Source organism: Rhodococcus sp. NPDC058639, assembly GCF_042717545.1.
In the GTDB taxonomy this organism is placed as follows: Bacteria; Actinomycetota; Actinomycetes; order Mycobacteriales; family Mycobacteriaceae; genus Rhodococcus.
In genome coordinates this window covers 343,784-401,189 of sequence record NZ_JBHXRF010000002.1, presented here as the reverse complement: position 1 = coordinate 401,189, position 57,406 = coordinate 343,784, and the positions used below count along the sequence as shown (strand labels likewise).

The following is a 57,406-nucleotide window of genomic DNA, read 5'->3' as shown; positions in this document are numbered from 1 at the left end:
GAATGTTCCGGGTGATGTGTCTGACGTTGATCCACTGCCCCGATCTCTCGCACGCGCTCAGCCGCATGGTCGAGGTCAACCGGGTTGTCCGGTCGCTCCCCCAGTTGTCGCTGACTCCGGGTGACACCACCACGCATCTCGATGTCGCTCTGCCGGCGGTGGTCGACGAGAAGACACGCGTCACCGTCGACTTCCTCCTCATGCTGCTGCACCGCTTCGCGGCGTGGCTGGTCGGTGGAAGAGTCCGGCTGGAATCGGTGATGCTCCCGTACGCCGAACCCGATCCGGTTCTTGCTCGTAGTTACGATTCGATGTTCGGTGTCCCCGTGACCTTCGGCGCGGGACGCGCAGCGCTCGAAATCCACAATTCGGCACTGACGTCCCCGCTCGTGCAGTCCGAAGAGGCGCTCGACGAGTATCTCCGCGATTCCCCGAATCTCATTCTGTCGGAGCGGGATTACGAGTCGACCGTATCGTCGCAGGTGCGCCGCATCTTCGAGTCGGGAATCAACGGACGCACTGCCACCGCCGAGGACATTGCGGGCATGCTCACCGTGAGCACCCCTCACCTCCGCCGCTTGCTGCGCCAGGAGGGCACGTCACTCGGACAACTGCGCGAGGAAGTACTCCGCGATCTCGCCATAGCCGGACTGCGGCGCGGTGAGTCGGTCGACGACCTCTCGGCCCGCCTCGGGTTCTCCGAGCCGAGTGCGTTCCGCCGCGCGTTCAAGAGGTGGACGGGCAACACCCCGAGCAGTTACCGCACACCGCGGTAATTGCGGTTCACGATCCCGCTCCTACCAGGACATACGAGAACGCAGGAACGCGGTGACCGGAACCGGCACGGAATCGATCCGGGTTGCATAACGTGGCGGGTAGTGGGTACGTCTGGGAAGACGTAGCTCTGTCGATCTGGGAGAGGGTGAAACACCGTTATGCGCGCTGCGGTACAGGATGAGTATCCGACCCGGAGCCGAGCGAAGTGCGAATCGTTCGCGAGGCCGGATCCGGTCGTGTGGGGAAGTGCGGCCGAGGGGCCGTTGCCCGCCGAGGCGGTCGCCGAATACGACCTCCGAGGATTCCATACTGCAGAAGCACTTCTTCCCGCGAGCGACGTGGGGAACCTCCTGGAAGAAACATCACGGCTCGGCGGTGAACTGGGTGACGACGCGCGTGTGATCCGCGAACAGGGTAGCGGCGATGTCCGTTCCATCTTCGACGTGCATCTGCTCAGCGATCTCGTGGCCTCGATCGTCCGGCGTCCCGAAATAGCCGGGATTGCACGACAATTGCTCGGCTCCGACGTGTACATCCACCAATCGCGACTCAACGTCAAACCAGGCTTCCGCGGCGGGCCGTTCTACTGGCACTCGGATTTCGAGACCTGGCACGCCGAGGACGGAATGCCCAAGCCGCGGGCGCTCAGCATCTCGCTCGCCTTGACCGAGAACTACGGCTACAACGGCGGTTTGATGATCATGCCGGGTTCGCACCGCACCTACGTCTCGTGCGCGGGAGAGACTCCGGACGACTACTACCGCGAGTCGCTCGTCACCCATGTGCCGCCGACCGGGTCCCCCGACGAAGACAGCCTCACCCGGATGGCCGCCGAGTACGGCATCGCCACATTCACGGGATCCGCAGGCTCTGCAACGGTATTCGATTCCAACTGCATGCACGGCTCCAACGGGAACATCACCCCGTTTCCGCGCTCGAATCTCTTCGTGGTGTTCAACAGCGTGGAGAACACCCTGGTAGATCCGTTCGCAGCGAAGAACCCGCGCCCGCCCTATCTTGGGAGCCGGGACTTCACGCCGCTGTCCTGATCGGCAGACCATACAGGAGTGTCGGGGAGATGGGCGCGTTGCCGTCGTCCGTCTCCCGTTTCTCGCCGGTTGCCTGCGCGTCCCTTGCGACGGGCAGGCTCGTCGTGGGAACTGCGTCCACCTCCCCCATCCATTCATCCGATGAGCGCGCCCCGGTGACCTTTCGGTCGAATTACCGAGTCGTCACGGGCGTTCGTGTCAAATATCCGAGTTACGGAAGCTTTTGGGGTTGCAACCATCCCGAGCAGAAACACGAATCCACGCACCCGTCCTATCCCGGAAGCCGCGACACTGCACCGCCGGTGCCCTCCGCGGACCCCGGAAGGCCGTGAACTGGCCGTTCACTTTCCGGCTCAGCACCCGCCCGCCGCTCATCCGGGGCTGTAGACAACCCGGTCTCGACCACGGAACCACCTATTCGGCGTGGCGCGGGCCGGCCGCACCGCAGAACAACCGCGTGAACGTGAACTTGCCACGAGCCGGATCGTAGGGCCGATACCCGTAGACGACGACGTGAGCAAGCCACTGCCCACGCAGCAGTTTCGCGATCTTCGGTGTCATCCGTTCGTGTAGTTCGTACGTGCGAAAACCGGACCGGATGTAGTCGGTGTACTTGAGCGGTGGAGTCAGTGCCCGCCGCGGAGAGATGTCGACGTACAAATCCAACAACTGCGCGATCTCGATACCGTGCCCACGCAGACACAACGCCAGGTCGATCTCCTAGTGGACCTTCGGATCGGTGCTCACCGAATCTCGCACTCGTTCTCAGGACGACCGCCGGATGGCCATGTTGGCACCGTGCAGATTGTCGACCCGACGCTCCCCACCCAACGTTCCTCGGGCGACTCCCCTGTCGAAATACCACTTCTTCAGCCGGTGGTACGGAGAGTCGTACGAATTGTTGAGCCCACTGACCGCGCCGACACCCGAAACGTCTTCTCGGGCGAAGAAATCCTTCACTGCGCACGCCCACCCCGGACGCACGCGTGTATCCGCATCCATCCACCCGATGAGCGTGCCTTCCGCCGCGTCGAAACCCGCGTTGCGGGCGTACGCGACACCGGGACGCTTCTCGGTCACGATCCGCACCTTCGGTTCGACCGCCGCGACAGCCTCGACGATCTGCACCGTGTTGTCGGTGGAATTATTGTCCACCACAACGATTTCGAATATCTCGTCCTTCTGCGCGAGAAGAGCCGAGAGACACAGCCCTATCTAGCGCTCCTCGTTCCGAGCCGGCACAACGATTTACAATTCGTCCCCATCCATGCTTCGCACGCTACCGCACTCCGTCTCCTCTCTCCTGTGCCGCAAGCGATATTGCCCTGTCGACCGAATTGTGTGCACCAGGCGACCAAGCCCGGCGCCAGTCGCTCGTCGGCGCCGACCATGTCCGGCCGATCGATCTTGCAAGAAACCGCTTCGCGAATTTCCCCTGACCACTGCGGTGCGGAGTGATGCGTGATGTGCGATCAGGGACGAGACGATCAGTTACCCGACTGCCATCGGTCCATGCCGTCGGATCCAGGAGCACACACCATGGGAACACCCTTGACCGTGATCCCCACGGCGCCCGGCGTGCTGCAGAAGGATCCAGGGTGCACTGTCCCTCCCGATTGCTGAGGCGGGGCAGGGGGCGGCGGCGTGTACTCCGGAGCGGGTGGCGGGGCAGGGGGCGGCGGCGTGTACTCCGGAGCGGGTGGCGGCGCCGTGTACTCCGGGCTCTGCGCTCTGGTCGGCGGCGTCCACGGTGCCCCACACAATCTGTCGGCCTCGGCACCCATCGATTCCCTCCAATCCGCGTCGCTGCAAGAGAACTCGAGGGACGCAGTACTGGTAGGGGTCGGCGTGAACTCCGACGTACGTTCGGATATACCGGGTGCTTGCGAAGCAGGAACCGTACTGCTCGTTACAGGAGGAGACGTCGTGATTCGAGGTGCGGTCGCGCTCGGCGAAGGAGTTACCGAACCAGTTGTACCCGTTTGGTCCGAGTTCGGATCCCGTGTCTCGTCCTCGCCGACGATTGCCACGAGGGCTATGAGTCCCACGATGACAACCGCAACGATCCACGGCCACTTTCGGCGTTTCTTTCCCCCGCCTCGGGACGGATCACCACCCTGAGTGACGGTCCCGAAGTCTTGCGTGGGGGTTTCAGTACCTCTCGGCCTGATTCGGTCTGTCCACTGATTCCCATCCCAGAAACGTTCGATCGACGGGTCATAGGGATCTGGATGCCAGCCTGCAGGAGGATTCATCGCCAGTCCGTTCGGAAGGTGCTTTCCATCAGAAGTTCGCAGACGCCAACCGATTTGTTACAGGCGGGATGGAAAACGAGGGCACCCTCGAGGCCCTCCAGCGGATACACGCGGTATCCGCTGGAGGACTGTCACCCTTCGGTCACGACGCCGAGAAGCACTCAGGCGCGACGGGCACGCACCGCGTCGGCGAGCCGGTCGAGTTGGACTGCGGTGGTTGCCCAGTCGAGGCACGCGTCGGTGATGGACTTACCGTACTCGAGCTCATCGGACGAGCCGAGCGTCAAGTCCTGGCGGCCGGCTTCGATGAAGCTCTCCAGCATCACACCGACAATGCCCTGTTCTCCGGCTTCGAGACGCTCGGCGATGTCCGTCACGACATCGACCTGCTTCTCGTGGTTCTTGCTGCTGTTGCCGTGGCTCGCGTCGATGACGACCCGCTCCGGCAACCCGCCCTTGCGCAGGCGCGCCATCGTGTCGGCGACGGTCGCGGCATCGTAGTTCGGGCCCGCGCTGCCGCCGCGGAGGATGACGTGGCAGTCCGGATTGCCGACGGTCTGGATGAGTGCGGCCTGGCCGTCGAGGTCGGTGCCGGGGAACACGTGGCTCGCACCTGCGGCGCGGGTTCCGTCGACCGCGACCTGCACGTCGCCTTCGGTGGAGTTCTTGATCCCGACCGGCATCGACAGGGCGCTGCACAGCTGACGGTGCACCTGGCTGGCGGCAGTGCGTGCACCGATCGCGCCGTAGGTGACCAGGTCGGCGTAGTACTGCGGGAGGATCGGATCGAGGAACTCGCAGCCGACGGGCAGGCCCAGGCTCGACACATCGAGTAGCAACTTGCGGCCGATCCGCAGGCCGGTGTTGATGTCGTAGCTGCCGTCGAGGTGCGGGTCGTTGAGCAGACCCTTCCAGCCGAGCGTGGTGCGCGGCTTCTCGAAGTACACGCGCATCACGATGTGCAGGTCGTCGCGCAGTTCGTCAGCCTTCGCGGCGAGCCGGCGAGCGTAATCCATGGCTGCGACGGGATCGTGGACCGAGCACGGACCGACGACCACGACGAGGCGATCGTCGGTGCCGTTCAGGATGTTGACGGTGTCGGCACGGCCGGATCGCACGGTCGCGGCCACGACGGCGTCCGGAGCGTATTCGGCGCGGATCTCCGACGGCGCGGCGAGCGGACTCACCCGCACGGTGCGCTGCTCGTCGAGATTCGTGGTGGAGATTCCAGTGGTGGAGCTCATCGGGTTGCGTTCCTGTTCTCGGTGAAGGAAGCCGACCCGGAAGAACCCTGAGATCCCGTCGAGCCGGTCTGTATCCGGCTCGTGGGTGAAGAAGTCAGCGCGCGGTCACGCCGACCGACCCACCCAGGGCCGGCCCGCTAAACCAAAAATAGGTGCGCTGCATAGCAGGGGACTGTACCAGAACACGCCGAACAGGCTCTATGACCCGGCACACCGTCTCACCCCGACGCTCCGGAGCAGGACCTTCGAGCCCCGGTGCATCTACGCCGAACCTGTTCCCGTGCAAGCAGACAACTCGCGATGTGGCCGGGTGTGACACCGCTCCACTCCCCGGTGCCGAACAGCGGATCGCCCTTTCTGCGGCGCGAGCGAGGCGGTCCCTACCGCCACGGCACTCGCTCCGGGTCGCGCAGCATCCGGCGGGCCGTCGACATGCGATGCACCTCGTCGGGGCCGTCGTAGATGCGCGCGTACCGTGCGCGTCGGTACATGGCCTCGAGGGGCGTATCCGCGGTCAGGCCCAGCGCCCCGTGTACCTGGATCGACCGGTCGACGACGTCGTGCAGCATCCGCGCGCCCCAGAACTTGATGAGACCGATCTGTACCCGGGCGTCCTCACCGGCGTCCATGACCCGGGCCGCGTCGAGCGTCATGAGGCGCGCCGCTTGAATCTGCGCGGCCGATTCGGCGACGTACCGCTGGATCTCACCCTTGTCGGCGAGGAGTGACCCGTGTGCGAACCGGGCATTGGCCCGCGTACACATCAGTTCGAATGCCCGTTGCGCCTGCCCGAGCCAGCGCATGCAGTGGAAGATCCGGCCAGGCCCGAGGCGGTCCTGAGCGACAAGGAAACCGTTGCCGCGTCCCCCGAGCACGTTGTCGGCAGGAACCCTGACGTCGGTGTAGCGCACCTCGTAGTGGTCGCTGGGGTCGTACCCCATGGTGGGGATGGCCCGGACGATCTCGAAGCCCGGCGTATCCGTCGGGACGATGACAGCGCTGATACTGCGGTGGAGCGGCGTCGAGTCGGGTTCGGTGCGCGCGAACACCGTGCAGTAGCCGGCCTGCCGGGCGCCGGTGGTGAACCACTTGTGGCCGTTGACGACCCACTCTGCTCCGTCCAGACGGGCGGTCGTCTGCACGAGCACCGGGTCGGAGCCGGCCACTTCGGGCTCTGTCATGCCGACCGACGGCAGGATCTCACCGGACACGAGACCGGGAACCCAGCGCCGCCGCTGCTCCTCGGTGCCGTGCCGATGCAGCATCAGCGCGTCCTGCATCGACACCGATCCCACGGCGAGCTGACCGAATTCGGACCGGCCGATGATTTCGTTGAGATAGACGAAGTCCAGGAACGGAACTCCCCCGCCGCCGATCTCCGCGGGGTGCCCGAGCGCCCACAATCCGAGTTCCTTCGCACGGCTCTTCAGCCCGTCCAGCGCAGAGGCCCCGTCGTCGTCCAGCCGCGACAATATCGGCTCGAGCGGGATAACCTCCTCGTCGATGAAGGAACGCATCCGGGTGCACAGCTCGGCCACCCGCCCCTCCGGCCGATTCGCAGTCATGGGCGTCAATGTATCCGCGCACGCATGCCCTCACATCGCTTTCTGCCGGCCCGGGTGTGGACCGGCCGACGCCGGGGAACCCTGAGGATCCGCCCTGAACGATGACGAGCCCGGAGGTTTCATGCCAGCAGAAAGCCCAGCCGATCCGACCGCCCGAGCTGTGGAACCCGAGCACACCCCCGACGGGCACATCGTCGAGACACGGTCCGAGGATTTCGCGCATGCACGCAACCTTCCGGTCGATCCCGACTGGTTCAAGACCGCAGTGTTCTACGAGGTTCTCGTCCGCGCGTTCAACGACTCGAACCACGACGGGACCGGTGACCTGCGGGGCCTGACCGAGAAACTCGACTACATCGCGTGGCTCGGGGCCGATTGCATCTGGCTGCCCCCGTTCTACGATTCCCCGCTGCGGGACGGTGGTTACGACATCCGCGACTTCCGCGCGGTCTTACCGGAATTCGGGACGGTCGACGACTTCGTGACGTTCCTCGACGAAGCACACAAGCGCGGTATCCGCGTGGTGACCGACCTGGTCATGAACCACACCTCCGATACCCACGCGTGGTTCCAGGAGTCGCGTGCCGAACCCGACGGTCCCTACGGGGATTTCTACGTGTGGTCCGACACCGACGAGGCCTACAAGGATGCCCGCATCATCTTTGTGGACACGGAGACCTCGAACTGGACGTGGGATCCGGTGCGCAAGCAGTACTACTGGCACCGCTTCTTCTCGCACCAGCCCGACCTGAACTACGACAACCCCGAAGTCCAGGACGCCATGCTCGACGTCCTCCGCTTCTGGCTGGACCTCGGCATCGACGGATTCCGGCTCGACGCGGTGCCCTACCTGTTCGAGCGCGAGGGCACCAGTTGCGAAAACCTGCCCGAGACCCACGCGTTCCTCAAGAAGTGCCGGACAGTGATGGACGCCGAATACCCGGGCCGGGTCATGCTCGCGGAGGCGAACCAGTGGCCGACGGACGTGGTCGAGTACTTCGGTGAGCCGGAGATCGGCGACGAGTGCCACATGGCGTTCCACTTCCCGCTCATGCCCCGGATCTTCATGGCGGTACGCCGCCAGAACCGATTCCCGATCTCGGAGATCCTCGCGCAGACCCCGTCGATTCCCCGCACCGCACAGTGGGGCATCTTCCTGCGCAACCACGACGAACTCACTCTCGAGATGGTGACGGACGAAGAGCGTGACTACATGTACTCCGAGTACGTCACCGACCCGCGGATGCGGGCGAACATCGGGATCCGCAGGCGTCTGGCCCCTCTGCTCGAGAACGACCGCAACCAGTTGGAGTTGTTCACGGCGTTGCTGCTGAGCCTGCCCGGGTCCCCGGTGCTGTACTACGGCGACGAAATCGGCATGGGTGACAACATCTGGCTCGGTGACCGCGACGCGGTGCGTACCCCGATGCAATGGACGCCCGACCGCAATGCGGGTTTTTCCCGCGCCGATCCGGCGCGGCTGTATCTTCCGACCATCATGGATCCCACGTACGGGTACAACGCGGTCAATGTCGAGTCCCAGCTGAACTCGACGAACTCGCTGTTGCACTGGACTCGCAGGATGATTCAGGTCCGCAAACAGCACCCCGCGTTCGGCAAGGCGGCATTCACCGAACTCGGCAGCGCCAACCCCGCGGTCCTGTCGTATCTCCGGGAGATGGAAACGGCCCCGGATCGCAACTACAGCGACGTCATCCTGTGCGTGAACAACCTTTCCCGCTATCCGCAAGCCGTGGTACTGGATCTGTCGAGGTTCGCCGGGTGGATCCCGGTGGAGCTCACCGGGTCGGTGCCGTTCCCATCGATCACCGAGGAGGGCTACATGCTCACGCTCCCCGGTCACGGGTTCTTCTGGTTCGCTCTGCAACCGGATCCCACGACAGAAGGCGCAGGATCGCATCCCGTCAGCAGCGAAGCGGAAGCGGCGGTGCAACCATGACCGAGCAGAACCACGGCCGTTATCCGGACGCCGATCTCGAAGCGGGGTTGGCACACTGGCTGCCACGCCAGCGCTGGTTCGCCGCGAAGGGCCACACCATCACCGGTGTGCGGATCGTGTTGCGGCAGACGCTCGCCGCCGAACCCGGGTTCGGCGCCGACCATGTCCTGGTGGCCGTCGACTTCGAGGACACACCCGAGCAGATCTATCAGGTGCCGTTGGGGTACCGATCGCACCTGCCGGACGATCTGGCTCCGTGGACGTTGGCGACACCGGACGACGCGGGGCACAGCGTGTTCGTCTACGACGGTCTGCGTGACCAGGACATCATCGGCCTGTACGCGCAGAGCCTGAGCAGTGGCCGCCCGAAGGGGCCCGTCGATCTCCATACCCTCGCGGGTGCGGAGTTCGAGGCGGGGATGCGCGGGCGCGCTCTCGGCGCGGAACAGTCGAACACGTCCGTGGTACTCGGCGAGCGCCTGCTGCTCAAGATGTTCCGTCGTCTCACGTTGGGTATCAACCCGGACGTGGAGTTGCACCTCGCGTTGACCGAAGTGGGCTGCCGCTCCGTGGCACCGATCCGTGCGTGGATCGATGCCGATGTCGAAGGTGTCCGCACGACGCTCGCGATGGCCCAGGATTTCGCCGCCAATTCCGCGGACGGGTGGGCGATGGCGCTCGGAAGTATCCGCGATCTTCTCATCGAAGGGGATCTGCGGGCCGACGAGGTCGGTACGGATTTCGCCGGTGAGTCCTACCGGATGGGGACGGCCGTCGCCGAGGTCCATTCGGATCTCGCCGCCGCGCTCGGTGAATCACAGCGTCCCGCGTCCGGACTTGCGGCCGCGATGAGCCGCAGACTCGAGGCTGCTGCCGCCGAAGTCGAGGAACTGGCGGAATTCGTACCCGCGATACAGGCGAGGTTCGACGAAGCCGCCGCACTCGGTCCCGTCACGGTGCAGCGCATCCACGGCGACCTCCATCTCGGGCAGGTGTTGCGCACACCGGAACGGTGGCTGCTCATCGACTTCGAGGGTGAACCCGCCAAGTCGCTCGTCGAACGCCGGCACCCCGACACCCCGCTCCGCGACGTTGCGGGAATGCTGCGTTCCTTCGATTACGCCGCACACCACTCGGTGCGGGAGCGGGACCCCGACGGCGCCACGGCGCAGCGTGAGTTCCGGGCGCGGGAATGGGCCGAACGCAACTCCGCCGCGTTCTGCGACGGGTACGCCGCAGCATCCGGATCCGATCCGCGCGAAATCGGGCCGTTGCTCCGTGCGTACGAAATCGACAAGGCGGTCTACGAAGTCGTGTACGAAGCGCGGCACCGCCCGTCGTGGCTCCGTCTGCCCCTCAACGCGATCCGGAGGTTGTGCAAAGCCTGACGACGACCGGCATACGAAAGGGCGGGTGTGTGCACTGCACACACCCGCCCTTTTTCGGAATCTCAGACCACCTGCAACTCCAGTTCGTCGCCGGCGACATCGACCTCGACGCGTCCGCCCTCGACCAGTGTGTCGTCGAGCAGCAGATCGGCGATGCGGTCGTCGACAACCCGTGCGATGGACCTCCGCAACGGGCGGGCACCGAACTCGGGCTGGTGCCCGTGACGGGCGATCCACTCCACGGCCTCGGGGCTGAAGTCGATCTCGATGCCCTTCGCCTGGAGCCGCTTCCGGCTCTCGTCGAGCAGGAGATCGGCGATCCGGTGCAACTGCTCGTCGTCGAGCTTCCGGAAGACGACGATCTCGTCGATGCGGTTGAGGAACTCCGGTCGCATCGATTCGCGCAGCCGTCCCATCACCCGGTCACGCAAGGGCTTTTCTGCCGCCTCCGCGTCGCCGGTGGTGAACCCGATAGCTCCACCACGGCTGGAGATGATGTCCGAACCCACGTTGCTGGTCATGATGACGACGGTGTTCGTGAAGTCCACCGTGCGGCCTTCGCCGTCGGTGAGGCGACCGTCGTCGAGCACCTGCAACAGGGTGTTGAACACATCCGGGTGTGCCTTCTCGATCTCGTCGAGCAGCACGACCGAATACGGGTTGCGACGGACCTGCTCGGTCAGCTGACCGGCCTCGCCGTAGCCCACATACCCGGGCGGTGCGCCCACGAGCCGGCTCACGGTGTGTCGTTCACCGAACTCGCTCATGTCCACGCGCAGCATCTTGCGCTCGTCGCCGAACAGGACCTCGGCCAGCGCCTTCGCCAGCTCGGTCTTGCCCACGCCGGTCGGGCCGAGGAACAGGAAGCTGCCCACCGGGCGATGCGGATCGCCCATGCCCGAGCGGCTCCGGCGGACGGAACGCGTGACCGCGCGCACCGCCTCGTCCTGACCGATGACGCGCTTGTGCAGCTCGTCCTCCAGAGTGCGGAGACGGTCCTTCTCCACCTTGGTCATCTGTGTGACGGGGATTCCCGTCGCGCGCGAGACGACCTCGGCGATCAGTTCGGTGCCGACCACCGGGACGTCCGCATCAGCCGACGCGCCGGAGTCGATGCGCTGCTGGATCCGGACGATCTCGTCGCGGACGCGCGAGGCTTCCTCGTAGTCCTCGGCCTGCACCGCACGGTCCTTCTCGGCTTCGAGTTCGACCAGCCGGTCCCGCAGCTGTGCGTCGTCGACGCGCGGGGTGTGCAGCCGCAGCCGAGCACCGGCCTGGTCCACGAGGTCGATCGCCTTGTCCGGCAGGTGCCGGTCGGGCAGGTAACGCACCGACAGTTCGACGGCGGCGTCGAGAGCCTCGTCCGTGTAGCGGACACCGTGGAATTCGGCGTACCGGTCACGCAATCCGTGGAGGATGGCGACCGTGTCCTCGCGGCTCGGCTCACCGACCATCACCGGACCGAAGCGCCGTTCGAGCGCCGGGTCCTTCTCGATGTGCTTGCGGTATTCGTCGAGTGTCGTGGCACCGACGATGTGCAGTTCGCCGCGGGCGAGCTTGGGCTTGAGGATGTTCCCCGCGTCCATCGCCCCGTCGTTGCCGCCACCGGCGCCCACAACGGTGTGGAGTTCGTCGATGAAGACGATCAGTGCGCCCGACTGTGCGGTGATCTCGTCGAGCACCTTGGTGAGGCGTTCCTCGAAGTCGCCGCGGTAGCGGGTGCCCGCCACCATGCCGGTCAGGTCGAGTTGGACGATTCGCTTGTCGCGCAAGTTTTCCGGTACGTCACCGTCCACGATGCGCTGGGCGAGCCCTTCGACGATCGCGGTCTTGCCGACACCTGCCTCGCCCAGGAGAACCGGGTTGTTCTTGGTACGGCGGGACAGGATCTCGAGCGTCTGCTCGATCTCGTCGGCGCGGCCGACGACGGGGTCGATGCCACCGCCCCGAGCGCGCTCGGTGAGGTCGACACCGAATTTGTCCAGCGTCGGGGTCGCGGAGTCGCCACCCGCTTCGGCCGGCGGCACCGGTTGGAGCGCCGTCTGCAGAGACTGCGGGGTGACACCGAGGGAGGCGAGCAACCGTCCCGGGGCGCGGGTCTGGTCCGCGGCCAGCGCGAAGAACACGTGCTCGGGGTCGATGTAGGTCGAGCCGAGCGCGCGCGAGAGCTGATGTGCCTCCAGCAGCGCGGTCTTGACCGCCCCACTGAGTGCGGGAGCCGAAACGCCGGAGTCCGGGTTGCTCTGCGGCAACCGCTGGTCGACAGCCGCGACGACCGCGGCCGGATCGGCTCCGGAGCGGGTCATGACGGTGCGGGCCGGATCGGTTTCCGCCATGGCGCGGAGGAGGTGCAGCGCATCGAGGTCGGCGTCGCCGCGTTCTGCGGCGAAGCGAGCCGCGACCGCCATCAGTTCCTGCGTACCGCGGCTCATGAAGCGGGAGAGGTCGATTCGGCCGGGTCCGCCAGGCCCGAAGAATGCCGTCATTCCGAAGCCTTTCTCTTGACTTGAGCCTTACTCACTCAACTAACGTGCCGAACACTTCATCAATTCCGAAGCCCGAGGGCAAACGAAGGTGAGCTACGTCACGGAGAGCTAGGAGGGCACTTATATTGTGCACAACAGAACGGTGCGCTACTTTATTTCACGTGTCGGATCCTTTCGCTCTCGATCAGCAGGTGTGCTTCGCGCTCTACCGCGCGTCGCGCGCCACCACAGCGGTCTACCGGCCGCTCCTGGACCGACTCGGCGTCACCTACCCGCAGTACCTGGTACTGCTCGCACTGTGGGAACGCGACGCGCGCGGAGTGCAAGACCTGTGCGCCGCCCTCGACCTCGACACCGGCACACTGTCACCTCTTCTGAAGCGACTCGAGTCGGCCGGGCTCGTCGAACGGACACGGCAACGCGACGACGAGCGACGCGTCGTCGTACACCTCACCGACGCCGGCAACGCGCTTCGGAAGGAAGCCGAGGACATCCCCGGCTGCGTGGCCCGCGCGGGCCACCTGGAACTCGAGGAACTCGTCGAACTCCGCGACACGCTCCACCGCCTGACCGCCGCGCTGCAGCACGCAGCCGACGACACCCCTGAGGAAAGGTAGGACCGCCATGAAGATCCTCTACACCGCTGAAGCCCTCGCCACCGGAGCCGGACGCAACGGCCACGCTCGCACCAGCGACGGCAAGCTCGACGTCGACCTCGCCATGCCCACCGAGATGGGCGGCAACGGCGAAGGCACCAACCCCGAACAGCTGTTCGCCGCGGGCTATGCGGCGTGCTTCCACTCCGCACTGCAGATGATCGCGCGTCAGGAAAAGGCCGACATCAGCGACTCCGCCGTGGGCGCCCGCGTCGGCATCGGCCCGACCGACGGAGGCGGGTTCGGCCTCGCCGTCACCCTCGAGGTCACCTTGCCGAAGCTGTCCACCGAACAGGCCCGCGAGCTCACCGAGAAGGCTCATCAGGTGTGCCCGTACTCCAACGCGACTCGCGGCAACATCGAGGTCACCCTCGAGGTCTCCGAAGACTGATCGATCACCTGGGCCACCCGGCCTCACCACGTGTCCACGCCGCGTCCGCGTAGCGTGGACACGTGGGTATGCAGGACGGGTCGCGGCTCGCGAAGTTCGCGGCCGAGGTGGGATTCACGCTCGACGACTTCCAGATCGAAGCCTGCCGTGCGCTCGAAGAGAACCGAGACGTGCTGGTCTGCGCCCCGACCGGAGCCGGAAAAACGGTGGTCGGCGAGTTCGCGGCCTACCTCGCGCTCGAGTCTCGTCACCGCTCACCCGCGTCCCGGCACTCGCCTCCCCGCGGCACCTGTTTCTACACCACGCCCATCAAGGCGTTGAGCAACCAGAAGTACAACGACCTCGTCGAGCGATTCGGTGAGGGCGAGGTGGGCCTGCTTACCGGGGACATCACCCTTCACCCGCACGCCCCCGTCGTCGTCATGACGACGGAAGTCCTGCGCAGCATGCTGCATTCCCGCTCCCCCCTCCTCGACGGCCTCACCCACGTCGTGATGGACGAGGTGCATTATCTGGCCGACCGGGAACGAGGCGCGGTCTGGGAAGAGACGATCCTCTGTCTTCCCCGCTCGGTGCGGCTGGCCAGCCTGTCGGCCACGGTGAGCAATGCCGAAGAATTCGGGGCATGGATCCGCCGGGTGCGCGGCGAGACCACCGTGATCGTCGACGAGGTCCGCCCGGTCCCGCTCACCCAGCACATGCTCGCCGGCGGCCGGTTGTTCGCCCTCTTCTCCCCCGGCACCGGGACCATCGACGACACACTCGACCGCTACATCGCGCATCGGCAACTCGCCGACGCCGCTCCTTCTCCCGGAGCGAGGAAACGCCGTAAGCGCCGGACCTCGACACCCCTTCCCGCGGGCGGTGATCGCCCGGAGATCGTGGCGCGGCTCGAGTCCGAACAACTCCTGCCCGCCATCTGGTTCCGTTTCAGCCGGTCGGGATGCGACGCAGCCGTCACCGAATGCCTCGACTCCTCCCTGCGTCTCACCGAGGCCGCGGAGGTCCCGCAGATCCGTGCGATAGCCGACCGGCACACGGCCTCCCTGCCTCCGGCCGACCTCGACGCGGTCGGTTACTCCGACTGGATCGAGGGGCTCGAGCGCGGATTCGCCGCACACCACGCCGGCCTCGTTCCGGCATTCCGGCATGCGGTCGAGGACCTGTTCACGCGCGGACTGGTCCGCGTCGTTTTCGCGACCGAGACCCTTGCGGTGGGGGTCAACATGCCGGCTCGCACCGTCGTACTCGAACGTCTCGTCAAACCGACGGCAGCCGGACCGGTGCGCCTGACGCCCGGTGAGTACACGCAGCTCACGGGCCGCGCCGGTCGGCGCGGGATCGACGAGGAGGGGCACGCCGTGGTGCTCTGGCACCCCGACACCCTCCCCGCCACCGTTGCCGGACTCGCCTCGACGCGCGCTTATCCCCTGCACAGCTCGCTGCGCGTGGGCTACAACACCTCCGTCAATCTGGTCGAGCGCGTCGGCCTCGACGGCGCACGCACACTTCTGGACCGTTCGTTCGCCCAATTCCAGGCGGAGCGATCGGTGCGCGCGTTGTCCGATGCGGTACGGGCGAACACCGTGCTGATCGCCGATCTCGAAGCGGAACTCGCCGATGCCGCAGGTTTCGCCGAGTACCGGAGCCTGTACGAGCGTCTCGCCGTCGCGCGCACCACGGCCTCCGCGGACACCGTCACCGCGCTCGCCCGCGCGGTGCGTTCACACCCGGGCCACCGGCGGCCCGACCGGGCACACCTGCTGGCCGTCGCGGGCCGGCTCGGCACCCTGCTCGTCGACACGGAACGAATGCGCGGTCGGATCGAGGCCGTCACCGGACGTCTGCGCACTACGTTCGATCGCACCCTCGCTGTGCTCGAGGAACGCGGCTACGTGATCCTCGACCCGGCCGGTGAATCGGCGTACGTCACCGACGACGGACGGCGGCTCGGCAGGATCTATTGCACGAGTGACCTTCTCGTGGCCGAATGTGTGCGGACCGGCGCATGGGACGGGCTCGAACCCTGCGAGCTCGCCGCAGTGGTGTCGACCGTGCTCGGCGAGACCCGGCACCGCACCGTCGCGACGTCCGGACGGACCACCCCGGCGGTGGACGAAGCCCTGCGCGTGACCATGCGCCTCTGGGGTGAACTGGCCGCAGCGGAACAGCGCCACGGTCTGACGGTGAGCCCCGACCCCGACCCCGTGGCCGTCGGAGCCGTCCACAGCTGGGCCCGCGGCGACGGACTGGCCGCGGCCCTGCGCGTCGCGTCGGAATCGGGGCTCTCCGCGGGTGATCTCGTGCGTCGCTACCTGCGCACCCTGGACCTCGTCGACCAGACCGGTCTGTGCCGCCGCGACGCCCTGCCGCCCGTGTCGTTCACGTTGACGTGAGCGGCGACCGCACGTCGCACAACTGCTCGGACAGCGACCACAGACTCGCGGCGACGCCCTGGTCGTGCGACCGCGCGTTGGACTGCACCTTCTTTGGATGCCCTCGCATCTCGAACAGTCCACCGGGCCCGTAGAAGCCGCCGGGTTCCGCATCCGCAGCGGTCGCGGCGTAGAGGGACGGAAGTGCTCCCATCGCGGCCGACTGGCCGATGACCGGCGTCACCCACTCGACGAGCTTGCCGTACCGCGACTCGCTCCGGTACTGCAGGTTCGTCGACGAGTAGCCCGGGTGTACCGCAAGGGATTTCACCGGCGATCCGTGTGCGGTGAGCCGTCGCTGCAACTCGTAGGTGAACAGGAGATTCGCCAGCTTCGACTGGCCGTACGCGGGCCACCGCTCGTACCGGCGCCGCTCCCAGTTCAGGTCGTCCAGATCGATCTTGCCGATCCGGTGCATGGTGCTGCTCACGGTGACGACGCGATCGGTGATGCGCCCGAGAAGGAGCATGGTGAGCGCGAAATGGCCGAGGTGGTTGGTACCGATCTGCATCTCGAAGCCGTCGGCGGTCCGCCGGAACGGCACCGCCATGACGCCCGCATTGTTGACGAGCACATCGATCGTCGGGTGGGTCGCGGCGAGGTCCGCGGCGAACTCACGCACCGACGACAGATCGGCGAGGTCCAGTTTGCGCACCTGCGCGTTCGGCCCGATGTCCGCGGCCACCTCCTCTCCCTTCGCGACGTCGCGGCACGCCAGCACCACCTGGGCGCCGGCACGCGCGAGCGCCCGAGCCGTCTCGGCGCCGAGGCCGCTGTTCGCACCGGTCACCACGACCGTGCGGTTGCTCTGATCGGGGATGTCGTTCGCTGTCCATGCCGCCATACCCCGCACACTACGTACGCATCGGGATCGGCAACAGGGCTCGCCGGACTCGAGGCATTCCCTGTCTGCCCCGCGCCTCGTAGAGTGCACCCGGGCGCGAGTCCCGCAGGGGCACACGGGGGCGCGGACGAAGGGGAGGGTTTGCATCGATGGCGTACCGGAACGGGTCAGCCGACCGCGAGGTCGGCGAGGCACTGAGGCAGGGAGATCCCGCGGCGACAGCGCGGCTGTACGACTTGTACGCGCCCGGATTGTTCGCGTACGCCTGCGGGTTCGTCGACGCATCGACTGCCTCCGATGTCGTGCACGACTCGATCTGGATCGCGGTGCGCCGAATCGACGCTCTCAGCGACACCGGCTTGTTGCGTGCGTGGCTCTATGCGATCGTCCGTTCCGAGTGTGCGCAGCCCGGGCGTGCTGCCGGCTCGGTCGGCTTCGTTCCCGCGACCGATCCCGCAGCGCCACCGCTCCGTCCCCAGTTGTACGCGGTCCGCGAGGCGGTGGGCAGCCTCGGCGCAATCGAACGCGAGGTCCTCGAACTGGCGGTGCGACATCACTTCACCAACACCGAGATCGATGCGATTCTCGGATCCGCCGCCGGTGACGGCCGCCCGTTCGCTCGCGCTCAGCAAGCGGTCGACCTGGCGGTACCGGCCGTTCCGAATGCGACCGGATTGTTCGCGGCCGTGCCGCCCGTCCCGCTCCCCCGGCGCTTGCGCGACCGGGTGCTCACGGCGACGCCCCTCGACACGGAACTCACCGACATGGGACGCCGTATCGAACCGCTGAACCGGAACGGATTCCCCGTCGCCCGCCGTGGGCGCCGGAAAACGGCAGCGATCGCCGCGGTCGCGGCGGTGCTGGTCCTCGCGGTGGTCGCCGTGGTCGTCCTCCCCGGTTCGGAGCCCGAAGAATTGTCGGCGCCGCCCTCTCCGACCTCGAGTTCGGTGGATCTTCCCCCGTCCCCGACACCCGTCGTCACGGCCTCTCCCGTGAGCGGATCGGAGACGCCGACCACGGAGACCGAAATCCCGACCACCACAGCCGAACCCATCGTCGACAACACCGTCGACCTCGGCGTCGGCACGGTGATGTCGGTCGAGGAGAGCACGGTCACCACCTCGGCCCGCACCTCCGCACCCACGTCGCAGCAGGTGTCGGCTACGTCCACAGCCCGCGACATCACGCGGTACCCGCGGCGGACGAAGCCCGAGGACGACAGTCGCTCGGAGGACAAGGAGCGGGACGAGCGCCCGGCCACCACGCCCCAACCCACGACGCGCGTCACGCTCCCCACGACCACGCGGGCACCGGCCCCATAGCGCACCCGCCGATGCCGGGTGGTGCGCGCGGCATCGGCTGACGGGCCGGCGACTCGTCGCTGTCACACGAGTGAGACGCACCGGACACATCACGGGCTTACCGTCGCGTCGTCGTCACTCGTGTTCGCCGGACAGGAAGGAGCCACCACCGTGGCGCCACGTCGCAGATCGGTGCTTGTCGACCGGCTCCGAGTGGACGTACCCGGACGGCCGCAGGACGCGATCCTCGAAGAGTTGCGGCGCGTGTTTCTCTCCGGGGCAGCACCACCGGGCACACCCATACCGGTGGGTGAGGTCGCGGAGATGTTCGGAGTCAGCCGCATCCCCGTCCGCGAGGCACTCAAGACCCTCATCGGCGAAGGGCTCGTCACCCATCGGCAGAATCACGGGTACACCGTCGCCCAGTTGACGGCCGAGGAACTGCGCGAGCTGTATCTCGTCCGGGAAACACTCGAATCGGCCTCGCTCGCCGCCGCTGTGCACAACGCCACCCCGGAGGACTACCGGCTCGCCGAGCAATCGCACAAAATCCTCGAACGTGCAGTGCGTGAGCATGATTCGCACACCTACCACCGCGAGAGCCGCGTGTTCCACATGACGCTCGCTCGCCCGTCCCGGATGCACCGGCTCCTGCACATGCTCGAATATGCCTGGAACATCACCGAACCGGTCCAGCCGATGGTGCACGTGAGCGACGCGGAACGTGCCGACCTGCACCACGAACACCAGGCCATGCTCGACGCGTTCCTCGCGCGCGACACCGAGCAACTGCTCGCAGCGTACGAGCATCACAATCGACGCCTCGACGCAGCCATCGCGACGCTCGCGGCGGGTGCCGGGCTGCTGCCCACGGAAGATATACAGTTCGGGTAATCCTGCGGCAATGTCACGCAATTAGCGTCGGCGCATCGAGTTTCCCCACCGCCCAGGAGCACCCATGACCGAAGTGCTGGTACCGCGCGACGAAGCCCCCGTTCCGGGTCCGCCCGCCGCCGATTACGATCCGCGGCTCACCAACGACGACCTGGCCCCGCTGAAGAACCAGCGCTGGGGCTCGTACAACATCTTCGCGTTCTGGATGTCCGACGTACACAGCGTCGGTGGCTACGTCACAGCCGGGAGCCTGTTCGCACTGGGCCTGGCAAGCTGGCAGGTCCTCGTCGCCCTCCTGGTGGGCATCACCATCGTCTACTTCTTCTGCAACCTCGTGGCCAAACCGAGCCAGATCACGGGTGTTCCCTATCCGGTGATCTGCCGTAGCGTCTTCGGCGTACTGGGTGCGAACATTCCCGCCATCATCCGCGGACTGATCGCGGTGGCGTGGTACGGGATTCAGACATTTCTCGCCTCGGCCGCGCTCGACATAGTGCTCATCAAGCTGTTTCCCTCGCTCGGTCGGTACGCCGTAGTCGCCGACTACGGGTTCGCCGGGCTGTCCGCTCTCGGCTGGGTCAGCTTCCTCACTCTGTGGGTGCTGCAGGCATGTGTGTTCTGGCGCGGCATGGAGTCCATCCGGCGCTTCATCGACTTCTGCGGGCCCGCCGTGTACGTCGTGATGTTCCTGCTGTGCGGGTACCTGATCTCGAAGGCCGGGTGGAGTGCGATCGACCTGACGCTGGGCGATGTCACGCACACCGGCTGGTCGTCGGTGCCGGTCATGCTCGGCGCTGTCGCCCTGGTGGTCTCGTACTTCTCCGGACCGATGCTGAACTTCGGAGACTTCTCCCGGTACGGCAAGTCGTTCAGCGCCGTCAAGAAGGGCAACTTCCTCGGTCTCCCGCTCAACTTCCTGGTCTTCTCGCTGCTCGTGGTCGTCACCGCGTCGTTGACCCTCCCGGTCTACGGCGAACTGATCACCGACCCGGTCGAAACCGTCGCCCGGATCGACTCCACCTTCGCGATCGTCCTCGGAGCGCTCACCTTCGCGATCGCCACGATCGGCATCAACATCGTCGCGAACTTCATCTCGCCGGCGTTCGACTTCTCGAACGTCAGCCCGCAGAAGATCAGCTGGCGAGCGGGCGGCATGATCGCTGCGGTCGGTTCGATCCTCATCACGCCGTGGAACCTGTACAACAACCCGGAAGTCATCCACTACACGCTGGAAACCCTCGGTGCGTTCATCGGTCCGCTGTTCGGCATCCTCATCGCCGACTACTACCTGATCCGCAAGCAGAAGGTGATCGTCGACGATCTGTTCACGATGTCCGAGAAGGGCGCCTACTGGTACAGCAAGGGGTACAACCCCGCTGCCGTCGTCGCGACCGTCGTCGGTGCGGCCGTCGCGATGACCCCGGTGCTGTTCAACACCGCGCCCGGCATGAGTACCACCGCGCAGTACAGCTGGTTCATCGGGTGCGGGCTCGGCTTCGTCGTCTACCACCTGCTCGCAACCCGTACCCGGTGGGCAGTCCGCATCCCCGAGTCCGCCCCCGCGCAGGAAGCCGTCTGATCGAATGTTTCTCAAGGTCGTCAACCCGAACACCACGCGGGCGATGACCGCCAAGATCGAGGCGTGTGCCCGGGCCGTCGCAGGTCCGGGCACACGCCTCGAGGCGGTCAGCCCGGAGATGGGACCACCGTCCATCGAGAGCCACTACGACGAAGCACTCGCGGTACCCGGTCTGCTGGCGGAGATCGAGAAGGGAGAGCGCGACGGGGTCGACGGCTACGTGATCGCCTGCTTCGGCGACCCCGGTCTCGATGCGGCGCGTGAGATCGCGACCGGACCGGTCGTGGGAATCGCCGAGGCCGCCATGCACACCGCGACACTTCTGGGCCGGAGTTTCTCGGTCGTCACGACACTGGGCCGCACGACCGGGCGGGCCCGGGATCTCGCCGACCGGTACGGGATGCACGACTCGTGCCGGGGGGTGCACGCGTGCGAGGTCCCCGTGCTGGCGCTCGACACCGACCCGGACGCACGCAAGATCGTCACGGAAGCGTGTCTCGACGCGTTGTGCGCAGACGGATCCGACGTCGTGGTGCTCGGTTGCGCCGGGATGGCCGACCTGTGCGCCCGGATCTCCGCCGACCTCGGCGTCCCCGTCGTCGACGGTGTCACCGCGGCAACGCTGACGGTGCAGTCGCTCGTCACGATGGGACTCGTCACCGGGGGAAAGCGCGGTGAGTTCGCGCCTCCGCCTCCGAAACGCTATTCCGGAATGCTGGAGAGCTTCACAACAATCCGGTGAGACGCCGCGAACCGTCGTGAAGGAATGTCAGCTGGTCGTACTCCGCAGGGGACACGCGCAGCGGCGAACCCTGCAAGCAGAGGCCCCCGACCACCTCGGCATCGTGGTTGCGGATCGGCACGGCCAGCGCCGATCGTCCCACGCGGCATTCCTGATTCTCGAACGCGTGACCGACGAGCCGCGTCCTGGACAGCTCCGATTCGAGGACTTCCGGGTCGCAGACGGTGTATTCCGTCAGTCTGCGTAGTTCGAGACCCACGCTCATCCCGGGATTGTGGGCGAGCATCACCTTTCCGAGCGCGTTCGAGTGAAGGTTCTTGGCCAGCAGCGCGATACCGACGATCTCATGGTCGGGGTCCTGATCGACGAACCGCAGCCTGCCACCCGCGAACGAGGCCACGTGCAACCCGAAACGGGTGTGCGAGCGCAACTCCTCGACCGTCTCGTGCAGCGTGGGTGAGGTGTCTGTCTCCGCTGCGGCTCGGGACAGTTCGGCGGTGCGCCGCCCGAGAGCGAAGCCCGACAGGTCGGGTACGCGCACCAGGAAACCCTCCGCAACAAGCAGATTGAGCATCCGATAGGCAGTTGTGGGCGCAACATCGGCAAAGTGGGCGATTTCCTTCGCTGTGGCACCCGGTCCGAGATGCGCCACGGCCTCGAGCATTCCCAGCGCTTTCTGTACAGCCTTGGGCTGCTGCCCACCGAAGCCCACCGCGGCATCGGACTGGGTGGTCATCGCCGGTCCCCCGGCAGCGATTGAGCCGAGACGAGTTGCGGTCGCCCGTCGTCGTCGAGTACCAATTCGCCTGCGCCGGGCAGCAGGTCGGTCGTTTCCGGGCTGTCGAAGGCGCCCATCGTCGCCAGCGACTCCGGCCGGAGCCGCTTCAGCACGGCCACCCACACCACGCCGGAGGCGCCCACCACGAGCACGGCACACGGAATTCCCCACTGCCCGTCGATCACCCCGTCGAGCGCGAGATAACCGAGCAGTCCGACCCCCACGCACGTGATACCCACCGCGATCATCGTCGTCGACCGGGCATCCTCGCCGATACGCCGCAGGAACCGCAGGCACGACACGGCCAGCAACGTGTACGCACCGACGACAGCGACCTCGACGAAGCCGTCGAACACGACGGAGTCGCCGACGAACACCAGTAGATACGTCCACGCGCCGACGGCACTTGCGAGGGTGAACGCGATCACGGCGGCATACGGTGTGCGCCACCGTGGGTGCACGCGGGACAGTCGTCTCGGAACGGTTCCCTCGATACCCATTGCCAGCAACAGCCGGGAGCCTGCCTGCGCGCATCCCAGCGCCGACGCGAGCCAGGAGAAGGTCACGCCGACCTTCACCGCGACCACCATTTCCGTACTCGCTCCGGAGTCGGTGCCGTCGAAGTATGCGGCCACCACCACATCCGCGTTGCCCGTCAGGGCAGCCCATCCCGCGAACACGAAGACCGCGCCGCAGACGATGGGCGTGATGAGAACAGCACGGGTCACGGTGATCAGGGGTCGCCGTGCCTCGGCGCCGAAGAAGGCGGCACTTTCGAAGCCCGCCATGCCGAACACCACGATGAGCGCCAGGAACGGCAGCGTCCCCGACGCACCGGGCGACACCGGGGTGATCGGCGTGCCGGAATCGGCGACCATCAGACTGCAGATGAGCACCAGCGAACACAGTTCGACGACGAGGATCGCACGGGTCGCGAAGCGGACACCGCGCACCGCGATCACCGTGACGGCGCACGCCACCAGCGCCGCGGTCACCAGCAGGGGAATCGTGCCTGCGCTCGGCATACCCAGAGCGGTGCCGATTCCCAGCAGGCTCACGGCGGAGTTGGCGACCACCGAGATCGAGATGCCGAGATAACCGAGCAGCAGGGCCGCACCCATCGTGAGGGTGGCGCGCCGGGGAAGGCCGTGGAACGCGAAGCTGTACAACGAACCGGCGGCGGCGAGTCGACGAGTGAACTGCGTGATACAGAAGGCGACCGCGACGACCACCGCGGTGGTGCCGATGATCGCGGCCACTCCCGCCACCCCGGGTTCGGCCGAGGTGATCCACCACGCGATGAAGATCATTCCCGTCGCCGGCGCGACCGTCGACAGGGACTGCCCGATCAGATCTACTTGCGTCAGTTGTCTCCGGCCCAGCGCGCGCAGGGGAGAAAACACCGGTGTGGTGACCGGGGCCGCGTTCCGGGATCGCGCGATCGCCGCTCCCAGCGCACCGCCGATCCGTGACCCGCCACCGCTACGTCTGCCGTTGACCACCGGCACTCCGATCGTTCGTCGGCCCGTCTCCGGAACCGGGCCATCCAGGCAAAACGATAGAACGTCCGTGTTTCCGGTCGATTTCCTGTCCGCGCCCGGTGTGCTTGTTACGGGGACCGCCGCGAGGTGACGGTGGTGTGAACCCAAGTGGGAATCGGGACCGGCCCAGAACTGCCCGACACCGGCGAGCACCCGCCCCCGGAGTGCACATATGACGCCCTGGATGCCCTTCACCTGCACAAACAGACCCGGCGCGGTTCCCGGCCGTTTTCCACTCGGCGATCGCACAGTGTTTTCCTGCGCGACGCAAAAGTGCCGCATCCGCTCATCAGGATTGGCCCGACGACAGAGAGGGCGTGATCCATGTTGTGGGCGATGGTCGCATCGATCCTGGGCGGGACGCTCCTGCTCGCGGGCATTCCGAAGCTCCGCGACCGGGACGGACTGCTGACGGTGGTGAAGGGATACCGGTTACTACCGGACCGAATGGAACGTGTGGTCGCGGTGACGCTGCCGTTCGTCGAGGTTCTCGTCGGTGCGGCACTGATCCTGGGTGTCGCAGGTGGGTGGGCAGCCGCCGGTGCTGCGCTCCTGTTCACGGCCTTCGCAGCCGGGCTGGCCGCGAACCTGGTGCGGGGGCGGCGTGATCTCGACTGCGGTTGCTTCGCGTTCTCTGCCCACGAAGTGCCGCGGATCGGCTGGTTCCACGCGGTGCGCGCGGCATCGTTCGCTGCGGCGGCGTTCGTCCTCGCGGCCACCGGTTCCGCGGAGATCGCCCCGATCGAGCGACTCGTCGGAGGGGCGAGCGGCCTGCTGATCGTGCTGGCCGTGGTGGCGATGGTGCAGATCAAAGCCGTCGTGCACGTCGGCCGGCGTCCGGTCGACGACTACCTGACCTCCGCGTCGATCAAACTCCGGGCCGTGAGCACCGAGTCGCGGTACGGCTCCTGACCCTCTCTCAGCCCCACCTTGCACAGATAGGACTATTTCGATGACAACATTTCTGCTGGTGGCCGTCGTGGTGCTGACCGTCGCGGTCGCACTGCTGTTCCTCATGACCCTCGCGCTCGCACGGGAGATCGGCCGAGTTCAGGTCCGGCTCGGTCCCCTCGGAGCGAGGATGATGGATACCGGCCCGAAGGTCGAGCAGGCCGGCCCGTCGTTCGCCGGGCTCGTCGATCACGTCGGCCGCTCCGTGCGGGTGGGCGGGCACCGCGACAAGGCGCAGTTGCTGATGTTCACCGCGCCCAGTTGCAGCACCTGCAAGAGTCTGCTGCCCGGCTTGCGTGCGATGGCCCGCGCCGAAACCGATCTCGACGTCGTCATCGTCTCGGACGGTACGCCCGAAGAACACCGGGAGTTCTTGGCCGGCAGCAATATCGGCGACGAACTGAGCTACATCGATGCTCGCGACGTGGGCATCGCCTATCAAGTGGGCACCACACCGTACGGGGTGATCCTCGACGAGCACGGCAAGATCCGCGGTAAAGGCCTGTGCAACCACATGGCCCAGGTCGAGAGTCTGCTCAACGCTCTCGAGTCCGGCACTCCGTCCCTCCAGCACCTGCATGCGCAGGCGAAGTCTGCCTGACCCGTCCCGAGAGAGAAGGAGCCTATGCCATGGAAGAACACAACATGACCGAGAACCGATATCCGGTCGATGAGGACACCGTCCGCGAACAAGCGGACTGGATGGCCGGCAAAGGTGGATCCTTCGTCAGCCGCACAGGACGCAAGCTGTCCGAAAGCACTTCGCGCCGTTCGATGCTCAGCAAGATCGGCCGCTGGACGATGGGTGTGTCGGGTGTCGCGCTGATCAGCTCGCTGCCGGTCACCCGCAGCGCGATGGCACAGGAACTGCCGCCGGAGCCCGCGGCCCCCGAGGTACCGGATCCGCAGTTCATCACGTTCGACGGCAAAGATCCGGCGGAGTGCGAGTACTGGCGTTGGTGCAACATGGACGGCACCTCGTGCGCGGCGTGCAACGGTGGCGGCGTGACCACCTGCGCTCCCGGCAGCCGCCCGGGCGCAGAGTTCTGGGTCGGCTGCTGCACCAACCCGGATACCGGAAAGACTTATCTGATCGCCTATTACGACTGCTGCGGCGCACCGTCGTGCTCCAACGCCTTCTGCGGTGAACCCGACATGCAGGCGATCATGTACAACCCCGTCTCCGGCAGCTACGACCAGGAGATCATCTGGTGCGTCTCGGACGAGTCCCAGGCGTACACCTGCACGATGGCACCCATCATCGGCGAGGATTGCCAGACCCGCCCTGCAGCTCGTCCGAAGGTCGGTGCCGGAGCATGACATCGCGATCCAGCAAGCGCATTCCCCGCACCGCCGCGATCGCGGTCCCGCTCGCCGCCGCACTCGTCCTCACCGGATGCAGCTCGGACGACGAGAGCCCGGCAGCCGGCGAAGTTACCTATCCCACCGTGCCTTTCACCACTCCCGGCGAAGGCATCGGTCTCGGTCACGAGGACCAGGAGATCGGCTCGACCTTCCCCGAGCCGGTACACGTATCCGAGATCGTCCCGATGAAGTCGACGGAATTGCTTGCCGTAGGAGGCGGTTTCGGCAAGCTCGAACTCGGTGTCAACACCCTCGATCCCGTGACCGGGGTGGCAGGAAACCGATTTGTCGTCGGCCCCGGCATCTGGGATCCGGTGATCCACGGATTCGTCGGCGAAACGCCCGATGACCCCGCCGTTCTCGCGGCCGAGGTGTGGCGCCCCCGCGGGTCGCGCGGTGCCGCAGACTTCACTGTCAGCACGTACTCGGGCAACCTGCTCGAGCCCTCGGAGGTCATGCTCCCGGACTACGCGCGCGTCCACTCGCGGCCGGGCTCCAATGCGGTGACCTCGGACGGAAAGTACTTCGTGACCTGGGACGACGGACTGTACGGCGTGCGGGTCGTCGACCTCGAGGCGAAGAAGGAGAGCGGGGCACTCCAGATCATCGGCTGCGGGCCGTTCACCTGGATGGTCGGGCACGAGCTCTACAGCGTCTGCGAAGACACGCGGGAGCTGATCCAGATCTCGATCGACGACGCGGGTGTTCCCACCGAGACCGCCCGGGCCAAGGTCCTGCCCGACGATTTCGTCAGCAACCGCACGGTCACCTGGGCCGACGACGCCGACACGGCACTGCTGGTGGGAGCGAACGGCGACGTGTTCGTCCTCGATTTCTCGAACGGTCTCCCGTCGGGCGCCGTGACGCCGATCGGCAATGCGGGGCAGGACTCCGGCCGGTTCGCGGGCAATGCCATCAACAACACGGGGACCCGGATCGCGATCGAGTACACCGACTCGGTGGTCCACCCCCACTCCGCTCGTGGCGGCGACGTCGTGAAGATCGACCTATACGACGCGGCCACGTTCGCTCCCGTGAAGACCCTCGACCTGGCGGCGCTCGGGCTCACCGGCATCACCAGCATGGCCTTCTCGGTCGACGGTAAGACGCTGTACGTGCTGGGAGCCGGCCCGGAGGTGGACGGTGAACCCGCACAGACGATCGTGGGGATCGCCGCCGAGACCGGCGACAAGGTCAGTTCGGTAGAGGTCACGGGGACCGTCGAAGACGTCGGGACACTCCTGACACCTCAGGTGCTCGAATGACCCGATCAGGACCCATCCTCGATCGGCGGGGCTTCCTCCGCATCGGCTCCCTCGGAGCCGGTGCGGTGGGGCTCGGGGTGCTCGGCCTCGGTGCTGCCTCGTGTAGCTCGGGACGGGCGGAGCCTGCCGCAGCCCTCGACTACATCGCTCCCACCGACCCCGAGATCGCGGCGGCGGAAGCAGCCCGAGGGTGGAACGGACGCGAGGTCCCCGTCGCGCTGACGGCGGCGGTGGCCACCGTGGACCTCGGTGGGCGTCTCGTCGAGACGTGGTCGTACGGCGGCCGCGCCGTGGCCCCCGAGCTGCGGGCCGGCGTGCGCGACAAGATGCTCGTGTCGGTGCGCAACGACCTGCCCACGGACACGACCCTGCACTGGCACGGCATCCGTATCCGCAACGACATGGACGGTGCGGCCCCGGTCACTCAGGATCCGATCGGGACCGGTGGCGACTTCCTGTACGACTTCGTCGTCCCGGACCCGGGCACCCACTGGTACCACTCGCACAGCGGCCTCCAGGCAGATCGCGGCCTGTTCGGTGCTCTGGTGATCGAGGACCCGGACGACATCTCCGGCGCCGATGTCGACGCCGTGCTCGTTCTCGACGACTGGGTCGACGGCCTCGGCACCACACCGGAGGCCGTGCTGTCCGCGCTCAATCCCGCAATCTCCGGCGGTCACGCCGGACACGGGGGCGGCGCCGCGGTGGAACACACCGCCGACGAGAGTTCCGCTGCACTGGCACTGGTCTCCGGGGGCCACGGTTCGTCCGAACCCCTGGGCGGTATGACCCAGCACATCGGATACCCGCTGCACCTGATCAACGGGCGCCCACCGAACGATCCCGAGGTCGTGACAGCGGCACCGGGAAGCCGGGTACGGCTGCGGATCGTCAACGCGGCTGCCGAGACGCCGTACCGATTCGCGATCGCAGGACACGAACTGACCGTCATCGCCGCCGACGGGTTCGACGTCGCACCCACCACCACCGACACCCTGATCATCGGAATGGCGCAGCGGTACGACGTGCTCGTCACGCTGAAGTCCGGTGCGTGGCCGATCGTCGCGAAAGTCGAGGGCCGGGACGGGTACGCGTCGTCGGTACTGCGCTCGACCGACGCCGCGCCGCTGCCGAACCCCGATGTCGGGGGTTCGATCGCAGAACTCGGTGGACGTCTGCTTCCCGAGAGCGCACTGCGGCCGGCGGATTCCGTCCGTCTGGAATCTCGTTCGCCCGACAGGGATTACCGAGTGGAGCTGATCCAGGCCGGGGACCGTTACGTATGGGGTATGGCCGGGCCGGACGCCGGAAAACTGGTGATGCGGGAAGGCGAACGGATCCGCATCACGATGGCCAACAACAGCACGATGTGGCATCCGATGCACACGCACGGACACACCTTCGCGGTGCCGGAGTACGGAGGACTCCGGCGCGACACCGTCAACGTGCTCCCCGGTACCGAGCTCGCCATCGAGTTCGATGCCGACAATCCTGGCGAGTGGATGTTCCACTGCCACAATGCCTATCACTTCGAGGCAGGGATGACCGCGAACCTGCGGTACATCCGATGAGAGGACAGCTGTGAAGAAACTGACAACCGTTGCCGTGGCGCTGGTCGCCTCCGCCGCGCTGACCGCGTGTGGTTCGGCGGACTCGTCCGACGAACCCGCCGTCGTGATCGACGTCGCCAACATGGCGTACTCCCCCGCCTCGGTCACGATCGAGCAGGGACAGACGGTCCAGTGGCGTTTCGACGACAACGGCCTACCCCACGACGTCGCGGGTGACGGCCCGCTCGAAGGCATTCTGCAGAGCGAACTGCTCACCGAGGGCACGTACGAGTACACCTTCGACGATCCGGGCACCTACACCTACCACTGCACGCCGCACACGTCGATGGTCGGCACCGTCATCGTCCAGTAGTGCGGCAGCCGGTAATGCCGCGCCACAATCGAATCGGGCGTTGGGCGATCACGGCCGGGATCGCCGCAGCGCCCTTGACCGGATGCGCCGTCGCAGACACTCCCGATGCGGTGATCGAGATCAGCAATGTGCAGTTCAGTCCGATGGACGCCACGGTCGAGGTCGGCGACACCGTCGAATGGCGGTTCGACGACGGCGGCCTCCTCCACCACGTGGAGTCGCCCGGCGAGTTCGACAGCGGGATCACCGGCGAGGGCACCTATTCGTACACGTTCGACCGTCCCGGCACTTACACCTATACCTGCTCGATCCACCCGTACATGACCGGAACGGTCACCGTCCGCTGAGAAACGAGCGGGACTTTCGTACACAGCAACGACTCTGGAGGTTTCCGATGACCACCGTCCTCACCCACGAACCGATCTCCACCGATCTCCCCGACATCCGTCCGACGCTCGCGGGCGCCGTATCCACCCGGACACGGCTCGCCCTGGCCGCCGGTGCGGCGGTGGTCGGTGCAGGCGTCGCCGGTCTCGCCGCACCGACGACGACCACGGCACTGACCGCGGCGGTGGTCGGCGCCGGGCTCGTCACGTCCCTGGCGGCGAACTGGTCGACCTGCGGGATGTCCGTAGCCGGGGTCGTCGCGGCTCCCAAGCAACCCGGACGCAAGGGCGCGTCCACACCTGTCCGCCGCTTGGGTTGGCACGCTCTCGGATCGGTGACCACCGGTGCCCTCACCGGTGCTGCCCTCGGTGCCATCGGTTCGGTCACGGCGGCGAATCTGTCCCCGTTGTGGTTGCTGTTCGGGTGGGCCGTGTTCGCACTGGCCTACGGGTTGCACGAGATCGGCGTCGTGTCGATGCCGGCTCCGATGCGACGGCAGCAGTTGCCCCGGCACCTGCGCCGGACCATGTCTCCGTGGAAGGTGTCGCTGCTGTTCGGCGCGATCATCGGCCCCGGATTCCTGATCTTCATCCGGTCGAGCGCGTACTACCTGCTCGTGCTCGGTGTGCTCGCCGTCGGATCGCCCGCCCTCGGCGCCGCGATGTTCACCGTCGTGTCCCTCGGCCGGTGCATGCCGAGTGTCGCTGCCATTGCCCACACCCGCCGCGGCGGTTCGATGCCCGCATTCCTCTCGGTGATGTGCCTCGTCGATCGGCGCGTGCAGGCCGTGACCGGTGCCGCTCTGGTCGGCCTCGCCGCGTTCGCGGCGATCTCGCTGATCTGACGCGGGCGTACCGACGCAGGTGCCCCGGATCCTTCACGGATCCGGGGCACCTGCGTCGAACTGTTCTCAGAGACCGAACCGCACACCCGTCACGCGCTCGGACAGCTCCCACAGCCGGCGCGCCGCCTCGGGGTCGCGAGCCCGCGCGGAACAGCCCGCGGTGTGCGGCGACCCGTACAGTTCGAGAAAGCCGTCGGGACCGATGTAGCCACCTCGCAGTCCCGGCTCGGTGGCGGCGTAGAGCACGGATTCGGCGCCCTGCTGCGGGGTGCGTTGCAGAATCGTCTTGCCGAACGCGAAGAGCCGGTCGAACCAGGTGCCGGTGTGGCTCCCGACCTCGGTGGCCGCATATCCCGGATGCGCGGCGAGTGACCTCACCGTAGATCCGCTCGCGTCGAGTCGTCGAGCCAGTTCGAAACTGAACATCAGGTTCGCGAGCTTCGACTGGGCATACGCGGCAGCGCGGTGGTACCGCCGCTGCTCCCAGTTCGGATCGTCCAGGTCGACGCGCCCGAGACGATGCGCGGCGCTGGAGACGGTCACCACCCGGTCCGTTACCCGGTCCAGCAACAGTCCGGTCAACGCGAAGTGCCCGAAGTAGTTGGTGCCCATCTGCATCTCGAACCCGTCGGCGGTCCGCTGCAGCGGTACGGCCATCACACCGGCGTTGTTGATGAGCACATCGATCGTCTCGTGGGTGTCCCGCAAGCCGGACGCGAACTTCCGGACCGAGGCCAGTTCGGACAGGTCCAGTCGATGCACCGACGCCCTCGGGCCGATCGTCTCGGCGACGCGCGCACCTTTGTCCACGTTGCGGCAGGCCAGGACGACGTTCGCACCGGCAGCACCGAGCGCTATGGCCGTCGCCTCCCCCACGCCGCCGGTCGGACCGGTCACCACGAAGGTCCGGCCCGCCTGCGACGTGGACGCGTCAGGCGCCAATCGAGTTCTTCATCATCGGAAGCATCGCCCACAGTTCGTCCTGCCAGTAACCCCACGAGTGGGTACCGGCGATCGGGAACGAGAAGTGGGCGGTGTCGATTCCGAGCGTGGCGAGCCGTACCTGGAATGCGCGGTTCTGGACACGGGCAAGCGACTCGAGGCCCATCGCATTCGCCGTGTTGAACACACCGATCGCCGAGTTGGGGCGGTCGTGCTGGCCGGGAAGACCGCTCGACGCGGAGATCCACATCGGCAATCCCTGCAGCATCGGAGCGGCGACGAAGGGATCGTGCCGGAGCCATGCCGGGTCCCACGGCGGGCCCCACATCGCGTCGGAGTTGTAGCCGCCGGCGTCGAGCATCGCCAACCGGATGGCTTCCCGCATACCGGGTGCCGACAGGTTGAGGTATCCGGACATCGACCCGGCGAACGTGAACTGGTCGCGGTGGTGAGCCGCGAGGATCAGTGCCGCGTTGCCGCCCATCGACAATCCGACCACGGCGTTGCTGCCGCGGCTGATCCCGTAGACGGCCGCGAGATGGTCGGGAAGATTCTGGGTCAGGAAGGATTCCCACTTGTACGTGTAGGGCTGCACGTTGAAGTTGCTCGGGGCGTACCAGTCCGCGTAGAAACTCGATTGACCACCGACCGGCATGATCACGTTGACGCCGTGGTCCGAGAGCCACGCTGCGTTGGTCTCGTGCTCCCACCCGCTGACGTTGTCGGTCGCACGCAACCCGTCGAGTAGGTAGACCGCCTTGTTGCTGCCGTTGTTCGCGCGCCAGATGCGGACCTTGATCTGGCCGACGCCACCGGGCGCTGCGACCCAGTCCTCGTGGAATCGCGAATACGGGTCGGCGGATGCGGTGCCCGCACTCACCCCCGTGAACACGAGCGTCAGCGGAAGAACCACGGCCAGGAGCAGGCGGACGAGGGCACGCCGACTCGGTCGCCGACTCACAGTTCCGGACGAGTTCTTCACACCAAGATCCCCCTTGCACATGTGTAACATTCGTCACTTCCGACCCAGGCTATGTGGGTGCGAATACCCGTTGAAGGCTTACACATAATCGTTATCCTGCAAAGCCCAACCGTTATCCTGCGGAGCCCACAGGGCCCGAAAAAGCGCCCGCTACCGTGAGAGTCGTGCCCGACGCTCCGCTTCCCATCCGCGACGGTCTGAACCCGTCGCGACTCCGCCTACCGGAAAACGGCAGGTGGGGCACGGTGGCGGGGTATCTCCTCGCGCGCTTCCCGGGTGACGCCCGTCGGATCCGGGAGAAAATCCGAGACGGCGAGGTCGTCGGTGGAGACGGAACCGTGATCACCTTCGGCACGCCCTACCGCGAGCGTTTATTCGTGTATCTCTACCGTGATCCTCCGGTCGAATCGCGCGTGCCGTTCGACATCGACATCCTGTACCGCGACGACACTCTCCTCGTCGTCGACAAGCCCCACTTCCTCGCGACGACACCCCGCGGATCATGGGTCGCCGAAACTGCCCTGGTGCGACTGCGCCGGGAACTCGATCTGCCTGAACTCTCGCCGGCCCACCGGCTCGATCGGCTGACCGCCGGTGTCCTCGTCTTCACCGTCCGCCGCGAGGCTCGTCGCCCCTACCAGATGATGTTCGAACAACGCCTCGTCGAGAAGGAATACGAGGCGATCGCACCCCGCTCCACCGACCTCGTCTTTCCCCGCGAGGTGAGCAGCCGCATCGTCAAGGAGAGGGGCTCGCTGCAGGCACGGGAGGTACCGGGGCCGGTCAACGCGGTGACACGGATCGACCTTCTCGACACGGACGGTGACATCGCCCGCTACCGGCTGCGTCCCCGGACCGGAAAAACGCACCAGCTTCGGGTCCACATGAGTTCGTCGGGCATCCCCATTCTCGGCGACAATCTGTATCCGGATGTGTACGACGTCGATCCCCAGGACTATTCGGATCCCCTGCAGTTGCTCGCCGCTGCCGTCGAGTTCGACGACCCCGTGACGGGTCGCCGGACCCGCTTCGCAAGCCGCAGAAACCTGTCAGCATGGAGGCACAACACACCAGGACCCCGTTGACGGCACGGGTTCACGTCTTGGAGGTTCTCATGGAGATCGGCTCCGTTTCGCGTACCTACGACGGCCGCGTCGCCTTGCGGTTCCAACGGGCGTTCCCCTACTCGCCCGACCGGGTGTGGACTGTGCTCACCGATCCCGAATGCCTTCGGTGCTGGTTCCCCGCGGCGGTCGAATTCGAACTCGCGCCCGGCACACCCGTCGAGTTCCGCCGCACCGACGAGCACGACGGTGGTCCGGGACCACCCCCGGGACACACCAGTGACGGCAGCATCCTCGTGGTGCGGCCCGGCCATGTCCTCGAGTACCTGTGGGATTCGGACGTCGTGCACTGGGAGATCGCACAGGACGGCTCCGGCGGGTGCTGGCTCACCCTCACCCACACAACCGAGGACGAGGACGATGCCCTCGCGCACGGCGCGGGCTGGCATGCCGGATTCGAGGTGATCGAAGCCCAGCTCGAGGGCCGGCCCATCGACTGGTCACCCCGGAAACGCGCGGCCGAGCTGGCCGAGCACTACCTCCGGCCGTCGGCCTGACCTGCCGTCACGATGTGGTCCTCCTCCGGCACGTCGTGTTCCGACACCCTGTCGACGATTTCCGTGGCCCACGATCCGATCGCGTCCCAGTCTCGGAAGTCACCGGCCTTGACGCCCCACATCCGCGCAATCGCACGCTCGCCCGCACCGAGCCTCGCCGGGTCGAGCTTGCCCGTCAGCATCCGGTGTCCGCGCGCCCCCGTCCTGTTCTCGACGGACGACACACCGTACGAACTGTTCGCGGCGCGAAGGCCCTTGGTCACGGGCACGGACGAGAAGAGGAAGACATCCCGATGACGCAACGCATCCTCGTGCGCGCGCACGAACGCCCGAGCCGCCCGGAGCCATCGGAACCGATACACCGGGCTTCCCAGCACGACGGCGTTGTACCCGTCGACACTGCCGACCTGTTCGGGAGGCACCACGTCGACCTGCGCACCGCGGTGCCGCATCGCAGCGGCCAGCGCCGTGGCGATCTCCGCCGTGGAGCCGTGCTTGCTCGCCGCCGCCACCAAAATCCTCATGCCCATCCTCCGCTACTCGCGAGTACGCACCATGATCACGTGCCACATTCCGTTCGGCCAGGGTCGAAGGACCCTTCGACCGCCCGTTTCGCGTCACACCCGCCGACGATTCGGGACATTCCGGACAGAGGATGGCAGTGTGGGATCCGGGTACCCACCACAGACCCGAACAGGAGTTCATAGATGCCCCAGCGCCCCACCGTGTCGTCGGCGACCGAAACGGAACGAAAATACACGGCCGGAGGCTCGGCATCGCTGCCCGCCCTGACCGGACTTCCGCGCGTGTCCGTTGTCGAGGTGGACACGGTGGAGTTGTCCGCGCAGTATTACGACACCGCCGATCTACGGCTCCTGCAGTCGGCAATCACGCTGCGACGACGTGAGGGCGGAGACGACGCCGGTTGGCACGTCAAGCTCCCCAGCGGCGCGGACACCCGCACCGAACTGCACTTTCCCCTGGCCGACGCGGACGGGCAGTCCGCGGACGAGCCCCCTGCCCAATTGATGAATCTGCTCGTCGGAGTGCGGCGCGGACTGCCGGTCTCCCTCGCGGCACTTCTCACGACGACCCGGCATCGCCACCGAATTCGAGGGAAGGACGACACGCTGCTCGCAGAAGTCGTCGAAGACGATGTCGTGGCGGTGCGCGGCGACGACGAAGAAATGCACTGGCAGGAAATCGAGGTCGAAGCAGGTTCTTCGCTGGGCCGCGGCGACCGGTCCACGCTGCTGGACGCCATCGAGGAGCGGCTCACGGCCGCCGGGATCGTCCGTTCACCCAGCCCATCCAAGGTGCACCGCGTTCTGGGTGACCTCCTCCCGGTCGTGCCCGAACTCGCCGAGGCCGCCCGCTTCCTGCGCGACTATCTCGCGCGCGAACTCCACGCCCTGGAACTGTCCGACATCGCGGTGCGCCGCAACGAGCCCGACGCGATCCACAGCATGCGCAAAGCCTCTCGTCGTATCCGGAGCGCCCTGCAGACCTACGCCGGCGATTTCGCTCTCGGCGACACCCTCGTCGACGAACTCCGGTGGTTCGGCCGCCGGCTCAGCCCGTCGCGCGATCTGGAAGTGCAGTGGGAACGTCTGGCCGGCCAGGTCGGGGAGATCCCGGACGAGCGTCACCGCGAAGCGACGAAATCGCGGATCGACGAGTACTTTTCGGCCAAGACGGATGCCGCGCGCACCGCTGCTCTCGCGACCCTCGATTCGGAGCGGTATCTCCTGATGCTGCGTTCCCTCGATGCCCTCGTCAGTGGGTTGGGGAGCACACCTCCCGCGCGGTCGCGCACGTCCGCGCTGGACCCGGAGAAACTGACGCGCAGCGTCGCGACGGTTGCGAAGAAGGTCGACAAACGTGTTGCCCGCGTTCGGAAAACACACGACCCACACGAACGTGACGAACTGATGCACCGGGCCCGGAAGGGCGCCAAACGGATGCGCTACGCGATCGAGGTGATCGCTCCTCTGCATCCGAAGCGCACCGCGCGGATCCTCGAGCGATTCGACGAATTCCAGGACATGCTCGGCGAGTTCCAGGACTCCGTCGTTTCCCGAGAACACCTGTTGGACATCGTCTCCGATCAAGGTCACGCTGCCGAGTCCAGCTTCGGCCTGGGAATCCTCTATCGCCTCGAGACCGAGATAGGCCGGCGCCAGGCAGCCCAACTCGAACCCGCGTGGAAAAGGGCTCTCGGATCGGCTGAGAAGCTCTGGGCATGAGCAGGTCCTCCGACTCTGGCACGGTGCCGACCGAACCGACATGATGGAGGACAGGCGACTGAGGAGGTAGCCACATGGGCGTCCCCGACACGATGCGGGCATGGCGCGTCGAGTCCCCGGCTCCGATCGAGGCTCGTCCACTGAAGTCCGTGCGCGTTCCGGTCCCCCGGCCGGGCCCTGACGAATTGCTCGTCCGTGTCCTCTCGTGCGGGGTGTGCCGAACCGATTTGCACGTCGCGGAAGGAGACCTCCCGGTCCACCGCCCGGGCGTCGTGCCGGGCCACGAGATCGTCGGGGAAATCGTCGGCGGCGACCTGGGAGCCCATCGCCTCGGTGACCGGGTGGGGATTCCGTGGTTGCGGAGCACGTGCGGACGGTGCCGGTATTGCCGCCGCGGAGATGAGAACCTCTGCCCTCGTTCCACATACACCGGCTGGGATGCAGACGGCGGTTACGCCGAATACGCCACGGTTCCGCGCGACTACGCTCTCACGCTGCCCGCGGGATACACCGACGCGGAACTCGCGCCGCTGCTGTGCGCGGGGATCATCGGGTACCGGGCACTGCTGCGTGCGTCCGTCCCGGAAGGTGGTGTCCTGGGCGTCTACGGCTTCGGCGGCAGCGCCCATCTCGCCTCCCAGGTCGCGATCGCACGCGGTGCGCGAGTACACGTGATGACCCGCGGAGCAGATGCCCAATCGCTGGCGCTCGAACTCGGTGCGTCTTCGGCGCAGGGCGCCTACGACAGTCCACCCGAACCACTGGATTCGGCGATCCTGTTCGCCCCGGTGGGAGATCTGGTACCGCTTGCCCTGTCCGCGTTGGATTCCGGTGGAACACTCGCTATCGCCGGGATCCACCTGAGCGATGTCCCGCCGCTGCATTATCAGCAGCATCTGTTCAGGGAGAGGCAGATTCGAAGTGTCACCGCCAACACCAGATCCGATGCGCAGGCTTTTCTCGAGTTCGCGGGCGAGCACAGGATGCACGTGACCACGACGCCCTACCCGCTCGAGCATGCCGACCGCGCCTTGGCCGATCTCGCGGCCGGCCGATTCGCCGGGGCTGCGGTCATCGTGGCGTAGCGTAAGCCCCGTAGTCGATCACGGCGTGCGGCCGGGCACGGCAGCGCCGATCGTCACACAATGAAAACGAACAAGGAGACATCGATGAGCACACCGAGCAACCGCAACGCTGTCGTCGCAGGCGTCGACGGTTCCGATACCGCGGCAGCGGCCGCCCGGTGGGCCGGCGCTCTCGCCGCACGTCTCGAGGCGCCGCTGCACCTGGTGCACTCGCTGCCCAGCGAGGGCATCTTCTACAGCGAAGCAGCCGTCCTGATCCAGTCGCAGATGGTCGAACAGCTCAAAGCGGACGGTGAGGCGCTGCTCAGGAACATCACCGCCAAGGTGCATGCCGACCAGCCGAACCTCGAGATCAAGAGCTTCATCGGCCCCGGCCCCGCAGCCACGTCCCTGCTCGAAGCCGCCGACGATGCGCGGATCGTGGTGCTCGGCGCCACCGGCGCCGGTGCCATCGAGAACTTCCTGCTCGGCTCGACCGTGCTGCGTGTCGCGAACAACGCGCCGTGCCCGGTCGTGGTGTGGCGTGGCGACACCGCCAACCCGTTGCCGGATGCCCGGCCCATCGTGGTCGGTGTCGACGGAAGCGAACTGTCCGCTGCCGCAGTGCGTTACGCCTTCCAGGTTGCGTCCTTCCTCGGCGCACCGCTCACCGCTGTGCACTCCTGGATCGGCGATGCCGCCCTCGGGGTGGGTGCCACCGCCGCGCTCATCGACTGGGATGCTGTCGCCGAATCCGAATCGGCCGTGCTCGCCGAGGCACTGGCAGGCCTGCAGGAGGAATACCCCGACGTCGAGGTCCAGCGCGTCCTCGACCGCGGCCCTGCGGCACGAGTGCTGCTCCGGCACCTGGGCGACGCCCAGCTCGCCGTCGTCGGCAGCCACGGCCGCGGTCAGTTCCGTGCCGCGCTGCTCGGCTCCACCAGCCAGAACCTGCTGCACAAGGCGCCGTGCCCCGTGCTCGTCGCTCGCAAGGTCTGATCTCCGCAGCGACGCGGAGCCGGTTCGTTCTCGGGCGGCTCCGCGTCGCGCCGGCAGGGCGCTCCCGGTCTAGCTCTTCACCAGGGAGCGAGTCCGAGTTCCCTGGTGAGCCATGCCTTGTCGACCGCGCTGGTCTCGGTCGTGTCCACCACGAGCGCGGCGGGCCATTCGTCCCGGCGTCGCAGTTGCACGGCAAGCACCGCAGGTGTGGCGTCGGACGGATCGTCGTTCCGTTCCGCGCGGGCACGGATGCGTTGCTCCAATACCGCCGGGTCGGCACGGCATTCGATCTCCACCACATCGGCGGACGCCGCCGCTGCAACCTCGCGTGCGCGGACCCGTTGCGGCTCGGAGAGCCACGTCGCATCCAGGACCACCGACTGGCCGTGAGCAAGTTCGGACGCGGCCCTCGTCAGCATTTCCTCGTACGTCGCGCGAGTATGCCCGGACGAGTAGAGCCCACTGTCGACGCCGTCGCCGGTGCGGTCCGTCGGATCGATCCCGGCGAGTTCTTTGCGGATGACGTCGCTGCGCAACACGGATCCGTCCAGATACTCACCGATCGTCCGGGAGAGCGTCGACTTCCCCGTGCCCGTCACACCGCCGACCAGCACGAGCCTCACACGCGCGCGCTCGAGGTTTCGTTCGACCTGCTCGACGAAATTCAGCGCGACTGCGCCGGACGCCTCGTCGCCCTGTTCGTGCCGAAGTGCGGTCACCTTGGCGCGCACCAGCGCGCGATAGGCGACGTAATGGTGCACCAGCGAGCGCGACGGTGCGTCGCCGGTGGCCGCCGCGTAGCAGCGGAGCAGGTTCCGAGCAGAGTCGACGGCACCCGATCTTTCGAGATCCATTGCGAGAAAGGCGATATCGAGAAGACCGTCGCCGTAGCGCAGTTCGTCGTCGAACTCGAGGCAATCGATGATCCGCGGTCCGTCCTCGAGGCAGAAGATGTCGTCTGCCAAGAGATCACCGTGACCGTCGACCGCACGTCCCGAGGCGATCCGCTCGGTGAACAGCGGCGTACGGCCGTCGAGATAACGGGTCGCAGCCGTCCGGATGCGTGCGACGGTTGCCGCGGCCGTACCGCCCACCTTCAACCGTTCGAGGTGGTCCAAGCTCATCGTCCAGAGTTCCCGGAGGAACTCGGCCGACGCGCACCGGTCGATCGCCGGATCCCGGGGCGACGCCGCATGCAGGTCCGCCACTTGCCGTGCGATCGACTCGATGACCGGCGCGACGTCCTCACCGCGCCGGACCAGCATGGCCAACCGCCGGTCGTCGGGCAACCGCACCATCTCGACGAGGTGGTCGCACACCTGCCCGTCGGGCCCGTGGACATCGGCAACACCCAGATAGACGTCCGGTGCCATCCGCCGGTTGAGATCGACCTCGCGGTGACAGGCACGCTCGCGTGCTGCCCGGGTCCGGTTGTCGAGAAAGCCCAGATCGAGTGGCTTCTTCATCTTGTGCACGCGATCACCGATGAGGAAGAGCACCGACGTGTGGGTCTCCCGCATCGCCGCGTATCCGGCGCCGCCTGTTTCGGTGAATCCTGCCAAAGCCGATCTCCCGTCCGTGGCTACCGCGCCCCGCGCGCCCTCCACATTCTCGTCCCGACCGCCGAACCGTACACCGGTTCGTACCGGCTTTTCTCCCGCCGATGCGCCGAGCAAACCCGCCTCGTCGGGGTAGTTTTCACATCGGGCGATCGAACGAACGGGGCGACATGAGGGATGACGAGCAGCGCGGCTCGCACACACCGACACGTCCGACCGTGGTGGTTGCGGCTGCGACCACCCCGATCGAACGAAGGCTGATCACGGAGTGGCTCCACTCCGATCGAGTGCCCGCCGAACACCGCACGGCAACACGCCCCGAGGTACTCGACCTCGATTCCCGGATCTTCACGACCGACCTGCTCAGCCGCACCGACGATCCGCTCGTGCTGCCGGTACGGGTGGTCTGGCTTCCCGCCGAACGCGACGGCGCACGCCGGGCGCGATTCTCCGATGTCCTCGCACTCACCAACCCCCGCAACCCGAACCGGCTGATCCAGAAATGGCTCGTGGGGAGGGGGGCCGACCGCTACCGGATCGTGGTGGCACAACCGGCGCCCCTGAGCGAACTCCGCGGCGACTTTGCGGCCGAGTACGGGTCCGACGCGGTCGAACCGGGGAATCTCGCCCGGTACATCACGCGACGGGCGGTGGTCGCCCTCGAGCGTGCCGAGCGCGCCGTGATCGGTGACCGGTACAAGGTGCCGCGACTCGTCGCCGAACAGATCATGGATTCGTCGGCGTTCCGGCAGCGCCTCGACGCCCTCGCGGCCGAGTTGCGAGTGTCTCGCAGCGATGTGGACGCGCGGGCACGCAGCGCTCTCCGTGAACTCGTGGCCGTGCAGTCACGCCTCGTCACCGACCTGTTCACCCAGGCGATGCGGCCGCTGCACACTTCCGCGTGGACGGTGCATGCGGACGAATCCGGTTTGCGCTCGCTCCGCGGACTCAACCGGACTCGCCCACTGGTGTTCCTGCCGTCGCACCGCTCGTACGCGGACGCACTCGTGCTGGGCGACATCCTGGCTGCGAACGAGTTCCCCCGCAACCACCTGATGGGTGGCGCGAATCTGACGTTCTGGCCCATCGGCCCGATGGCGCGCCGGACGGGAACGGTGTTCATCCGGCGCAGTTTCGGTGACGACGCGATCTACAAAGCGGCGCTCGGAGAATACTTCGCGTTTCTGCTCGCCAAACGATTCAACCTGGAGTGGTACTTCGAAGGCGGGCGCACGCGTACCGGGAAGCTTCGGCCGCCTCGGTACGGACTGCTCAACTACGTCGCCGACGCGATCCGCGCGGATCGGGTCGACGACGCGATGCTGGTGCCGGTCTCCATCACCTACGAAGCGCTGGCGGAAGTCGCGGCGGTCGCGGCCGAGCAGACCGGAAGCGCGAAGAAGCCCGAGGGGCTGACGTGGCTGTTCCGGTACATGCGCAGCCAGCAGCGCAGCGCCGGCCATGTCTATGTGCGATTCGGCGAGCCGATCTCGATGCGTGCGCGCCTCGCCGCCAGCGGTGACCCCGACGTGTCCGGTGACCGTCCCGCCGACGAGACCGAACGCTCCGACCGGCGCCGCAAGGCGCTGCAGAAAGTGGCGTTCGAGGTAGCGGTCGGGATCAACGGCACAACCCCGGTGACCGTGAACTCGCTCGTGACGCTCGCTCTGCTCGGCGTGCGCGATCGCTCGCTCACCCTCGACGAGGTACGCGCGGTGATCGCGCCCGTGCGGGACTACCTCGACCGCCGATGCATCCCCCATGGCGAACTCCGGATACTCGACATGGAGGGAGGACTCGCCACTGTGCTCGCGGCGTTGACCGACGGCGGAGTGGTGACCACCTACGCCGGCGGTGAGGAGCCCGTGTATTCGATCCACCGCGACCAGCACCTCGTCGCGGCGTTCTATCGCAACAGCGGCGTGCACTGGTTCGTCAACCGGTCGATCCTGGAACTCGCCGTGCTCTACGCGCACGACAGCCCCGGAGAGGGTGATCCCGTGCGTGTCGCGTGGGAGGAGGCCAAGCGTCTCCGCGATCTTCTGAAATTCGAGTTCTTCTTTCCCGACCGGGACACCTTCGAAGCGCAGATGCGCGAGGAACTCGAACTTCTCGTACCGGAATGGGGAGACGCCTTGCCCACCAAGGAAAAGGCGCTCACCGGACTCGTCGAAACCGGGTTCTTCATGTCGCATCGAACGTTGCGTTCGTTCTTCGACGCCCAACTCGTCGTCGCCGAGCGACTCGCGAAACGAGATCCGTTCGTGGACATCGTGCAGGAGTCGTTTCTCGACGAGTGCGCGTCGGTAGGGCGGCAGATGCTGTTGCAGGGCCGGTTGCACGGTTCCGAATCGGTCTCGTCGGAGTTGTTCGCCACGGCACTGGACCTGGCCCGCAATCGAGGACTGCTCGAGCGGGACTACTCCGTGGCAGAGAAGAGGCGCACGTTCGCGGCCCAACTATTGGCGGTGGGTGAACGAATCGCGCTCGCCGAATCACTCGACGTGTCGAACAGGAAGGCGAAGCGGTGAACATCGAGACGGCGCTCGAACGGGTGCGTACCGGACCTCGAGGCCCGGAGACCGCGGCGTTCTTCGACTTCGACGGCACCATCGTGCACGGGTTCTCCGGTCTCCACTTCTTCCGGGATCGCCTCCTTTCCGGCAACGTCGGCGCGACCGAACTCGCCGCGACCATGCTCAACGGCCTGCGCGGAACGGAAACCGAAGACGATTTCGAGCGGTTCGCCGGAACGGTCTTCAAAGCCTGGCGCGGCCACACCGAGGATGAGCTGTACGACCTCGGGCAGCGTCTGTTCATGTCCACCATCGCCGGGCACCTCTACCCGGAGGCGTGGCAGCTGGTCGGAGCACATCAGAACGCCGGCCACACCGTCGTAATCGCGTCCTCCGCGTCCCGCTACCAGATCCAGGCGTGCAGCGACGCACTCGGAATCGAGCACGTCCTGTACACCCCGCTCGAGGTTCGGGACGGCGTTCTCACCGGCCGCGTCGACGGCAGGTCGCTGTGGCGCAGCGGGAAGGCCCAGGCAGCGCGCGCCTTCATGGACGCCCACGGTATCGACAGCGAGACGAGCTACTCCTACTCCAACGGAGGTGAGGACGCGGATTTCCTTGCTGCGACAGCACATCCCACCGCGACGAACCCCGACCGCACACTCCGTCGCGTCGCGCTCGAACGTGGCTGGCCGGTGTTGCGTTTCCGCCCGCGAGGCACTCCGGGGGCGAAGGAATTCGTACGAACCGCCGCGGCGTACGGAGGATTGCTCGGTTCGGTCTGGGCCGGGCTCGGCCTCGGGTTGCTCAACGGAAGCAGGAAGGTTGCACTCGACTCCATCCTCAACCTCGGTTCGGAGGTGTCGCTGGCACTCGCCGGTATCGATGTCCGGATCGCCGGACAGGCCAACGCGTGGTCCGCACGGCCCGCGGTGTTCATCTTCAATCACCAGAGTCAGCTCGACCCTGTAGTGCTCGCGAAAGTGCTGCGCCACGACTTCACCGGAGTCGCGAAACAGGAGATAGCACACGATCCGCTCTTCGGGCCGCTGCTGCGATTCGGCGGTGTCACGTTCGTCGACCGAAACAACACGGAGCGAGCCCTCGCCGCGCTCGGCCCGGTGGTGGAGACTCTCCGCAACGGAACGTCGTTGGTCATCGCTCCCGAGGGCACCCGCTCGTTGACACCGGCAATCGGCTCGTTCAAAAAGGGTGCCTTCCGCATCGCGATGGCGGCGGGCGTTCCGGTCGTTCCGATCGTGATCCGCAACTCGGGAGAGATGCTGTGGAAGCACTCGACGCTGTTGCGGTCGGGCACCGTCGACGTCGCGGTGCTCGACCCGATCGACGTCGGCGACTGGTCCCCGGACGAACTGGGTGACCGCATCGCAGAGGTCGAAGAACTTTACCGTCACACCCTCGGCCGCTGGCCGGTCGCGCCATGACGGACAACGAGAACGGCGAGGACCACTGCCCGGGCGACGAGGCAGGCAGCGAGGCAGGCAACGAGAAGGACGACGGTACCGGCCACACCGGGGCGCTGACCCCGAACCGCCGCAAGAAACTCAAGTGGATCGTCGGCGGCCTCCTTGTCGTGGTTCTCACCGTCGAGGTGATCCTGATCTGGCCGGAGTTGTCGAGCAGCGTCCGGGATCTGGGTGATCTGAAATGGCTGTGGGTCGCGGCCGCTGTCGTCGCGTCCATGGCCGAGATGTCGAGTTTCGCGCGGGTGCAGCGGGCACTGTTGTCTGCCGCCGGGGTGAAGGTGACGCAGCGGCAATCGTTGTCGGTGGCTCTCGCGGCGAACTCGATGAGCGTGACGCTCCCCGGCGGGCCGGTGTTGGGGACCACGTTCACCTACCGTCGGATGCGCGCGTGGGGAGCCCCACCGGTCGTCGTGACGTGGCAACTCGTCATGGCCGGTGTGCTGCAGGCAACGGGTCTCGGGCTGCTGGGACTGGTCGGAACCCTGCTGGTCGGGGCGACCAGCAACCCGTTCTCCCTGATCTTCTCCACCGGCGCGCTTCTCCTGATCGTCGTGCTGATCCAGTACGCGGCCAGCAACCCCGGCTCACTCGAGTCCATCGGCCTGATCGCGCTGCGGGGAATCAACCGGATGCGCAAGAAGCCGGAGCAGTCCGGGACCCGTGCGTGGGGGAAGATCGTCGACCAGATCGGTGCCGTACAACTCGACCGGCCGCACGCCGCGCGGGCCTTCGGATGGTCGCTGTTCAACTGGGTGTGCGACGGTGCATGCCTGATGTTCGCCGCGTATGCGGTCGGAGGGCACCCCAGCATCGCCGGAATTGCGGTGGCGTATGCGGCGGGTACCGCCGCGAGTCGTGCGATTCCGCTGTTGCCCGCGGGTCTGGGCGTGATGGATGCGGTGCTCGTTCCCGCCCTGACCGCCAGCGGGATGAGTGGTGCCGAGGCGCTCTCCGCAGTGATCGTCTACCGGTTGATCAGCTTCGTGCTCGTCGCGGCGGTGGGGTGGGTCGTGTTCGCGCTCCGCTATCGCGGCAAACCGGACGACGACGAGGAACCACCACCCGACCTGCAACTCTGGCGCGACGACTGACGACGGCGCGGAGCCGTCCCCTGCGCGCTTTCGGCACGATCACGGTGACAGTGACGCAAAACGCACGAGTACGCTGCTCCCGGGCCACGCGCTAGCGTGACCCCATTCCGTCGAGTGGAGGGACGTCGTTCGTGGCACAACAACAGGTCGCCAGGAAACGGGAGGTTTGGTCGGGGCGCTCAGTGTTCATCATGGCCGCGATCGGTTCCGCCGTGGGTCTGGGCAACATCTGGCGTTTTCCGTACATCGCATACGAAAACGGCGGCGGCGCGTTCCTGATCCCGTATCTGGTCGCTCTCCTCACCGCGGGCCTTCCGCTCCTGTTCGTCGACTACGCGATCGGACACAAGTTCCGGGGATCGCCACCGCTGGCCTTCCGCCGGCTCAGCCGCGGCGCGGAATTCCTCGGCTGGTGGCAGGTGCTGGTGTGCTTCGTGATCGGTGTGTACTACGCCGTCATCATCGCCTGGGCGGCGCGCTACACGTTCTTCTCGCTCAGTGAAGCGTGGGGCGACGACGCGGAAGGGTTCTTCCTCGAAACGTTCCTGCAGGTCGACGGTGATTCCTCGTTCGGGATGAGCTTCGTCCCGGGCGTCGCGTGGCCGCTGCTGGCCGTCTGGATCCTCACGCTCGGTGTGCTCGCGCTCGGGGTGCAGCGCGGTATCGGCAACGCCAACCGGTTCTTCGTCCCGCTGCTGGTGCTCCTGTTCGGTGCGCTCGTCGTGCGGGCGCTGACCCTCGAGGGCGCCACCATCGGCCTCGACGCCTTCTTCACGCCGAACTGGTCCGCGCTGACCGATACGAGCGTGTGGATCGCGGCGTACGCGCAGATTTTCTTCTCGCTCTCCGTCGCGTTCGGCATCATGATCACCTACTCGTCGTACCTCAAGCGCAAGACCAACCTGACCGGTTCGGGCCTGGTCGTCGGCTTCTCGAACTCGAGTTTCGAGGTCCTGGCCGGTATCGGCGTGTTCTCCGCGCTGGGCTTCATGGCCCAGGCGCAGGGGGTGGCGGTCGACGAGGTGGTCGCCGGGGGTATCGGACTGGCGTTCATCGCGTTCCCGACCATCGTCTCCGAGATGCCGGGCGGCCCGATCTTCGGCGTCCTCTTCTTCGGATCCCTCGTGTTCGCCGGTTTCACGTCCCTGATCAGCATCATCCAGGTCGCTGTCTCGGCGTTCGAGGACAAGACCGGCCTCGGACGCGTTCCCGCCGTTCTCACGATCGGTGGCGTGTCGGCGATCGTCTCGCTGTTGCTGTTCCCGACCACCACGGGACTCAACACGCTCGACGTGGTCGACCGTTTCGCCAACCAGTTCGGCATCGTGGGTGTCGCCTTCGTTGCGCTCATCGTGATCGCGTGGATTCTGCGGCGTCTGCCCGACCTGCGAGACCATCTCAATTCGGTGTCGTCGTTCAAGGTCGGCCCGGGCTGGCTGGTGTTCACCGGCGTTGTCACACCCGTCGTGCTGGGATACATGCTGTTCAGTGAGATCCGTGATCGGCTGAGCGAGGGCTACGGCGGACTGCCCGACGACCTCGTCCTGGTGTTCGGGTGGGGCGTCCAAGCGGTGGTGATCGTGGCCGCCGTCGCGCTCTCGTTCATCCCGTGGCGCAAGAGCATCGACCTCGGATACGACGCCGGTGGTGACATTCCCGCCTCCGGCGTGACCGTCTCGACCGGCACCACGGATCCCGACAGCACCACCACCGGAGGTACGAAGTGAGCACATCCGCCATCGCCCTCATGATCTTCGCCCTGGTCACACTCTGGGGTGGCCTCGCCCTGAGCATCGTGCACCTGCACAACCATCCCGACGAACCCGAGTGATCGATTCCCTGCCGGTGAACCGGTAATGGACACACTCGCCCGGCAGCGGGGGCGGCGCTTCGAACGGAAGCGCCGCCCCCGCTGCGTTCGCGGCGGAGTGCGTGTCGCCCCGGCCGACAGGTCAGCCGGCGCGCTGCAACCGCTCGAGCCGGTCGAACACCAATGTCACCGCGGTATCGGTGTGTGCGAGCACCTCGCGCGCGCTCTGCCGGCCGGCAGCCCAGCTCACGAGGGTGGACATCCACACATCGGCAATGATGTGCACCGCGTTGAGAACCTCTTCGCTGACCACGTCGATTCCGGCAGCGCGGGCGAACAGATCGGTGAGTACATATCCGAGGTGGTCGAGTTCGGGGGCCGACGACGCATCGGCGAACATGGTGGCCCGCACCAGAGCGTCGTACAGGCGAGGATTCTCCTCGAGTTGCACGACCGATGCCCGGAACACCACCATGATCCGGTCGTGCGGGGTGTCGCCGGGAAGCTCCGCCTCGGCAAACCGCCGGGCGGCCGCTTCGAACTCGAGCACCAGCGCAACCACCAGCAGATGGTTCTTCGACGGGAAGTAGCGATACACCGTACCGAGAGCCACGCCGGACCGGTCCGCTACCGCACGCATCTGCACGGCCTCGTACCCGCCCTCGGACGCAAGCTCCTTCGCCGACCCGATGATGCGCATGTAGCGGGCTCGCTGAGCGGGCCTCAGATCTGCGCCCGGTGTCGAAAAAGCCCGCTGTCTCGTGTGCGCAACCTCCGTAGTCGGGTCGTCCGCCATCACGTCACCTTCCGTTCATCCCTGTTCGAGGATAGTTCAGGCACCGATGCGGCCTTCACGACCAGGCTTCCGGCGACTCATCTAGACAGGTGTCCGGAAACCCCTTCCCTCCAGAGATAGAACGCGTTACATTTTCTTCGTTATCCGACGAGAGGGGCCGCAGTGCGCCACGGAATCACCCTGTTCACCAGCGACCGGGGAATCCGACCCGATGTTGCCGCGACAACCGCGGAGAGCCGCGGGTTCGACAGCTTCTACGTTCCCGAACACACTCACATCCCGGTGCGGCGCGAATCCGCGCACCCGGGCACCGGCGACGAGACACTGCCCGACGACCGGTACATGCGCACCCTCGACCCGTGGGTCTCGCTCGGTCTCGCAGCCGCCGTGACATCCACGATCAGCTTGGGCACGTCCGTCGCCTTACCGCTCGAACACGATCCGATCACCCTGGCGAAGACGATCGCCACACTCGATCACCTTTCCGGCGGACGCGTGATCCTGGGGGCCGGCTTCGGCTGGAACGCCGAAGAACTCGCAGACCACGGGGTTCCACCCGGTAAGCGTCGCACCGCCTTGCGGGAGTACCTCGAGGCGATGCAGGCACTGTGGACCCAGGAGGAAGCGTCCTACGACGGCACCTTCGTCTCCTTCGGCCCGAGTTGGGCGTGGCCCAAGCCGGTCCAGCAGCCCCGGCCCCCCGTGCTCATCGGCGCGGGCGCGACCGAGCGGAACTTCGCATGGATCGTGCGCTCGGCAGACGGCTGGATCACCACCCCCACCGAGCAAGACACCGTGGACAACGTGCACCGGCTCCACAAGATGTGGGCCGACGCCGGTCGCACCGGGACTCCGACGGTCGTCGCGCTCGCCGGACGCCCCGATACCGAGCAACTGAGCCGGTGGAGCGACGCGGGAGTGAACGAGGTCATCTTCGGTCTCCCCGATCGCACGGAGGACGAAGTCGTCGCCTACATCGACCGGCTCGCCGCCAAACTCGACCACTGATCTACCGCACCAGAACGGGACCCACATTGAGCACCGATTTGCATCCGCTCCACGCCGACCGGATCACCACCTGGCACCACGAGGCCGACGTGGTGATCGCCGGATACGGCATCGCCGGAGTGTCCGCGGCCGTCGAGGCCGCGCGCACCGGCGCCGAGGTACTGGTTCTCGAACGCACCGGAGGCTGGGGCGGGGCAGCGTCGTTGTCCGGGGGCATCATCTACCTGGGTGGTGGGACGGGTCTTCAGAAAGCGCTCGGGTTCGAGGACACCCCCGAGAACATGAAGACGTTCATGCTCGCAGCGCTCGGACCGGGAGCGGACGAAGCGAAGATCTCCGAATACTGCGAGGGCAGCGTCGAGCACTACGACTGGCTCGTCGACAACGGCGTGGTGTTCAAAGAGAGCTTCTGGGGTGAGCCCGGCTGGGAGATACCGGGCGACGACGGCCTGATGTACTCCGGTGGCGAGAACGCCGCGCCCTTCAACGACATAGCGACTCCCGCTCCCCGCGGCCACGTCCCCCAGATGGCGGACAAGCGCACCGGCGAGAAGGGCGGCGGTTTCATGCTCATGCAACCGCTGTCGCAGGTCGCCGAGAACCTCGGGGTCCGAGCCGAATACGACGTAAGGGTGCAGCGTCTGATCGTCGACGAGGACGGCCGGGTCGTCGGTATCGCCGCCAAGCAGTACGGCAACGAAGTCTATGTCCGGGCACGTCGCGGCGTCGTCCTCGCAACCGGGAGTTTCGCCTACAACAAGGAGATGATCTCGGCGTACGCGCCCCAGTTGGAGGGGCGTCCGGGCGCTGCGATCGAGGAACACGACGGTCGTGCGATCCGGATGGCCCAGGCGCTCGGCGCCGACCTCGCGCACATGGATGCCACCGAGGTCGCGTTCTTCGGGGATCCCCAGTTGATGGCGCGCGGCATCCTCGTCAACGGCCGCGGGAGCCGGTACGTGCCCGAGGACACCTACCCCGGTCGCATCGGCCAGTTGACCCTGCTCAAGAACGACAATCAGGCGTTCCTCGTCATCGACGAGGCCGCGTACGAAGAAGGGTGTGCCGCAACCAGTTCCACGCCCTTCTTCCGTTTCCGGCCGAAATGGGTCGCCGAGACGGTCGAAGAACTCGAATCCGATATGGGATTGCCGGCGGGCACACTGCAGGCAACCGTCGAGGTCTACAACCGGCACGCGGCGACCGGAACCGATCCCGTCCTCGGCAAGAAGAGCGAATGGTGCGTTCCGATCGGTTCTCCGATCGCCGCGATCGACCTACGCAACTCCACCGCCGGATTCACTCTGGGCGGCCTGCGCACGACCGTCGACTCCGAGGTTCTCCACGTCTCCGGCGAACCGATCCCCGGCCTGTTCGCCGCGGGCCGTTGCACATCCGGAGTCTGTGCCTGGGGATATGCGAGCGGAACGTCGCTCGGTGACGGCAGTTTCTTCGGTCGGCGAGCGGGCATCTCCGCAGCCAAAAGCTGAACCGGACCCCGACCGGTCCCGGGCTCAGAACACCACACCGGCATCGCGGCGGACGATCTCGTCCGCACCGTACTCCGCGAGCGCGGCGATCGTCATGGACGGATTGCACGCACCGGTCGAGCCCGGGATCTTCGCTCCGTCCACCACGTACAGCCCACGCTGCCCGAGCACGCGGCCGGCCTCGTCGCACACCGATCCCATCGGCGCTCCCCCGAGCGGATGGAACGTATTGACGTCCACCGCATTGATGTCGACCACGAGTGCGGCGGGACCGGCGATACGACGGATACGCGTCTCGATTGCCCGGGTCAGCTCACGGTCGAACTTCTGATCCCACTGCAGCACAGCGTCGTCGGTGGCGGCGTCGTACTGCCATCGCCCGAGCCCACGCACGACCCCCAGTCCGATCACCGAGGTGGTGCCGATGTCGGCCGGCCACGGCACCGGTCCGGTCACGATCATCAGCGCGCCGGCGGGATCGGAATAGTCCTTCATCCCGACGCATGCCGGACCACCCTGGAACTCCCCCGGACTCGACAGCGGCGTGGTCACCGAGAACACGCGGTCGCCGTTGTTGCCCCACCCCGTTCCCACCTCGTCCGGCAGGTCCGGCACGAGGTTCTTCGCGTGGGCCTTCATCAGCAACCGGGTCGTGCCGGCCGATCCTGCACCGAGGAACACCGCCTCCGAGAGGAGCCTCTTGCGTTCGAGAATCGTTCCGTCGGTGTGGATCCGGTCGACATGCGTGATCCACGTTCCGTTCGATGCCCGCTCGATGTCGGTGACGCGATGCAACGGCGCAACAGACACGTTGCCCGTATTCTCGGCCGCGGCCAGATAGGTCACGTCCACCGAGAACTTCCCACCGTTGTTCACGCCGTAGATCACGTCGCCGGTCGTGTAGGACGGTTTGAGTTCGCCCGTGAGTTCGCGCCGTGCAAAATCCCAGTCGATCGACATCGGCACCCGGAACGTCTCGAATCCCTCGCGCGCGGCCCGGTCGAGGAATTCCCGTGACGACCGGTAGCGAGGGTGGGCGAGCAGATCGTCGGGGATCTCGGCGACGCGCAGCATCCGCGCGACTCGCGGGTAGTACTCCCGGTCGAGACGGTCGTAGTCGAGGCTCGGCGACACCGACGCCGCGAATCGCGCACCGTCCGGTTGCAGCGTCATCCCGTGGTACGCGAGCGAACTGCCGCCGACGCCGGCGCCGCACAGGATATCGATTCCGTTGCCGCGCACCCTTTCCATCAGGCCGGTGTACGGCTCCGACGGAATCGGGGGCGCGCCGGTCATCACCGGCATCGGTGACAACCACGACGCTCGCCGGTCGGGCGCGAACATGCGGGGGAATGTTTCCGCGTTCGGCCCTGTGGGCCAACGTATTCCGCGCTCGAGCACAACCGTCTCCACACCTGCACGTCCGAGGTGCATCGCGGTGATCGCGCCGCCGAAACCGCTTCCGATCACCACCGCGCGATGGCGTTCCTCGGTGACCGCCGCCCGGGCCCGTGGGACCGCCACCACCGTCAATGCCACTGCCGCGGCAGCAGCAGTCCCCAGAAAAGTGCGACGCGACAGAGCAGTATCCACATGATCTCCTGAACGAATGGGTTCGATCGTGAAGAGCGGGAAAGCCTGGCAGAGCCTGAAGATCAGACGACGGTGAGCGGTAGCGGAATCCCACGGTCTGCGAATACGAAATCGGTGCCCGAACTGAAGCGGGTGATGGCCACCTCGCCGCATTCCTTCGCGGGCGTGTCCTCGCGCACGACACCCACGACGAGCGCGTCCCGTGTCTCGGACTCCACGCGAACGGAGAAGTGTGCGTCCACCCCGCGCACGAGTGCGTCGAGAGCACCCAGGTGCTCGGAGTCGACCAGTGTCGGCCACGCCCCGTCCACGTGTGCTCCACCCCGCCGGTGGATGTGCAAGGTCAGACCGTGCGAGTCGTGCTCGACGGTGCGTTCGACATATTGGTACGGCGAGAACACGGGATGAACCTCGAGGACTGCCGCGAGTCCGGCGAACGACTGCGGTACTCCCAGCGCCCGCGCGATCCGCTCCGACGCGATGCCCGCAATCCCGGTGAGTTGTTTGCGGGTGAGGTCGAGCGCGGACGCCTCGTCGGTGCGCTTGCGCACGCCCATGAGAAATCCCAGCGTGAGCATGTGCTGTTGCAGGCATACCTCTTCGGCGATCCGCACCAGCGCGGACTTCGAGAAGTCCGCGAACCGCAGGTCCGACAGGAGCGGACCCGAATAGTCCGACGCCCCTTCGTCCCGGCGGTCCACCTGGCTCAACGTCGCCGCCACCGCCGCGGTTCTGCCGAGCGCCTCGGTGTGCGGTTCCATCTGCGGTGGCACGTGCGACGGATCGATGGTGACCGTCCACGCGCAGTGCGGGTGCCGGTCCTCGGGAACCCGCGGCGGCCGGTGGATGGGCCGCACCTGCGCGTACGGATTGGTGGCGAGCGCGGTCGCGTCGAACGTCGGGTCCTCGATGTCGTGACACATGGCCGTGACGTACTCGTCGCCGAGCGGTTCGACGTCCATGAGTGCGCCGCAGTGATCGAGCCGGAACTCGCCGTGGTTGCGGTCGTCGACGCGGTACCGGAAGTCCATGAACTGCGGCGGTGCACCGATGTCGAGTTGCAGTCCCTTGAAGATGGTGACGACGTCGTCGCCCTCGTAGTTCAGGGCGCGCTGCATCCGCCGGGTGTACCAGGGTGACGCCGCCTGCCATTCCTCGATCGCGACTTCGGCCATTCCCTCACGACCGAAGGCCGAGATGAGGTGCGCCATGCCCGAGCGGTCGATAAGTTGTCCGCACAGCAGCAGTTCGGGCACCAGCACGGCCAGGTCGGCGCGCGAGAGCGCCGCAAACGATCCGCCCGTGCGTGCGGCGCTCACCACAGCGGAACCGGCGACTGTCCGACGCGGTACCAGCCGGGCAGCGGTGTCTTGGCGGTGGACCGCTCGATCCGCTTGTTCATTCCGTCGGACAGTTTGTTGTCGGTGATCATCTCCATGAAGAGGTGGGAGACGTTGCCGAAGTCGAAGAAGTCGCGCTGCCAGGACCACTGGAAGTTTCCGCCGTACCGGAACCAGCTACCTCCGATGCCCTGCACCGTGTAGGGCTCACCGTTGTCGCGGGTCTCGTTCGCGGTCTGCTTCCAGAAACCGATGACGTCCCCGGACCGCTCGTCGACGACGAACTGCTGATAGGGGTACTGCCACCCTTCGAGGCCCTCCATCTCCTGTCCGAGCGCGATGTCGCGGATCTCGTCGCGGCCGACCGCCATGAACTCCTGCTTCGGCCCGTAATTCCAGCCGTAGGTCGCGTCCTCGGTATACATGTCCGCCAACGGCTTCCAGTCGCCTTCGGCCTCGGCGCGCTTGTTGGCGTCGGTCCAGCGGGCGATCATCTCGTCGAGCTCGGCACGATCGAACGTAGCCATGGGTCGGTCTCCTGGGTCTCAGTCTTCGACGATGCGAAGTGCTTGGGTCGGGCAGTACTTCACGGCGGCCTCGGTGTCGCTGCGCAACTCCTCGGGCACAGGGTTTCGGAGTATCTCCACCTCGCCGTGTTTTGCGACGGCGAACACATCCGGGGCTTCCATCGCGCACATGGCATGGCCCTGGCAGAGATCGAGATCTGCTTCGACTCTCACGACGGACACCTCAGCCCCGGTCACGGCGGCGGTACCGGACCGCGCACGGTTGCGCGAGCTGCACCACCATCTTGGAGTGGTCGTTGCGGTAGGTGTCCGACGGCTGCGCGAGCTCGAACTCGAAGTCGCGCAGCAGAACCGAGAAGATAGCTTTGAGCTGCATGAGCGCGAAGGCCGCACCGACGCAGCGGTGCCGGCCGGCGCCGAACGGAATCCACGTCCACCTGTTGACGATGTCTTCCTGGTTGGGATCGATGTACCGGCCGGGATGGAACGCATCCGGATCGGGAAAGTCCTCGGCGATCCGGTTGGACACCGCGGGTGTCGCACCCACGAGATCGCCCTCCCGGATCCGGTATCCGGCGACTTCGAAGTCGTCGCATGCCACGCGGAGCAGCAGAATCAGGGGCGGATGCAGCCGCAGGGTCTCCTTGAGGACCGCTTCGAGCACCGGGATCTGGCGGAGCGCGTGGAAACTCACGTCGGCACCGTCGGCGTAGAGCGTGTCCAGTTCGTCGGTCACCTGGTCCAGGTACTCCGGATTCCGCAGCAGTTCGATCAGCGCCCACGCGGCCGTGCCCGACGTGGTGTGGTGTCCGGCGAACATCATCGAGATGAAGATGCCGGTGATCTCGTCGGCGCTGAACCGCTCGTGCCCTTCGTCGTCCTTGATCGACACGAGGACATCGAGCATGTCGCGATCCTCTTTGCCCTTCGGCGGGTTCGCGATACGGCCGGTCATGATGTCCTGAACGAGGGCGACCAGGCCACGTCGTGCTTCGTCACGTCGCCGGAAGCTCTCGATGGGCGCATACGGATCGACGAAAGCGAGAGCGTCGGTTCCCTTTTCGAGATCGTGATAGAGGTGGGCGAAGCGGTCGTCGAGCTGGTCTCGGAACTTCTTGCCGATCAGGCACGCGGACGAGGTGTAGATCGTCAGCTCGGCGAAGAACTCGAGCAGGTCGATCTCGCCTTCGTCGCCCCAGCCGGCGATCATGTCCTGCACTTCTCGATCGATGGTCGCAGCGTGGCCCTTCATCTGTTCACCGCGCAGCGCCGAGTTGTGCAGCATCTCCTTGCGCCGCTCGGGGCTGGCATCGAACACGACGCCCTCACCGAAGACCGGCTTCATGAACGGATACGCGGCCTGCTGGTCGAGTTCCTCGTCCGCAGCACGGAAGAAGAACTCGTTCGCTTCGGCGCCGGAGAGCAGCACGACTTTCTTGTCGGCGAGTTGGAAGACGCCCACGTTTCCGCACTCGTCACGGACGCGCCGCATGAGGGCGATCGGGTCGGTCCGCAATTCTTCGAGGTGGCCGTGCTCGTGCTCGCCACCGGACACCCGTGTGGGTTCGACGATCGTGGTCATCAGGAATCCTTCTTCAGTGGGGCCTCGGGCTGAACTTCGATGAGCACGATGTGGGCACCACGCGGTGCCGAGACGACCGCCACGGCCGCATCCGCGATGTCCGACGCCCGGAGGAAGTACGGGTGGCGGGCGAGCCCCCATTTGGTCCAATCGTTCAGCAGCGGTTCGAGGATTTCCGCGGGTGCCGTCATTCCGGCCGCGGTCTGCGTGGGGCCGGGACGCACCACCGACGCGCGCACTCCGGTGCCCTCGAGTTCCATGCGCATTTCCCGCGCGAGCGCTTCGAGACCGGTCTTGGCCGCGACGTAGGCGCCCATCCACGGGCGAGCCACGTCGGCGCAGTCGGAACCGATGACGACGAAATCGCCGCGCCGGCGTTCGATCATGCCGGGTATCACCCGGTGGGCGAGTCGTTGAGTGCCCATGAGGTGCACGTTGACCTGGAAGGCGAATCGGTCGGGGTCCATCTCGTGGGCAAGGGAGAAATCCATGTCGCCGGCACCGGACACGACGATCTCGGTGGGGCCGAGCGCGTTCTCGGCCGCCGCGACGAACTCGTCGACCGATTCGGTCGAGGACACGTCGAGCCGATGGGCGAAGGCTTCGCCTCCTTCACCGCGGATCTTCTCCGCGATTGCCTCGCACTCGTCGACGCGGCGCGCACCGAGAGCGACAGGATGCCCGAGTTCGGCGAGGGCGTATGCGGTGGCGGTGCCGATACCGGAGGACGCTCCGGTGACGATCGCCGGGCGTCGCGAGGGGTGGGGTTCGAATCTAGGCATGTCGATCGGTGACCTTCATGGGCAGGGCGGCGAAGCCTCGGACGTTGGTGGAGTGCACACGCTCGCAGCGGTCGAAGTCGACCTCGTAGTCGGCGACCCTGCGCGCGAACTGTCCGAGCGCGATGTTCGCCTCCAGTCGGGCGAGGTGCGCGCCGAGACAGAAGTGCACGCCCCCTCCGAAGCTCGCGATCTTCTGGGAGCTGCTCCGGCCGATCCGGAACGTGTCGGCGTCGTCGAACACATCCGAGTCGCGGTTGGCGGAGCCGATGAGAAGGAGCACCTTGTCGCCGGCGGCGATGGTGGAGCCGTGGAGGTCGATGTCCTCTGCGGCGGTGCGCGCGACGAGTTGACTCGACGTGTCGTACCGCAATGTCTCCTCGACCCAATCCGGTGCCCGATCGGGTTCGGACAACACCCGTTGCACTTCCGTCTTGTTGCGCGCGCCCCAGAACATGGCGTTGCCGAGCAGTTTCGTGGTGGTCTCGTTGCCCGCAACCACCATCAGGAACATGAATCCGATGATCTCGTCGTCCGACAACCGGTCGCCGTCGATCTCCGCACCGAGCAGAGCCGAGGTGAGATCGGAGGTTTCCTTCGCACGACGCTCGGTGATCATCTGTGCGTAGTAGCCGACGAGATTCAAGGACGCGTCCATGGCGGCGACGGGGACGTCGAGAACGCCCTCTTCGCGGTGCACGACGAGGTCGGCGAGCCTGCGGATCTCGGCGCGATCGGACTTGGGAACGCCCATGAGTTCGGAGATCACGTCCATCGGCAGCTTGCCGGCGACTTCGGAGATCCAGTCGAACTCCCCTGCTGCCAAAGCGGGTTCGAGGTACTCGAGGGTGAGTTCGAGTATCCGTCCTTCGAGATCCGCCACGCGGCGCGGCGTGAAGCCCTTCGAGACCAACTGGCGCATCCGCATGTGCCGCGGGTCGTCCATCGCGAGGAAGGACATCACCTTGTGCGCGTTGGGCCCGTACGCCGACGGGTCCAGCGAGACGCCGTTGGCACTCGAGAGCCGGGTGCCGTCACGGAACGCCGCAACCACGTCGGCGTGGCGAGACAACGCCCAGAATTCCAGTTCGGGGTTGTAGTACAGCGGCGCTTCCTCGCGCAGCCTGCGGTAGGTGGGGTACGGGTCCTCGTGGAACGAGTAGTCGTACGGGTTGAAGGTCGGCGGGTCGAGCGATGAGGACTCCAGGGAGGCCTGAATCATGGATCACTCCAGTAAAAGTCGGGCTGAGACTTCCAACCTGTCGGCGAGCTTTTCGTACGTGCCGTAACCCATACCGGCACGCACGAGGGCACCGGCGTAGAGCAGTTCGAGTGCTTCGAGTTCGTCGGGGTC

Annotated in this window: 53 protein-coding genes (2 of these 53 cut by a window edge); 31 read left to right on the top strand and 22 right to left on the bottom strand. The window is 66.5% G+C overall.

Annotated features, from left to right (window positions below):
• Together ACFWU2_RS04835 and thpD are read left to right on the top strand one after the other, a co-directional pair.
• On the top strand, positions 1-776 hold the 3' portion of the coding sequence (locus ACFWU2_RS04835; RefSeq protein ID WP_378601769.1) for an AraC family transcriptional regulator. 229 nt of this gene lie to the left of the window's left edge; the window shows 776 of its 1,005 coding nt (coding positions 230-1,005); its start codon lies off the left edge, out of view; the stop codon is at positions 774-776.
• 159 nt (positions 777-935) lie between these two features.
• Complete coding sequence (gene thpD / locus ACFWU2_RS04830) at positions 936-1,826, top strand: ectoine hydroxylase (protein ID WP_378601766.1); 891 nt, start codon at positions 936-938, stop codon at positions 1,824-1,826.
• 414 nt (positions 1,827-2,240) lie between these two features.
• On the opposite strand, the gene ACFWU2_RS04825 is transcribed toward thpD, so the two are convergent.
• From ACFWU2_RS04825 to ACFWU2_RS04805, 5 genes are all read right to left on the bottom strand, one after another.
• Positions 2,241-2,531 (bottom strand): hypothetical protein, encoded by a 291-nt coding sequence (locus ACFWU2_RS04825; protein WP_378601763.1) that lies wholly within the window; start codon positions 2,529-2,531, stop codon positions 2,241-2,243.
• Positions 2,532-2,591: 60 nt separating this feature from the next.
• Positions 2,592-3,035 carry a glycosyltransferase family 2 protein gene (locus tag ACFWU2_RS04820; RefSeq protein WP_378602339.1) on the bottom strand — a complete coding sequence of 148 codons (444 nt, stop codon included), beginning with the start codon at positions 3,033-3,035 and terminating at the stop codon, positions 2,592-2,594.
• A 278-nt stretch (positions 3,036-3,313) separates the two neighbouring features.
• Positions 3,314-4,081, bottom strand: a complete 768-nt coding sequence (locus tag ACFWU2_RS04815; RefSeq protein WP_378601760.1) for a DUF2510 domain-containing protein — start codon at positions 4,079-4,081, stop codon at positions 3,314-3,316.
• A 161-nt stretch (positions 4,082-4,242) separates the two neighbouring features.
• Positions 4,243-5,325: a 3-deoxy-7-phosphoheptulonate synthase gene (locus ACFWU2_RS04810; RefSeq protein WP_378601757.1), complete on the bottom strand. Its 1,083-nt coding sequence runs from the start codon at positions 5,323-5,325 to the stop codon at positions 4,243-4,245.
• A gap of 380 nt (positions 5,326-5,705) precedes the next feature.
• Positions 5,706-6,890 carry an acyl-CoA dehydrogenase family protein gene (locus ACFWU2_RS04805; protein ID WP_378601752.1) on the bottom strand — a complete coding sequence of 395 codons (1,185 nt, stop codon included), beginning with the start codon at positions 6,888-6,890 and terminating at the stop codon, positions 5,706-5,708.
• A 121-nt stretch (positions 6,891-7,011) separates the two neighbouring features.
• Here ACFWU2_RS04805 and treS point away from each other — a divergent pair, with 121 nt between their 5' ends.
• Complete coding sequence (gene treS, locus ACFWU2_RS04800) at positions 7,012-8,850, top strand: maltose alpha-D-glucosyltransferase (protein ID WP_378601749.1); 1,839 nt, start codon at positions 7,012-7,014, stop codon at positions 8,848-8,850.
• Positions 8,847-10,238: a hypothetical protein gene (locus tag ACFWU2_RS04795; protein WP_378601746.1), complete on the top strand. Its 1,392-nt coding sequence runs from the start codon at positions 8,847-8,849 to the stop codon at positions 10,236-10,238. The genes treS and ACFWU2_RS04795 overlap by 4 nt, the downstream gene beginning before the upstream one ends.
• 62 nt (positions 10,239-10,300) lie before the next feature.
• On the opposite strand, the gene ACFWU2_RS04790 is transcribed toward ACFWU2_RS04795, so the two are convergent.
• The gene (locus ACFWU2_RS04790; RefSeq protein ID WP_378601743.1) at positions 10,301-12,724 is read right to left on the bottom strand and encodes an ATP-dependent Clp protease ATP-binding subunit; all 2,424 of its coding nucleotides are present in this window, start codon (positions 12,722-12,724) and stop codon (positions 10,301-10,303) included.
• A 161-nt stretch (positions 12,725-12,885) separates the two neighbouring features.
• Between ACFWU2_RS04790 and ACFWU2_RS04785 the strand changes: the two genes are divergently transcribed.
• The 3 genes from ACFWU2_RS04785 (at position 12,886) to ACFWU2_RS04775 (ending at position 16,167) form a co-directional block, all read left to right on the top strand.
• Positions 12,886-13,341, top strand: coding sequence for a MarR family winged helix-turn-helix transcriptional regulator (locus ACFWU2_RS04785; protein ID WP_378601740.1), 456 nt, complete (start codon positions 12,886-12,888; stop codon positions 13,339-13,341).
• Between the two features lie 7 nt (positions 13,342-13,348).
• Positions 13,349-13,771, top strand: coding sequence for an organic hydroperoxide resistance protein (locus ACFWU2_RS04780; RefSeq protein WP_378601737.1), 423 nt, complete (start codon positions 13,349-13,351; stop codon positions 13,769-13,771).
• Positions 13,772-13,833: 62 nt separating this feature from the next.
• Positions 13,834-16,167 carry a DEAD/DEAH box helicase gene (locus ACFWU2_RS04775; protein ID WP_378601734.1) on the top strand — a complete coding sequence of 778 codons (2,334 nt, stop codon included), beginning with the start codon at positions 13,834-13,836 and terminating at the stop codon, positions 16,165-16,167.
• Here ACFWU2_RS04775 and ACFWU2_RS04770 read toward each other — a convergent pair.
• On the bottom strand, positions 16,154-17,050 hold the full coding sequence (locus ACFWU2_RS04770) for an oxidoreductase (protein WP_378601731.1): 897 nt from the start codon (positions 17,048-17,050) through the stop codon (positions 16,154-16,156). The genes ACFWU2_RS04775 and ACFWU2_RS04770 overlap by 14 nt on opposite strands.
• Before the next feature lie 149 nt (positions 17,051-17,199).
• Here ACFWU2_RS04770 and ACFWU2_RS04765 point away from each other — a divergent pair, with 149 nt between their 5' ends.
• The 4 genes from ACFWU2_RS04765 to ACFWU2_RS04750 all read left to right on the top strand — a co-directional run bounded on the left by ACFWU2_RS04765 (position 17,200) and on the right by ACFWU2_RS04750 (position 21,566).
• Positions 17,200-18,372, top strand: a complete 1,173-nt coding sequence (locus tag ACFWU2_RS04765; protein ID WP_378601728.1) for an RNA polymerase sigma factor — start codon at positions 17,200-17,202, stop codon at positions 18,370-18,372.
• A 150-nt stretch (positions 18,373-18,522) separates the two neighbouring features.
• Positions 18,523-19,245 carry a GntR family transcriptional regulator gene (locus tag ACFWU2_RS04760; protein ID WP_378601725.1) on the top strand — a complete coding sequence of 241 codons (723 nt, stop codon included), beginning with the start codon at positions 18,523-18,525 and terminating at the stop codon, positions 19,243-19,245.
• Between the two features lie 64 nt (positions 19,246-19,309).
• Positions 19,310-20,824 carry an NCS1 family nucleobase:cation symporter-1 gene (locus tag ACFWU2_RS04755; RefSeq protein WP_378601722.1) on the top strand — a complete coding sequence of 505 codons (1,515 nt, stop codon included), beginning with the start codon at positions 19,310-19,312 and terminating at the stop codon, positions 20,822-20,824.
• 4 nt (positions 20,825-20,828) lie between these two features.
• Entirely contained in the window at positions 20,829-21,566 is a 738-nt protein-coding gene (locus ACFWU2_RS04750) for an aspartate/glutamate racemase family protein (protein ID WP_378601719.1), read from the top strand.
• Here the strand turns inward: ACFWU2_RS04750 and ACFWU2_RS04745 are convergent.
• Both ACFWU2_RS04745 and ACFWU2_RS04740 read right to left on the bottom strand, forming a co-directional pair.
• Positions 21,550-22,302 carry an IclR family transcriptional regulator gene (locus tag ACFWU2_RS04745; RefSeq protein WP_378601716.1) on the bottom strand — a complete coding sequence of 251 codons (753 nt, stop codon included), beginning with the start codon at positions 22,300-22,302 and terminating at the stop codon, positions 21,550-21,552. The genes ACFWU2_RS04750 and ACFWU2_RS04745 overlap by 17 nt on opposite strands.
• Positions 22,299-23,846 carry an APC family permease gene (locus ACFWU2_RS04740; protein ID WP_378601711.1) on the bottom strand — a complete coding sequence of 516 codons (1,548 nt, stop codon included), beginning with the start codon at positions 23,844-23,846 and terminating at the stop codon, positions 22,299-22,301. Before ACFWU2_RS04740 ends, ACFWU2_RS04745 begins: the two co-directional genes overlap by 4 nt.
• A gap of 375 nt (positions 23,847-24,221) precedes the next feature.
• Here ACFWU2_RS04740 and ACFWU2_RS04735 point away from each other — a divergent pair, with 375 nt between their 5' ends.
• Genes ACFWU2_RS04735 through ACFWU2_RS04700 form a run of 8 tightly spaced genes read left to right on the top strand, consistent with a single transcriptional unit; the run spans position 24,222 to position 30,620 of the window.
• A complete protein-coding gene (locus ACFWU2_RS04735; RefSeq protein ID WP_378601708.1) occupies positions 24,222-24,797 on the top strand; it encodes a MauE/DoxX family redox-associated membrane protein in 576 nt (191 codons plus the stop codon).
• A gap of 40 nt (positions 24,798-24,837) precedes the next feature.
• Positions 24,838-25,437, top strand: coding sequence for a redoxin domain-containing protein (locus ACFWU2_RS04730; RefSeq protein WP_169621220.1), 600 nt, complete (start codon positions 24,838-24,840; stop codon positions 25,435-25,437).
• Between the two features lie 29 nt (positions 25,438-25,466).
• Positions 25,467-26,156 (top strand): methylamine dehydrogenase light chain, encoded by a 690-nt coding sequence (locus tag ACFWU2_RS04725; RefSeq protein WP_378601705.1) that lies wholly within the window; start codon positions 25,467-25,469, stop codon positions 26,154-26,156.
• Positions 26,153-27,466 carry a hypothetical protein gene (locus ACFWU2_RS04720; protein ID WP_378601702.1) on the top strand — a complete coding sequence of 438 codons (1,314 nt, stop codon included), beginning with the start codon at positions 26,153-26,155 and terminating at the stop codon, positions 27,464-27,466. Before ACFWU2_RS04725 ends, ACFWU2_RS04720 begins: the two co-directional genes overlap by 4 nt.
• Complete coding sequence (locus tag ACFWU2_RS04715) at positions 27,463-29,037, top strand: multicopper oxidase family protein (RefSeq protein ID WP_378601699.1); 1,575 nt, start codon at positions 27,463-27,465, stop codon at positions 29,035-29,037. Before ACFWU2_RS04720 ends, ACFWU2_RS04715 begins: the two co-directional genes overlap by 4 nt.
• A gap of 10 nt (positions 29,038-29,047) precedes the next feature.
• Positions 29,048-29,389: a plastocyanin/azurin family copper-binding protein gene (locus tag ACFWU2_RS04710; protein WP_378601696.1), complete on the top strand. Its 342-nt coding sequence runs from the start codon at positions 29,048-29,050 to the stop codon at positions 29,387-29,389.
• A 14-nt stretch (positions 29,390-29,403) separates the two neighbouring features.
• Positions 29,404-29,736 carry a plastocyanin/azurin family copper-binding protein gene (locus ACFWU2_RS04705; protein WP_378602336.1) on the top strand — a complete coding sequence of 111 codons (333 nt, stop codon included), beginning with the start codon at positions 29,404-29,406 and terminating at the stop codon, positions 29,734-29,736.
• A gap of 47 nt (positions 29,737-29,783) precedes the next feature.
• Positions 29,784-30,620, top strand: coding sequence for a methylamine utilization protein (locus tag ACFWU2_RS04700; protein ID WP_378601693.1), 837 nt, complete (start codon positions 29,784-29,786; stop codon positions 30,618-30,620).
• 66 nt (positions 30,621-30,686) lie between these two features.
• Here ACFWU2_RS04700 and ACFWU2_RS04695 read toward each other — a convergent pair whose 3' ends face one another.
• Together ACFWU2_RS04695 and ACFWU2_RS04690 are read right to left on the bottom strand one after the other, a co-directional pair.
• The gene (locus ACFWU2_RS04695; protein ID WP_378601690.1) at positions 30,687-31,562 is read right to left on the bottom strand and encodes an oxidoreductase; all 876 of its coding nucleotides are present in this window, start codon (positions 31,560-31,562) and stop codon (positions 30,687-30,689) included.
• A complete protein-coding gene (locus ACFWU2_RS04690) occupies positions 31,552-32,544 on the bottom strand; it encodes an alpha/beta hydrolase (RefSeq protein ID WP_378601687.1) in 993 nt (330 codons plus the stop codon). Before ACFWU2_RS04690 ends, ACFWU2_RS04695 begins: the two co-directional genes overlap by 11 nt.
• Before the next feature lie 164 nt (positions 32,545-32,708).
• On the opposite strand from ACFWU2_RS04690, the gene ACFWU2_RS04685 reads away from it, so the two are divergent.
• Complete coding sequence (locus ACFWU2_RS04685; protein WP_378601685.1) at positions 32,709-33,629, top strand: pseudouridine synthase; 921 nt, start codon at positions 32,709-32,711, stop codon at positions 33,627-33,629.
• 29 nt (positions 33,630-33,658) lie between these two features.
• Positions 33,659-34,165: an SRPBCC family protein gene (locus ACFWU2_RS04680; RefSeq protein WP_378601684.1), complete on the top strand. Its 507-nt coding sequence runs from the start codon at positions 33,659-33,661 to the stop codon at positions 34,163-34,165.
• Here the strand turns inward: ACFWU2_RS04680 and ACFWU2_RS04675 are convergent.
• Positions 34,144-34,689: a flavodoxin domain-containing protein gene (locus tag ACFWU2_RS04675; protein WP_378601683.1), complete on the bottom strand. Its 546-nt coding sequence runs from the start codon at positions 34,687-34,689 to the stop codon at positions 34,144-34,146. The two genes, ACFWU2_RS04680 and ACFWU2_RS04675, sit on opposite strands and share 22 nt — an antisense overlap.
• A gap of 183 nt (positions 34,690-34,872) precedes the next feature.
• Between ACFWU2_RS04675 and ACFWU2_RS04670 the strand changes: the two genes are divergently transcribed.
• From ACFWU2_RS04670 to ACFWU2_RS04660, 3 genes are all read left to right on the top strand, one after another.
• A complete protein-coding gene (locus ACFWU2_RS04670; RefSeq protein WP_378601681.1) occupies positions 34,873-36,411 on the top strand; it encodes a CHAD domain-containing protein in 1,539 nt (512 codons plus the stop codon).
• Positions 36,412-36,503: 92 nt separating this feature from the next.
• Entirely contained in the window at positions 36,504-37,496 is a 993-nt protein-coding gene (locus ACFWU2_RS04665) for a zinc-binding alcohol dehydrogenase family protein (protein ID WP_378602333.1), read from the top strand.
• An 84-nt stretch (positions 37,497-37,580) separates the two neighbouring features.
• Positions 37,581-38,474 carry a universal stress protein gene (locus ACFWU2_RS04660; protein ID WP_378601679.1) on the top strand — a complete coding sequence of 298 codons (894 nt, stop codon included), beginning with the start codon at positions 37,581-37,583 and terminating at the stop codon, positions 38,472-38,474.
• Between the two features lie 77 nt (positions 38,475-38,551).
• Here ACFWU2_RS04660 and ACFWU2_RS04655 read toward each other — a convergent pair whose 3' ends face one another.
• Complete coding sequence (locus ACFWU2_RS04655; RefSeq protein WP_378602330.1) at positions 38,552-39,994, bottom strand: AAA family ATPase; 1,443 nt, start codon at positions 39,992-39,994, stop codon at positions 38,552-38,554.
• Between the two features lie 209 nt (positions 39,995-40,203).
• Between ACFWU2_RS04655 and ACFWU2_RS04650 the strand changes: the two genes are divergently transcribed.
• The 5 genes from ACFWU2_RS04650 (at position 40,204) to ACFWU2_RS04630 (ending at position 46,958) form a co-directional block, all read left to right on the top strand.
• The gene (locus tag ACFWU2_RS04650; RefSeq protein WP_378601677.1) at positions 40,204-42,564 is read left to right on the top strand and encodes a glycerol-3-phosphate 1-O-acyltransferase; all 2,361 of its coding nucleotides are present in this window, start codon (positions 40,204-40,206) and stop codon (positions 42,562-42,564) included.
• Positions 42,561-43,994: an HAD-IB family hydrolase gene (locus ACFWU2_RS04645; RefSeq protein ID WP_378601675.1), complete on the top strand. Its 1,434-nt coding sequence runs from the start codon at positions 42,561-42,563 to the stop codon at positions 43,992-43,994. Before ACFWU2_RS04650 ends, ACFWU2_RS04645 begins: the two co-directional genes overlap by 4 nt.
• Positions 43,991-45,127 (top strand): YbhN family protein, encoded by a 1,137-nt coding sequence (locus tag ACFWU2_RS04640; RefSeq protein WP_378601673.1) that lies wholly within the window; start codon positions 43,991-43,993, stop codon positions 45,125-45,127. The genes ACFWU2_RS04645 and ACFWU2_RS04640 overlap by 4 nt, the downstream gene beginning before the upstream one ends.
• 191 nt (positions 45,128-45,318) lie before the next feature.
• On the top strand, positions 45,319-46,854 hold the full coding sequence (locus ACFWU2_RS04635) for a sodium-dependent transporter (protein ID WP_378601671.1): 1,536 nt from the start codon (positions 45,319-45,321) through the stop codon (positions 46,852-46,854).
• Positions 46,851-46,958, top strand: a complete 108-nt coding sequence (locus ACFWU2_RS04630; protein ID WP_378601669.1) for a methionine/alanine import family NSS transporter small subunit — start codon at positions 46,851-46,853, stop codon at positions 46,956-46,958. The genes ACFWU2_RS04635 and ACFWU2_RS04630 overlap by 4 nt, the downstream gene beginning before the upstream one ends.
• A gap of 121 nt (positions 46,959-47,079) precedes the next feature.
• Here the strand turns inward: ACFWU2_RS04630 and ACFWU2_RS04625 are convergent, their stop codons facing one another.
• Positions 47,080-47,733: a TetR family transcriptional regulator gene (locus ACFWU2_RS04625; RefSeq protein ID WP_378601667.1), complete on the bottom strand. Its 654-nt coding sequence runs from the start codon at positions 47,731-47,733 to the stop codon at positions 47,080-47,082.
• Positions 47,734-47,895: 162 nt separating this feature from the next.
• Between ACFWU2_RS04625 and ACFWU2_RS04620 the strand changes: the two genes are divergently transcribed.
• On the top strand, positions 47,896-48,741 hold the full coding sequence (locus tag ACFWU2_RS04620) for an LLM class F420-dependent oxidoreductase (protein ID WP_378601664.1): 846 nt from the start codon (positions 47,896-47,898) through the stop codon (positions 48,739-48,741).
• Positions 48,742-48,767: 26 nt separating this feature from the next.
• The gene (locus ACFWU2_RS04615; protein ID WP_378601662.1) at positions 48,768-50,231 is read left to right on the top strand and encodes an FAD-dependent oxidoreductase; all 1,464 of its coding nucleotides are present in this window, start codon (positions 48,768-48,770) and stop codon (positions 50,229-50,231) included.
• 24 nt (positions 50,232-50,255) lie between these two features.
• On the opposite strand, the gene ACFWU2_RS04610 is transcribed toward ACFWU2_RS04615, so the two are convergent.
• The 8 genes from ACFWU2_RS04610 to ACFWU2_RS04575 form a co-directional block, all read right to left on the bottom strand.
• Positions 50,256-51,824 (bottom strand): GMC oxidoreductase, encoded by a 1,569-nt coding sequence (locus tag ACFWU2_RS04610; protein ID WP_378601660.1) that lies wholly within the window; start codon positions 51,822-51,824, stop codon positions 50,256-50,258.
• 62 nt (positions 51,825-51,886) lie between these two features.
• Positions 51,887-53,146: a hypothetical protein gene (locus ACFWU2_RS04605; protein ID WP_378601658.1), complete on the bottom strand. Its 1,260-nt coding sequence runs from the start codon at positions 53,144-53,146 to the stop codon at positions 51,887-51,889.
• Positions 53,140-53,691 (bottom strand): nuclear transport factor 2 family protein, encoded by a 552-nt coding sequence (locus tag ACFWU2_RS04600; protein WP_378601656.1) that lies wholly within the window; start codon positions 53,689-53,691, stop codon positions 53,140-53,142. Before ACFWU2_RS04600 ends, ACFWU2_RS04605 begins: the two co-directional genes overlap by 7 nt.
• Before the next feature lie 18 nt (positions 53,692-53,709).
• Positions 53,710-53,904, bottom strand: a complete 195-nt coding sequence (locus tag ACFWU2_RS04595; protein ID WP_169621244.1) for a ferredoxin — start codon at positions 53,902-53,904, stop codon at positions 53,710-53,712.
• A gap of 10 nt (positions 53,905-53,914) precedes the next feature.
• Positions 53,915-55,273 carry a cytochrome P450 gene (locus ACFWU2_RS04590; protein WP_378601653.1) on the bottom strand — a complete coding sequence of 453 codons (1,359 nt, stop codon included), beginning with the start codon at positions 55,271-55,273 and terminating at the stop codon, positions 53,915-53,917.
• The gene (locus ACFWU2_RS04585) at positions 55,273-56,055 is read right to left on the bottom strand and encodes an SDR family oxidoreductase (RefSeq protein ID WP_378601650.1); all 783 of its coding nucleotides are present in this window, start codon (positions 56,053-56,055) and stop codon (positions 55,273-55,275) included. Before ACFWU2_RS04585 ends, ACFWU2_RS04590 begins: the two co-directional genes overlap by 1 nt.
• Complete coding sequence (locus tag ACFWU2_RS04580) at positions 56,048-57,274, bottom strand: cytochrome P450 (protein WP_378601648.1); 1,227 nt, start codon at positions 57,272-57,274, stop codon at positions 56,048-56,050. Before ACFWU2_RS04580 ends, ACFWU2_RS04585 begins: the two co-directional genes overlap by 8 nt.
• 3 nt (positions 57,275-57,277) lie before the next feature.
• Positions 57,278-57,406, bottom strand: the 3' portion of a protein-coding gene (locus ACFWU2_RS04575) for a TetR/AcrR family transcriptional regulator (RefSeq protein WP_378602327.1). It continues 444 nt past the right edge of the window; 129 of the gene's 573 nt are visible here — the last part of the coding sequence; its start codon lies beyond the right edge, outside the window; it ends in the stop codon at positions 57,278-57,280.

Coding starts and splice junctions, on each gene's coding strand:
- ACFWU2_RS04725 (WP_378601705.1), top strand. CDS start 25,467: ATGGAAGAACACAACATGACCGAGAACCGATATCCGGTCGATGAGGAC.
- ACFWU2_RS04795 (WP_378601746.1), top strand. CDS start 8,847: ATGACCGAGCAGAACCACGGCCGTTATCCGGACGCCGATCTCGAAGCG.
- ACFWU2_RS04745 (WP_378601716.1), bottom strand. CDS start 22,302: ATGACCACCCAGTCCGATGCCGCGGTGGGCTTCGGTGGGCAGCAGCCC.
- ACFWU2_RS04590 (WP_378601653.1), bottom strand. CDS start 55,273: ATGACCACGATCGTCGAACCCACACGGGTGTCCGGTGGCGAGCACGAG.
- ACFWU2_RS04625 (WP_378601667.1), bottom strand. CDS start 47,733: ATGGCGGACGACCCGACTACGGAGGTTGCGCACACGAGACAGCGGGCT.
- ACFWU2_RS04585 (WP_378601650.1), bottom strand. CDS start 56,055: ATGCCTAGATTCGAACCCCACCCCTCGCGACGCCCGGCGATCGTCACC.
- ACFWU2_RS04680 (WP_378601684.1), top strand. CDS start 33,659: ATGGAGATCGGCTCCGTTTCGCGTACCTACGACGGCCGCGTCGCCTTG.
- ACFWU2_RS04805 (WP_378601752.1), bottom strand. CDS start 6,890: ATGACTGCGAATCGGCCGGAGGGGCGGGTGGCCGAGCTGTGCACCCGG.
- ACFWU2_RS04750 (WP_378601719.1), top strand. CDS start 20,829: ATGTTTCTCAAGGTCGTCAACCCGAACACCACGCGGGCGATGACCGCC.
- ACFWU2_RS04735 (WP_378601708.1), top strand. CDS start 24,222: ATGGTCGCATCGATCCTGGGCGGGACGCTCCTGCTCGCGGGCATTCCG.
- ACFWU2_RS04755 (WP_378601722.1), top strand. CDS start 19,310: ATGACCGAAGTGCTGGTACCGCGCGACGAAGCCCCCGTTCCGGGTCCG.
- ACFWU2_RS04810 (WP_378601757.1), bottom strand. CDS start 5,325: ATGAGCTCCACCACTGGAATCTCCACCACGAATCTCGACGAGCAGCGC.
- ACFWU2_RS04765 (WP_378601728.1), top strand. CDS start 17,200: ATGGCGTACCGGAACGGGTCAGCCGACCGCGAGGTCGGCGAGGCACTG.
- ACFWU2_RS04770 (WP_378601731.1), bottom strand. CDS start 17,050: ATGGCGGCATGGACAGCGAACGACATCCCCGATCAGAGCAACCGCACG.
- ACFWU2_RS04790 (WP_378601743.1), bottom strand. CDS start 12,724: ATGACGGCATTCTTCGGGCCTGGCGGACCCGGCCGAATCGACCTCTCC.
- ACFWU2_RS04675 (WP_378601683.1), bottom strand. CDS start 34,689: ATGAGGATTTTGGTGGCGGCGGCGAGCAAGCACGGCTCCACGGCGGAG.
- ACFWU2_RS04815 (WP_378601760.1), bottom strand. CDS start 4,081: ATGAATCCTCCTGCAGGCTGGCATCCAGATCCCTATGACCCGTCGATC.
- ACFWU2_RS04665 (WP_378602333.1), top strand. CDS start 36,504: ATGCGGGCATGGCGCGTCGAGTCCCCGGCTCCGATCGAGGCTCGTCCA.
- ACFWU2_RS04655 (WP_378602330.1), bottom strand. CDS start 39,994: ATGCGGGAGACCCACACGTCGGTGCTCTTCCTCATCGGTGATCGCGTG.
- ACFWU2_RS04640 (WP_378601673.1), top strand. CDS start 43,991: ATGACGGACAACGAGAACGGCGAGGACCACTGCCCGGGCGACGAGGCA.
- ACFWU2_RS04720 (WP_378601702.1), top strand. CDS start 26,153: ATGACATCGCGATCCAGCAAGCGCATTCCCCGCACCGCCGCGATCGCG.
- ACFWU2_RS04600 (WP_378601656.1), bottom strand. CDS start 53,691: ATGGCTACGTTCGATCGTGCCGAGCTCGACGAGATGATCGCCCGCTGG.
- ACFWU2_RS04670 (WP_378601681.1), top strand. CDS start 34,873: ATGCCCCAGCGCCCCACCGTGTCGTCGGCGACCGAAACGGAACGAAAA.
- ACFWU2_RS04650 (WP_378601677.1), top strand. CDS start 40,204: ATGAGGGATGACGAGCAGCGCGGCTCGCACACACCGACACGTCCGACC.
- ACFWU2_RS04715 (WP_378601699.1), top strand. CDS start 27,463: ATGACCCGATCAGGACCCATCCTCGATCGGCGGGGCTTCCTCCGCATC.
- ACFWU2_RS04660 (WP_378601679.1), top strand. CDS start 37,581: ATGAGCACACCGAGCAACCGCAACGCTGTCGTCGCAGGCGTCGACGGT.
- ACFWU2_RS04700 (WP_378601693.1), top strand. CDS start 29,784: ATGACCACCGTCCTCACCCACGAACCGATCTCCACCGATCTCCCCGAC.
- ACFWU2_RS04730 (WP_169621220.1), top strand. CDS start 24,838: ATGACAACATTTCTGCTGGTGGCCGTCGTGGTGCTGACCGTCGCGGTC.
- ACFWU2_RS04705 (WP_378602336.1), top strand. CDS start 29,404: ATGCCGCGCCACAATCGAATCGGGCGTTGGGCGATCACGGCCGGGATC.
- treS (WP_378601749.1), top strand. CDS start 7,012: ATGCCAGCAGAAAGCCCAGCCGATCCGACCGCCCGAGCTGTGGAACCC.
- ACFWU2_RS04780 (WP_378601737.1), top strand. CDS start 13,349: ATGAAGATCCTCTACACCGCTGAAGCCCTCGCCACCGGAGCCGGACGC.
- thpD (WP_378601766.1), top strand. CDS start 936: ATGCGCGCTGCGGTACAGGATGAGTATCCGACCCGGAGCCGAGCGAAG.
- ACFWU2_RS04580 (WP_378601648.1), bottom strand. CDS start 57,274: ATGATTCAGGCCTCCCTGGAGTCCTCATCGCTCGACCCGCCGACCTTC.
- ACFWU2_RS04635 (WP_378601671.1), top strand. CDS start 45,319: ATGGCCGCGATCGGTTCCGCCGTGGGTCTGGGCAACATCTGGCGTTTT.